General features: G+C 38.6%; 44 protein-coding genes and 3 tRNA genes (2 of these 47 cut by a window edge). 13 read left to right on the top strand and 34 right to left on the bottom strand.

Going from position 1 to position 57671, the window contains the following annotated elements; translation table 11 throughout:
* Together BC659_RS06400 and BC659_RS06405 are read right to left on the bottom strand one after the other, a co-directional pair.
* On the bottom strand, positions 1 to 883 hold the start of the coding sequence (locus tag BC659_RS06400) for a serine hydrolase (protein ID WP_133473840.1). The gene continues 1199 nt to the left of window position 1, outside the view; 883 of the gene's 2082 nt are visible here — the first part of the coding sequence; its start codon is at positions 881 to 883; its stop codon lies off the left edge, out of view.
* A gap of 206 nt (positions 884 to 1089) precedes the next feature.
* The gene (locus BC659_RS06405) at positions 1090 to 2313 is read right to left on the bottom strand and encodes an AraC family transcriptional regulator (protein WP_133473841.1); all 1224 of its coding nucleotides are present in this window, start codon (positions 2311 to 2313) and stop codon (positions 1090 to 1092) included.
* Between the two features lie 250 nt (positions 2314 to 2563).
* Between BC659_RS06405 and BC659_RS06410 the strand changes: the two genes are divergently transcribed.
* Genes BC659_RS06410 through BC659_RS06420 form a run of 3 tightly spaced genes read left to right on the top strand, consistent with a single transcriptional unit; the run spans position 2564 to position 6790 of the window.
* Positions 2564 to 4957 (top strand): outer membrane beta-barrel protein, encoded by a 2394-nt coding sequence (locus tag BC659_RS06410; RefSeq protein WP_133473842.1) that lies wholly within the window; start codon positions 2564 to 2566, stop codon positions 4955 to 4957.
* On the top strand, positions 4941 to 6032 hold the full coding sequence (locus BC659_RS06415; RefSeq protein ID WP_133473843.1) for a sensor histidine kinase: 1092 nt from the start codon (positions 4941 to 4943) through the stop codon (positions 6030 to 6032). The genes BC659_RS06410 and BC659_RS06415 overlap by 17 nt, the downstream gene beginning before the upstream one ends.
* Positions 6029 to 6790: a LytR/AlgR family response regulator transcription factor gene (locus BC659_RS06420; RefSeq protein ID WP_133473844.1), complete on the top strand. Its 762-nt coding sequence runs from the start codon at positions 6029 to 6031 to the stop codon at positions 6788 to 6790. Before BC659_RS06415 ends, BC659_RS06420 begins: the two co-directional genes overlap by 4 nt.
* A gap of 216 nt (positions 6791 to 7006) precedes the next feature.
* On the opposite strand, the gene BC659_RS06425 is transcribed toward BC659_RS06420, so the two are convergent.
* Both BC659_RS06425 and BC659_RS06430 read right to left on the bottom strand, forming a co-directional pair.
* Positions 7007 to 7621, bottom strand: a complete 615-nt coding sequence (locus tag BC659_RS06425) for a hypothetical protein (protein WP_133473845.1) — start codon at positions 7619 to 7621, stop codon at positions 7007 to 7009.
* Positions 7622 to 7711: 90 nt separating this feature from the next.
* A complete protein-coding gene (locus BC659_RS06430) occupies positions 7712 to 8086 on the bottom strand; it encodes a DUF4260 domain-containing protein (protein ID WP_133473846.1) in 375 nt (124 codons plus the stop codon).
* Positions 8087 to 8314: 228 nt separating this feature from the next.
* Here BC659_RS06430 and BC659_RS06435 point away from each other — a divergent pair, with 228 nt between their 5' ends.
* Positions 8315 to 9151, top strand: a complete 837-nt coding sequence (locus BC659_RS06435; protein WP_133473847.1) for an SDR family oxidoreductase — start codon at positions 8315 to 8317, stop codon at positions 9149 to 9151.
* Positions 9152 to 9550: 399 nt separating this feature from the next.
* On the opposite strand, the gene BC659_RS06440 is transcribed toward BC659_RS06435, so the two are convergent.
* On the bottom strand, positions 9551 to 10318 hold the full coding sequence (locus BC659_RS06440) for a CPBP family intramembrane glutamic endopeptidase (RefSeq protein ID WP_133473848.1): 768 nt from the start codon (positions 10316 to 10318) through the stop codon (positions 9551 to 9553).
* Between the two features lie 320 nt (positions 10319 to 10638).
* On the opposite strand from BC659_RS06440, the gene BC659_RS06445 reads away from it, so the two are divergent.
* The gene (locus tag BC659_RS06445; protein ID WP_133473849.1) at positions 10639 to 10950 is read left to right on the top strand and encodes a type II toxin-antitoxin system HigB family toxin; all 312 of its coding nucleotides are present in this window, start codon (positions 10639 to 10641) and stop codon (positions 10948 to 10950) included.
* A 2-nt stretch (positions 10951 to 10952) separates the two neighbouring features.
* Positions 10953 to 11309: a helix-turn-helix domain-containing protein gene (locus BC659_RS06450; protein WP_133473850.1), complete on the top strand. Its 357-nt coding sequence runs from the start codon at positions 10953 to 10955 to the stop codon at positions 11307 to 11309.
* Positions 11310 to 11483: 174 nt separating this feature from the next.
* Here BC659_RS06450 and BC659_RS16940 read toward each other — a convergent pair whose 3' ends face one another.
* From BC659_RS16940 to BC659_RS06505, 11 genes are all read right to left on the bottom strand, one after another.
* A complete protein-coding gene (locus tag BC659_RS16940; protein ID WP_211340710.1) occupies positions 11484 to 11846 on the bottom strand; it encodes a nucleotidyltransferase family protein in 363 nt (120 codons plus the stop codon).
* Between the two features lie 61 nt (positions 11847 to 11907).
* Positions 11908 to 11989 (bottom strand) — tRNA-OTHER (locus BC659_RS06460).
* 387 nt (positions 11990 to 12376) lie between these two features.
* Positions 12377 to 13507, bottom strand: coding sequence for a DNA cytosine methyltransferase (locus tag BC659_RS06465; protein WP_133473851.1), 1131 nt, complete (start codon positions 13505 to 13507; stop codon positions 12377 to 12379).
* The gene (locus tag BC659_RS06470; RefSeq protein ID WP_133473852.1) at positions 13500 to 14591 is read right to left on the bottom strand and encodes a PD-(D/E)XK nuclease family protein; all 1092 of its coding nucleotides are present in this window, start codon (positions 14589 to 14591) and stop codon (positions 13500 to 13502) included. Before BC659_RS06470 ends, BC659_RS06465 begins: the two co-directional genes overlap by 8 nt.
* Positions 14588 to 20713: a DEAD/DEAH box helicase gene (locus BC659_RS06475; protein ID WP_133473853.1), complete on the bottom strand. Its 6126-nt coding sequence runs from the start codon at positions 20711 to 20713 to the stop codon at positions 14588 to 14590. Before BC659_RS06475 ends, BC659_RS06470 begins: the two co-directional genes overlap by 4 nt.
* A gap of 3 nt (positions 20714 to 20716) precedes the next feature.
* Positions 20717 to 23620 carry a hypothetical protein gene (locus tag BC659_RS06480; protein WP_133473854.1) on the bottom strand — a complete coding sequence of 968 codons (2904 nt, stop codon included), beginning with the start codon at positions 23618 to 23620 and terminating at the stop codon, positions 20717 to 20719.
* Positions 23621 to 24204: 584 nt separating this feature from the next.
* Positions 24205 to 24828, bottom strand: a complete 624-nt coding sequence (locus tag BC659_RS06485; protein ID WP_133473855.1) for a hypothetical protein — start codon at positions 24826 to 24828, stop codon at positions 24205 to 24207.
* A gap of 155 nt (positions 24829 to 24983) precedes the next feature.
* Positions 24984 to 25439 carry a JAB domain-containing protein gene (locus tag BC659_RS06490; protein WP_162847364.1) on the bottom strand — a complete coding sequence of 152 codons (456 nt, stop codon included), beginning with the start codon at positions 25437 to 25439 and terminating at the stop codon, positions 24984 to 24986.
* Between the two features lie 551 nt (positions 25440 to 25990).
* Positions 25991 to 26072 (bottom strand) — tRNA-OTHER (locus BC659_RS06495).
* Between the two features lie 45 nt (positions 26073 to 26117).
* Positions 26118 to 26191 (bottom strand) — tRNA-Asn (locus BC659_RS06500).
* A 73-nt stretch (positions 26192 to 26264) separates the two neighbouring features.
* Positions 26265 to 26594: a Rieske (2Fe-2S) protein gene (locus BC659_RS06505; RefSeq protein WP_133473857.1), complete on the bottom strand. Its 330-nt coding sequence runs from the start codon at positions 26592 to 26594 to the stop codon at positions 26265 to 26267.
* Positions 26595 to 26653: 59 nt separating this feature from the next.
* Here BC659_RS06505 and BC659_RS06510 point away from each other — a divergent pair, with 59 nt between their 5' ends.
* Positions 26654 to 27292 (top strand): hypothetical protein, encoded by a 639-nt coding sequence (locus BC659_RS06510; RefSeq protein ID WP_133473858.1) that lies wholly within the window; start codon positions 26654 to 26656, stop codon positions 27290 to 27292.
* Positions 27293 to 27413: 121 nt separating this feature from the next.
* Here the strand turns inward: BC659_RS06510 and hflX are convergent, their stop codons facing one another.
* The 10 genes from hflX to BC659_RS06560 all read right to left on the bottom strand — a co-directional run bounded on the left by hflX (position 27414) and on the right by BC659_RS06560 (position 39319).
* The gene (gene hflX / locus BC659_RS06515; RefSeq protein WP_133473859.1) at positions 27414 to 28601 is read right to left on the bottom strand and encodes a GTPase HflX; all 1188 of its coding nucleotides are present in this window, start codon (positions 28599 to 28601) and stop codon (positions 27414 to 27416) included.
* Positions 28602 to 28894: 293 nt separating this feature from the next.
* Positions 28895 to 29635, bottom strand: coding sequence for an outer membrane beta-barrel protein (locus tag BC659_RS06520; protein ID WP_133473860.1), 741 nt, complete (start codon positions 29633 to 29635; stop codon positions 28895 to 28897).
* A 138-nt stretch (positions 29636 to 29773) separates the two neighbouring features.
* Entirely contained in the window at positions 29774 to 30433 is a 660-nt protein-coding gene (locus tag BC659_RS06525) for a response regulator transcription factor (RefSeq protein ID WP_133473861.1), read from the bottom strand.
* Between the two features lie 23 nt (positions 30434 to 30456).
* The gene (gene recQ, locus BC659_RS06530) at positions 30457 to 32631 is read right to left on the bottom strand and encodes a DNA helicase RecQ (RefSeq protein WP_133473862.1); all 2175 of its coding nucleotides are present in this window, start codon (positions 32629 to 32631) and stop codon (positions 30457 to 30459) included.
* Positions 32632 to 32859: 228 nt separating this feature from the next.
* The gene (locus tag BC659_RS06535; RefSeq protein ID WP_133473863.1) at positions 32860 to 33639 is read right to left on the bottom strand and encodes a 3-keto-disaccharide hydrolase; all 780 of its coding nucleotides are present in this window, start codon (positions 33637 to 33639) and stop codon (positions 32860 to 32862) included.
* Positions 33640 to 33760: 121 nt separating this feature from the next.
* Positions 33761 to 35092, bottom strand: a complete 1332-nt coding sequence (locus tag BC659_RS06540) for a Gfo/Idh/MocA family protein (protein ID WP_133473864.1) — start codon at positions 35090 to 35092, stop codon at positions 33761 to 33763.
* Between the two features lie 62 nt (positions 35093 to 35154).
* Complete coding sequence (locus tag BC659_RS06545; protein ID WP_162847365.1) at positions 35155 to 36081, bottom strand: ABC transporter six-transmembrane domain-containing protein; 927 nt, start codon at positions 36079 to 36081, stop codon at positions 35155 to 35157.
* A gap of 106 nt (positions 36082 to 36187) precedes the next feature.
* Positions 36188 to 37657 carry an SET domain-containing protein-lysine N-methyltransferase gene (locus BC659_RS06550; protein WP_133473866.1) on the bottom strand — a complete coding sequence of 490 codons (1470 nt, stop codon included), beginning with the start codon at positions 37655 to 37657 and terminating at the stop codon, positions 36188 to 36190.
* 6 nt (positions 37658 to 37663) lie between these two features.
* Entirely contained in the window at positions 37664 to 38782 is a 1119-nt protein-coding gene (locus tag BC659_RS06555; RefSeq protein ID WP_162847366.1) for a D-alanine--D-alanine ligase family protein, read from the bottom strand.
* Positions 38783 to 38824: 42 nt separating this feature from the next.
* On the bottom strand, positions 38825 to 39319 hold the full coding sequence (locus BC659_RS06560) for an SET domain-containing protein-lysine N-methyltransferase (protein ID WP_133473868.1): 495 nt from the start codon (positions 39317 to 39319) through the stop codon (positions 38825 to 38827).
* Between the two features lie 247 nt (positions 39320 to 39566).
* On the opposite strand from BC659_RS06560, the gene BC659_RS06565 reads away from it, so the two are divergent.
* From BC659_RS06565 to BC659_RS06575, 3 genes are all read left to right on the top strand, one after another.
* Positions 39567 to 40040: a RidA family protein gene (locus BC659_RS06565; RefSeq protein WP_211340711.1), complete on the top strand. Its 474-nt coding sequence runs from the start codon at positions 39567 to 39569 to the stop codon at positions 40038 to 40040.
* A gap of 8 nt (positions 40041 to 40048) precedes the next feature.
* Positions 40049 to 41161, top strand: a complete 1113-nt coding sequence (locus BC659_RS06570; protein WP_133473870.1) for a D-TA family PLP-dependent enzyme — start codon at positions 40049 to 40051, stop codon at positions 41159 to 41161.
* Positions 41162 to 41312: 151 nt separating this feature from the next.
* Complete coding sequence (locus BC659_RS06575) at positions 41313 to 41783, top strand: hypothetical protein (protein ID WP_133473871.1); 471 nt, start codon at positions 41313 to 41315, stop codon at positions 41781 to 41783.
* A gap of 112 nt (positions 41784 to 41895) precedes the next feature.
* On the opposite strand, the gene BC659_RS06580 is transcribed toward BC659_RS06575, so the two are convergent.
* Positions 41896 to 44700, bottom strand: coding sequence for a S8 family peptidase (locus tag BC659_RS06580; RefSeq protein WP_162847367.1), 2805 nt, complete (start codon positions 44698 to 44700; stop codon positions 41896 to 41898).
* 224 nt (positions 44701 to 44924) lie between these two features.
* Between BC659_RS06580 and BC659_RS06585 the strand changes: the two genes are divergently transcribed.
* On the top strand, positions 44925 to 45737 hold the full coding sequence (locus BC659_RS06585; RefSeq protein ID WP_133473873.1) for a M57 family metalloprotease: 813 nt from the start codon (positions 44925 to 44927) through the stop codon (positions 45735 to 45737).
* 81 nt (positions 45738 to 45818) lie between these two features.
* On the opposite strand, the gene BC659_RS06590 is transcribed toward BC659_RS06585, so the two are convergent.
* The 6 genes from BC659_RS06590 to BC659_RS06615 form a co-directional block, all read right to left on the bottom strand.
* Positions 45819 to 46292, bottom strand: coding sequence for a hypothetical protein (locus BC659_RS06590; protein WP_133473874.1), 474 nt, complete (start codon positions 46290 to 46292; stop codon positions 45819 to 45821).
* A 64-nt stretch (positions 46293 to 46356) separates the two neighbouring features.
* The gene (locus BC659_RS06595) at positions 46357 to 46803 is read right to left on the bottom strand and encodes a DMT family transporter (protein ID WP_133473875.1); all 447 of its coding nucleotides are present in this window, start codon (positions 46801 to 46803) and stop codon (positions 46357 to 46359) included.
* A gap of 13 nt (positions 46804 to 46816) precedes the next feature.
* Positions 46817 to 48055 carry a DEAD/DEAH box helicase gene (locus tag BC659_RS06600; protein WP_133473876.1) on the bottom strand — a complete coding sequence of 413 codons (1239 nt, stop codon included), beginning with the start codon at positions 48053 to 48055 and terminating at the stop codon, positions 46817 to 46819.
* A 171-nt stretch (positions 48056 to 48226) separates the two neighbouring features.
* Positions 48227 to 50383 (bottom strand): TonB-dependent receptor, encoded by a 2157-nt coding sequence (locus BC659_RS06605; RefSeq protein WP_211340712.1) that lies wholly within the window; start codon positions 50381 to 50383, stop codon positions 48227 to 48229.
* Positions 50384 to 50421: 38 nt separating this feature from the next.
* Positions 50422 to 50727, bottom strand: a complete 306-nt coding sequence (locus BC659_RS06610; RefSeq protein ID WP_133473877.1) for a hypothetical protein — start codon at positions 50725 to 50727, stop codon at positions 50422 to 50424.
* 81 nt (positions 50728 to 50808) lie between these two features.
* A complete protein-coding gene (locus BC659_RS06615) occupies positions 50809 to 51882 on the bottom strand; it encodes an iron-containing alcohol dehydrogenase family protein (RefSeq protein WP_133473878.1) in 1074 nt (357 codons plus the stop codon).
* Between the two features lie 184 nt (positions 51883 to 52066).
* Between BC659_RS06615 and BC659_RS06620 the strand changes: the two genes are divergently transcribed.
* Both BC659_RS06620 and BC659_RS16830 read left to right on the top strand, forming a co-directional pair.
* A complete protein-coding gene (locus BC659_RS06620; protein ID WP_133473879.1) occupies positions 52067 to 53200 on the top strand; it encodes a HEAT repeat domain-containing protein in 1134 nt (377 codons plus the stop codon).
* Positions 53197 to 56781, top strand: coding sequence for a sulfatase-like hydrolase/transferase (locus BC659_RS16830; protein WP_162847368.1), 3585 nt, complete (start codon positions 53197 to 53199; stop codon positions 56779 to 56781). The genes BC659_RS06620 and BC659_RS16830 overlap by 4 nt, the downstream gene beginning before the upstream one ends.
* A gap of 3 nt (positions 56782 to 56784) precedes the next feature.
* Here the strand turns inward: BC659_RS16830 and BC659_RS06630 are convergent, their stop codons facing one another.
* Positions 56785 to 57671 carry the 3' portion of a hypothetical protein gene (locus tag BC659_RS06630; protein ID WP_133473880.1) on the bottom strand. 310 nt of this gene lie beyond the right edge of the window, so the window shows 887 of its 1197 coding nt (coding positions 311-1197); its start codon lies off the right edge, out of view; its stop codon occupies positions 56785 to 56787.

Below are 57671 nucleotides of genomic sequence, written 5' to 3' on the forward strand. Positions count from 1 at the left end.
CAGAGGCAATCATCTGAGAACTGATGGCCTGCTGATAAAAATAGGGTGAGATGATTTCTTTGTCTTCCCATCTTCCCTGGTTCGTCCACAGTAATAACCAACGGGCCATGTCATTTGCAGTAGAACTGATACCACCCGCCGGTGCCATGCCCTTCACTGCCTCTGTTAAAAATTCTACTTTTTGTATAGTGCCGTTTTTATAGACATAGCCATAAGAGAAATCGCCCGATGTACCCATACTGCCGGTAGATGAATTTTTCATGGCCAATGGTGTAAAGAATTTTTCTTCTATGAGTTGTTCCCAGGTTTTACCATAGAGTTTTTCCAATACACTGGCTACGGCCATGTACATATAATTGTTGTATTGGAAGTTTTGCCTGAGTGGCGCTGATGCCTCCAGAAAACGGATATTATGTACCAGACTGTCTCTTGCAATAGCGGCACCACTATACCAGGAATAATCGTGCCGGGGTAATCCGGTTCTGTGACAAAGCATATCTCTAAGGGTTACATTGGCGGTGAGCGTAGGATCTAAAAACTGTAGTGCCGGAAAATAACTATGCACAGGAAGGTCTAAGTCGATTCCTTTTTCTTTCAAGGCAAAGCCCACCAGTGATGCCGTGAATGCTTTTGTACAACTGCCTATGGCAAATTGTGTGTTCTCTGTAACAGGTGCCTTACGTTCATAATCTTTGTACCCGAAGCCCTTTGCGAGCAGAACTTTGTTTTTCTCTACCACGGTAACAGATACTCCGGGTACCTTCCATTCGGTAAGCATGCGCTGAATCATGCTGTCTAAACCTGCCAATCTTTTATCGGCTTTTTGGGCATTGGTAGTTAGTAAAAGGCTACAAAAAAGAGCAACCAGAATCGAATACTTCATGTTGGGTTTATTTGGTTATTGTGTACATGCGCCCCGTATGAACTTGTAAACAGCTTTACCCGGGGTAATTTTTCTTTGGCAAAAATGACTACAGTACAACCAAATAAGGGCTTATCTTATAAGCTGAGACATGAATAAAAAAATTGATAATCAATATTTTATAAAAATCCCCTGTAGAAAGAACCCTGTTTGATACAGACTGGCGCTTACAGTGCAGCATCAGGGTCTTTTTCGAGACCGATGGATTGGAGATAATCTGAGGGGGAGAGTCCGGTAACTTTCCGGAAGTTTTTATTGAAAGAAGATTTTGAATTAAATCCACAATCATAAGCCAGGCTAATGATGGTAAACTTTTTGCTTTCCGGTAAGGCCACCAACCGCTTGAACTCTTCTATTCTTAATGCATTGATGTATTCAAAAAAAGTCTTACCCTCTTTTTCATTAATAACCTGTGACAGATAATTGGGATGCACTTTAATTTTTTGAGAAAGCATGTATAGTGATAAATCGGGTTCGGTAAATAGTTTTTCCGTACCCATACAATAAACCAGGCGCTTATGGATCTCCATGGCCATTTCAGCCGTTACACCTGAATTGGCATATTTTTTCCTTGGAAGGCGTTCAGTCGCATCATCTTCTTGCTGTATTTGCGGAGCATTTGTGTTTGCAGATGTATCAACATCTTCTCCGATACCTTTTTCAACAGCTATGGCAGGCTGCCAATGATTTTCGATGACCATATTATGATGGGCCTGCCGGGCCGTTGTAAATATGCCAACCTGCCGGATGCCAAAATAGCCGAGAAATACAATGAAAAGCACAACCGTTTGGAAAATATAATAATCGTTGCGTGTACATACAATGATGATCCACACAGCAGCTAACCCATATATAAAATACCGTAGCCAGTTGAGGTTAATTTTTTCTTCATAAGAAAACTCCTGGCGAATATTGGTGGTATGTCTGCGTAATAAAAACAAACACCAGAGTACATATACAAAACCTGATACCTGCAGTAAAACAATTCGGATAAAATTTGCTGTTTTGTATTCATTAGCCGGCTGCGCAATAAAAGCCATTTTTTCATTCGCTGATAGCAAAAAAACAGGTGTAAACAATAGTATCCCGATGAGGGCAGGAAGAAAATGAAATAGCAAAAGGTAGCGCCTGCGGGGTAACATATGCGTGGTAGCTGCCGTATATAAGTACAGCATAGGGCCATGCAGCAAAGGGAATGGAATACTGGTTCCTAAAAGCCAGTGAATATTATGGATGGTGATGGTTTGAAGACTTAGGGCATACAATAGTAGTTGGCAACCGATTATAATGAGCCATATTAAAAGAATACGATCAGCCAGGCTCTTTCCTTTTTTAGAAATCAATAACAGGATCAGTAACAGATCAACGCCTAAGCCAACATATGAAAACATAGAATAAAGATAAAACTAAAAAAAGCAAACTGCTGCATCAGCCTTTCAGGGTATAGCTAACCCTTTTTATTTTGTAATACATAACAGACCCGTTGGGTTTGTGTAGCATGTTAACAAACAGTATCAATATTATACAAGCCACCTGCTATCCAATCCTTTTTATCAAGCATTCAATTCTTTTTAACAGGCATTCAATTCTTACTCGCCCAGATGCTTTTCCCTACTGCTGATCTTGCATGAAAATCAAGCTATGCTTTACAGATTAGTAATCTTATGCTGGTTCACGTTTTGCTGTTGTACCATTCAACTATATGCCCAAAGCGGGCAGCTAACAGTAATGCAGTTTAAACTAGAAAACGGACAACCGGCAGAAAATGCAAGCGTAATATTAAGTATGATTGAAAAAAAGGAGAACCGTAAGGCACTGCTTACCGATCAACTTGGTATTATTCGTATACCTGCTGATGGAATACGCTATCGCCTGTATGCTACATTTATGGGGATGGAAAGTGTTGTTGACACACTGATAGCTGATGTTAAAAAAGATACATTGCAGTATACTTTCCGGCAAAGCATTACCGAACTGGCTGAAGTACTGGTAAGCAGTAGAAAGAAACTACTGGAAGTAAAAGATGACCGGTTTATTTACAATGTAGGTGCCGATAGTATGGCTCGTTCAAAATCTTTATCACAGGTACTCAGCAATCTTCCCTTTGTAACCGTTGATGGTGCTGGTGAGGTACAGGTGGCAGGCCAAACAAGTTATAGAGTATTGATGAATGGTAAAGAAACCGCCTTGTTTGTAAGCAGTATTGCGCAGGCACTGCGTAGCTTTCCGGCTGAGATCGTTTCCCGCATCGAACTCATTACATCTCCTGCTGCCAGATACGATGCAGAAGGTATTACTGCCATTATAAATATTGTAACCAAAAAGTTCGGAGGTTATAAAGGTTTTCAAACACTTTATACCAGCAACTTAACCCACTTCAGTACCGGGCTCACACTAACGGGACGTACGGGCAAGCTGGGTATAACATTAAATGCAACATCAGATGGTACATGGAAACCGTTGACAGAATATAGAACCATCGTAACGACACCATTATCTGCATCGGTATACAAAGAGCGAACCCTCAATGTGGCAGATGCAGCTAAGAGACTAACGAATGCCGCCACTATGGAAGTAAATTTTGAAATGGACAGCCTGCATTCGGTAATTGGATATATAAGTACCGACAGAACATCTACTGACAACGGGCTGCAGCAAGATGTTATCACACAATTAGACGGAGGAACGTATGATAAAGGGTACATTACTGCAAATGGAAAAGACAGATCGCCGGGGCTTACTGCAGGGCTTGACTATAAACAGATAGCCAAAAAGAATCCGAAAAAGGAATTCTTATTTCGTTTTAACTGGCGCGGTAACAGCAACCAGATCAATACCACAAACGTTCAAAAATATCAGACATTCCATAAGTGGATGATTAATCAATCTGCAGCAAGGAATGATGAATATACTTTTCAATTGGATGCAATACCCCTGGCTTCTGATAAATATACGGTTGAAGCAGGTGTTAAAACCATTCTTCGCCGGGCTTCGGCTGACTATACAAGCCGCTTTACGTTTGATAAAGACAGTAATTACATCAAAGACTCAGCCAACAGCAATCGTTTTAACTATGAACAGCAGGTATATGCTGCATATGGTACTATTAGTGCCAAATTTGGAAAGAATAGTTTTCGTATAGGGTTGCGATTAGAACGTACAAATATTAAAGGCATGTTCAGCAACTTATCTGCTGCCGTGCAGGAAGATTATCTTTCGCTGATTCCTAATTTTTACTGGAGCAGGAAAACGGGTCAGAATAGTTCTGTTTCTTTGGCATACAACCTACAACTATTAAGGCCGTATATTACCAGTCTGAACCCTTTTGTGAATAATATAGACTCCTTTCATATCAGTTATGGCAATCCCGGATTGGGTCCTCAGCAAATTCATAAACTGGTAGCACAACTGCGGTATAATAAAGGCAACTTATTTTTTACAACAACTTTAATGGGTAGTTTTAGCAACAATCAAATACTCTCTTATCGTTTATTCAATGCTGCAACAGGTATTACGGCAGTTACTTTTGGAAACGCAGGAAAAGAGCAGTTGATTTCGCTGGGAGGTAGTATCAATTACCAGTTCTCTAAAAAATTCAAGGCAGGGCTATGGGGCGATATACGTTATGTTGATATACAGAACCGTTTACAAAAAGAGCAGCACAGTTATGGTTATTCAGGTATTGTAGGCAACTTTTTTTCCTGGGATGCAGGAAACCGTTTCAGCCTTAGCGGCAGCGGTGGTGTAGATGTGCGAAATGTATCCCTGTTAGGACGCAGGAGCCCTTATATTTTTTATCAGATAAATTCAGGTTATCATATCATTAAGAACAAATTATTTGCAACCATTAACTGGAACAATGTGCACAGCGATTATTTCACTTTACGCACCCATTTTCAAGACAATGCTGTACGAAGTGAGACTACAGCGAAGCGGTTGTACAGGGTTATATTTGTAGGATTTCAATATACCTTTGGAAAACTCCGTGAAGATGTAGGTAGAAAAAAAGGTATAGTAAATGATGACATTTTATGATCAGGAAATGCTAACAGCCAATAAAAAGAACATGAAACGCATCCGCTACTTTAGTGCCTGGAGTTTTGCGCTGATATTTACAATACTATATTCATCTCTTATCTTCTCTCTTTTTGCCACCATTCATCCAGAGGGAACACCTTCTACCTGGGCCAGTTTCTTCTTTTATGTGGCGGCCGGATTGGCAACATTTTCTTCCATCTATTTTTGCTACCGCCTCATTCGCAAAAGAGAAAGTGCCATGTCAATTGGCTGGTTTTATGGATTGTTGTTTGTGATGAGTTTGCTTCTGTTTCCATTTGTTTACGGATTGTATTATGGTGTTATTGTAAACCGTATGATTTATAGCGGTGGTGCCACTATCAGCTTCATACTAAATGAATCAAGAATAATGGTGGGGGTTTTTCATGTACCTATATGTTTTTCGATTATTGTTGGGTTATACAATGAAAAGGTTTTTCGGCTTAATCAGGATATCATCGAAAAAGAAAACATGCTTTCAGAAACCAGATTGGTACAATTGCAGCAGCAGGTAGATCCACATTTTTTATTCAATAATCTTAATATCCTGTCTGCATTAATCCAAAGTTCACCAGCTCAGGCTGAAATATTTTCGCAACGTCTATCCGAGCTTTATCGTTATCACCTTCGTTCTGGAAAGCAACCACTGGTAACACTGCTTGATGAATTACAATATATGCAGGATTATTTTTTTCTGCTCAGTTCACGTTTCGGCGATGCCTTTCGATTAGATCTACAAGAGGTGGAACCCTGTACAAAAGAGAAACTATATATCGTAACCGGCACTTTGCAGCTATTGCTTGAAAATGTAGTAAAACACAATGCGGTTTCTTTGTATCAGCCACTCATTATAAGAGTTAAGATCAGTAATGAAATGTTGGTGATGGAAAATGAAATTCGTTTCAGGGAGGCCATTTCTGAAGGCGTAGGGTTGAAGAATTTAGAACACCGGTATAAAATATTGTCTGGAAAAACAATAATCTATGAAAGCATAGAGGGTAGTTTCCGGGTTCAGGTACCATTAATCAAACAATTAAAACTCGATGAGGCATGAATGTAGTAATTGTTGAAGATGAATTACCAGCCGCCGAGCAAATGCGAAGGTTTGTAAAGGAATACGACGAATCAGTAACGATTAGCGGCATATACAGTACTTGTGCAGAGATCATTACAAATCTGGACGGAAACGATGGTATTGATGTTGTATTCTGCGATATTGAACTTCGTGATGGCAATGCACTCACTGCTCTGCAACAGACAGACCTTAAGACGGTGATTGTATTTACAACGGCCTATGATGAGTTTTGGAAGGAATCATTACAACATAATGGGATTGATTATTTACTAAAGCCCATCACAGCCCAAAAAGTACATCATGCGTTGGATAAAGTTATGACCCTGAAACGCATTTTTACCAAAGATAATGTACTACTCAAGCAACTGGCAGGATGGCTCCAGCAAAAACCAGATACTAATTACAGGAAACGTTTTGCTGTGAAAGTAGCCGGAGAGCTTTTTGTTATTGATGTAGCAGATGTTATTTTTTTTCGCATAACCAACGGCGTCATTTTTGCAGTGGCGGGCGACAGGAAAAAATATCCATTGATGGAAGAAACCCTTTCGGCATTGGAAGAACAATTAGATCCACAGCTATTTTTGAGGGTAAACCGATCAGATATTGTGAACATTCATTTCATCCGCTCAATCCGTATCAATGAAAGAAATGATTATACCATACTATTGAAAAATATGGAGGATAAACTAATCGTAAGCCAGTCTAGGATTGCCCAACTCAAAGAGTGGTTTAGTTAATATTAAAATGGTTTCGTTATACTTATCCTAACATTTACAACATAATTGCACTGTCATTAGTTCCTCGTAACAGAGTTCTATATATTTGATACCATGCTTAAGTAAATGTTCAACTTTGTTCTACTCAGAATCAATGGCTTACATACGCTGACTGGTAAGCGAAATTGTCCGGTCGTTTTAGTTTTAATAAATTCTTCGTCAGCATTTCAGCCTTACTTAATGTATAAACTTTATTCCTCCACAAGGAACCATCACTGTATCTGCACCGGCTGTAATTTTGTAGAATAGTTTTTTATCTTTCAATATGAGCCCTGCCCTAACGGGCCATTTAGTTTTATGAATAAAGACGGGCGTATAAAACCAATACGCTGTTTTCGATACAATCTTATTGCCAAGACTTTTTAATCGATTTGATTCACTCTTTAAAAGAGAGGGTACATCGGTGAGTCCGTAGTCGAATAGCTCCAATTTTTCTAATGTCATATTCGCTTTCGTAAATGCCACCATAAAGTGAGATTCTTTAGATGGAAAGAAGTTTATTTCAGGAAACTTAATATCCAGTTCTACAGTTGAGGGAGTTTCATTGCTTATGCTGGTCCAAAAAATAAAATACTGGTATTCTTTCCCTTTATGTTGCACAATACCTCCTCCTCTGGGCAAACTATTGGTAATGATGATTGCGTTTTTAGCAGAGGAGCTATACGTAACTTTAGTATCCACCCAATTCCGTTGCTGAACCGACTGTGCATCCGAATGCAAAGACATCAGTGTTAACAGACATACGGCAAAAAGGCTATACTTCGGGTAAAAAATCTGATCTGGCTTTTTCACAAACGAAAAGGGTTATACGCAACAAGTATAACCCTTTTCGTTTGATATCGTCTGTAAAGCAACACGCTCTTAAAAAAAGAAAGGGAATATTTATTCCTTATTCAGGTGTTTGCTTTTACCAATCCATCCCAGGTGGGTATGATCAAAACTATCAAAGTATTTAAGTCCATAGCCGGCCATTCTATCAAATGCGGAATGCGCAAGGAATACCAACCCTACTTTCATCAGTTCCGCTGACTGTATATAATAACCCATGATGAGCAAAGCAGCACAAACGCCCTGGTGGTGAAAAATATTATAGGCAATAGCACCCAGTTTTTTGGTAACGAGGTACAACACAAAAGAAAGATCAGGCACAAAAAACAAAGCCAGGTAAAAGCCCCAGCTACCCGGGTACAAATGAAAATACAGACCGGTAAATAATAAGAACAATCCGGCTGATTCGAGTTTGATTACCTGTTTCATACATGTATTTTGATCATTGAAATGATACCCAAACCTAAAACATTGGTGGTTAATTTCCGAGTGCCCCGGGATCAATTATTGCAACCTTTGCTGTTTGCCTGACCACACCAGGCTTTCCCCAACCATAGAAAATTTTGGTGCCCTGCAAAGGAAAGATAGCTCCAAATACGTTGAAAAATTATGTAGCTATGCATCATTCTGCTAAATTGTATGCATTAAACACTGAACATGAAAAAAGAAGTGCTTGTACTCACTGGCGCAGGACAAATAGGCATGGCCATTGCCAGACGAGTGGGACATGGGAAAAAGATTTTTGTAGCTGATTGGAAAATAGAGAATGCCCATAGAACCGCCAGCATGATGGCTGAAGCTGGATTTGACACTGTACCATTTGAGGTTGATATTTCCTCCAAACAATCCATACTTACTTTAATTGAATCTTCACTGAAAGAAGGCGAAATCGCTTTTTTCATTAATGCGGCCGGGGTTTCTCCCAGCCAGGCTTCTATTGAACAGATTATAGCAATCGATTTATACGGAACAGCCTTATTACTGGAAGCATTTGGTAAAGTAATCAAACAGGGCGGCGCCGGTGTAACCATTTCCAGTCAATCCGGACATAGAATGCCTGCTTTAACAGCTGAAGAAGATAGGTTATTGGCTACCCTGGCACCCGATGCTTTATTGAATTTGGATATGGTGAAACCAGAAAATATAAGAGATACACTACATGCTTATCAGATTGCCAAACGATGCAATGTAAAAAGAGTAATGGCAGAAGCTATTAAATGGGGCGAAAGGGGCGCAAGAATCAATTCCATATCGCCCGGCATTATTATGACGCCGCTTGCACTGGATGAAATGAACGGACCCCGTGGCGATTTTTATAAAAATATGTTTGCCAAATCGCCTGCCCGCAGACCCGGTACGGCAGATGAAGTGGCCACTGTTGCAGCATTATTACTTTCCGATAAAGGTTCTTTTATAACAGGAACAGATATTTTGATAGATGGTGGGGCAACTGCATCCTACTTTTATGGACCTCTTCAGCCTGCGCTTCACTAAAGAAAAAGCCCAACAGAAATATTGAACCTGCAGCCAACAACTGAACTTGCATCCAGACGATGCTGCCTGCATCCCGGCCTTTCGTCGGGGCCAGCGAACCCTCCGCATTTTCCGCACTCTTGAAAAACAAAACCTTTTTTATCGAAAGGTTCAACTTTAGTAACCGGATTCATTTCTTGAGTGTGTAGGTTTATTCCGATTTCTATAATTCCTAAAAAAGAAACAGATTATTCATAACTCAACTTTGAGTTAGCCTTATATAATCATTCTTTCCCAGAAATGAAAAGGGATCATACTATACGAGTATAACCCTTTGAACTTTATATCTGCTATGCTAATAGTCGAAAGATGCATCTAAAATTCGATGATTGAATATTTGCCTGTAAGGGATATGAAGTCTTAACTTTCCCTTGACTCATATTTTTGTTCCTGTGTCTGATTTATTTTAGTCATTTTAATGGTAACAAAAACTGAAATAACAATTGTCAGCATTCTTGGAAGGTTTAATAAAAGTCCACCCATTGCTGTTTTATCAGTACTAAATAAGTCCCAGTACAAGTTCATCAATGTATGCAATCCAATAGGTAACCATATATTGAATCTCCATTTACTAAAAAGCCAGGCAAACCAAACTGCACCTCCAAAAGTTACTGCAAAAACAACAAAGCTTTCAATAAAATTATGCGCTTGATATAGATGAGAGATTCCAAAAATTAGTCCATTGATTGCTACGGCTTTTATGAAACTTACTTTAACATGTCTAAAAAGTTGTCCAAATAAGAATGCTCTGTAAAAGATTTCTTCTCGAAAGCCGTCTTTGAAAGCGAAGGAAATATTCTTTATTAGTGGAAATTCATTGTTGTAATGTCCAAATAAAGAGTATCCAATTAGCATTGGCAGTGTAAAAATAAATGCCATTGAGACCCCCTTCAAAAAGCCATTATTCAATCCTAATTCGGAAAGCAGGGTTTGTGGTGTATGAAAAATAAAAAGTATAATTAATACTGGAACTAAATAATAAAGAATTTGTCCTGTTATACTCAAATAAAAATGTGGTGCTGCCTTGTCATTCCATAAAATTTGATTCACACTTTCGCTAAATAATTTAACGACCAAAACTGTTGCTATGACGATTATTCCCAAAACTTGTCTGTATTTCTCAATCATTTTATGGACCGGTTGATGTAATTAAGGAATATAAATTTAATACGTTAACCGTTGATGAAACGAAATTGAAAAATGAATAGCGTAATTTAATAAGATGCTGTTTCCCTAATTGACTGCTATATAAAGAAAAAGCTATCCTTTCTGGTGGCTTGTACAGTGTGGCTCCCAAAGCTGAATTTGCATGCAGACGATGCTGTCTGCATCCCGACCGTAGCGTCGGGGCCAGGTCATTGAGACGCTAAAGCTTATGGATAAACATGGCGCCTTGTTAAGGTGCTTAAAATGTTTTCTAATAGAAAACTTTTTACTATCTTTGTATCGTGTTTAATATCATCACCAGAAAAACCTTATTGGATTATTGCAGGAAATATCCGGCTGCCGCAACAGCTTTGCAGGAGTGGTATCATGAACTGGTGAATGCCGACTTTAAAAATTTTAACGAGTTAAAAAAAGTGTACGGAAATGCAAGCCTTGTTGCAGACGACAGGGTTGTCTTTAATATCATGGGGAATAAATACAGGTTGGTTGTAAGAATGGTATTTGATTTTAAGGCAATCCAGGTAAAATGGTTTGGAACGCATGCGGAATATGATAAGATAGATGTAAAAAAAATTCAGTTTAAAAAGAAATAAACATGGAACTTAAAATCATAAAAACAAAAAAGCAATACCAGGAATACCTTGATTGGGTAGACGAGCAATTTGATCATCGTATTAAACCTGGCAGTCCGGAAGGGGAGAAAGTTCAGGTAGCGCTTTTGCTGATCAAACAGTATGAGGATGTTCATTATCCTGTTCCCGTGCCCGATCCTATAGAAGTCATTAAGTTGAAAATGCAGGATCTGGGTTTGAAGAACAAAGATTTAGTCGGGAAAGTCGGCAGCAAAGGATATGTATCGGCATTGCTGAACAAACGTAAACCGCTCACACTGGAGCTGGCAAAGTTGTTTCACAGGGAGTTTAGTATTCCTGCGGAAGTATTGTTGGCATAACATGATTAGGGGTTCAGGAATCGGTAAGGGATAAAAATGGGTTTGAATCATTACATGACGAACCAATTCAAGATTAGAGGCTGACATTTTCTACCTCTTTTAAAATGTAAGGACCAATAAATTTACTGAGTGACTGAGGAGTTACAAGTTCTACTTTCCTACCAAATAGTTCTTCTAAGAAGAAAGACAAGTCCATAAAATTGTCGAATGTTTTTTTTCGGGTACAAAATCTACCAGCAAATCAACATCACTTGATTCTGTTGAAGTTCCTTTTGAGAATGAACCAAAAATACCCAAGCGATTTACTCCATAGGATTTTATCACTTCCCTATTTGTAGAGATAGCAGATAAAAGTTCTTGCTTACTATGAAGTTTCACCCGGCTCATTCTGATGATGAATTTACGTTTTTTACTGTATGCGTCAATTAACAACCAACAAAAAACCCTCCGCATTACTGCGGAGGGTTTTGCTCCCAAAGCTGGACTTGAACCAGCGACCCTCTGATTAATCAGCCTCAGGCGGAATGCTCTAACCAACTGTCTTATTTTGAGAACACCATAAAACAAAAAACCCTCCGCATTACTGCGGAGGGCTCTGCTCCCAAAGCTGGACTTGAACCAGCGACCCTCTGATTAATCCGCCTTAGGCGGAATGCTCTAACCAACTGAGCTATTTGGGATTATACCTGATATTCTCTTTTCAGCCTCTGATTAATCCGCCTCAGGCCGAATGCTCTAACCAACTATCTTATTTTGAGAACACCACAAAACAAAAAACCCTCCGCATTACTGCGGAGGGTTCTGCTCCCAAAGCTGGACTTGAACCAGCGACCCTCTGATTAACAGTCAGATTTTTTTGTAAGCAAAACCCTTAATTATCAATGTTTTATACTTAAAATACTACTTAAAAGAACTTTGATGACCCAAAATATGACCTTATAAATATTTTACAGGAAAATAATTTAAGATATACAAATAAAAAACATTTCTATTATCAAATACTATATAGGCCTCAGTATTTTTACTTCAAGCACTTAGTAAGTTAAAGTGATGTTTTGTGTGGCTTATCAATTGATGACTTTATTGTCCATGATGAATGACTTTAAAGCTACTGCAACAGCCTTCGCCAGTGGAACAGGAACTCCATTTCCTATCATCTTAAACTTTTTCGATAAAGGTAGAGCGGGTGGTAAAACATAAGAGTCCGGTACTCCTTGTATTCTTAAAGCCTCACGTACCGACAACCGCCTGTGTCTGTATGGGTGCAAGTGAACCTCATTATTCCCATAGCAAGCTGTAGGGCTATATTTAAAACGATGAAGGCGTTTGAATGACGGTCTATTTGTTTCACCTTCATTGATTTGGTCAAGTACTTTGTACTCCACATACAAATTAAAGAACTCATTTGCGTTCGCAATTGAATTTATTTCTTTTTGTGTGACTAAACAACTTTCAACACACAATTCGATTGGTAAATCTTTGGGCTTGGTTAAACTTTTTCCAAAAGGAGCTTGTGATGCCCACTTGTATTTTGTTGCAGCATCTTTATACTTATCGTCAACTGGGAAGGGGAACCATTTACCTATTGGATTATGAGTTAAGTTTTTTGAGTCAATTTCTGTTTTCTTAATACCAATAAAAAAAATTCTCTCTCTGTATTGAGGAACGCCAAATTCTAAAGCATTTAATTTTTCATAATCAATGAAATATTCCTTCTCAACTCTTTTTAAATGTGCCTTTAAAAATTCTTTAGTTTCATGTCGTTTTGTTAAACCAGTTACATTCTCCATTACAAAGAATGATGGCTTCAATTCTAAAATTTTATCAAAGAATAATATTGTGAGTTTGCCTCGATCCCCTTCAAAACCTTTACGACTTCCATTCATACTAAAGTCCTGACAAGGTGGTCCGCCTATTATACCAAAGTGTTTAGGCCTTCCATCAGGAAACGCTTCCCTTAAAATTTCACTTGAAGAAATTTCCTCTATGGATTTTGTATTAAAAATTTCCGCTTTAATTTTATTACCCCTTGATTTTCTCCATGAACTAATTCCAGCAGCATGAAGTTTTGCAAAAACCACATCAACCTCATTAGTCCAAACAATTTCAAAACCTGCTTGTTCAAAACCCATATCTAAAAAACCACCACCGGAATAGAAGGATAGTATTGGCAACTTCTGTACGTGATATTTATTCATAAACTACTGTAAAGCTACTAGCAGTAGCATTTAATGATTGCTTTGTTTTTTTTAAATTATATAGTATTATAATTTTACCAATTAAAGATTCAAAATTCTCTTTTTTCTCTAACGGTAACCCATTTATTAAAATCAACTTATCTTGAGTCTTCAATTCTAACCCAATTGTTTCGTTGCTAAACTGATTGATTTTTTCGACTCTTCCAAATAGGTCATTTACAGCCTCAAAGTTTACAGTCAACCATTTGGAATAAGAGCTACATGCGGGTCTATAAGAGCAATACTTGCAATTCTCAATAGTAGGATTTACAATAGCAGCCATATCATTATTTGAGATATGAAAGTTTATAGTAGAAAGTAATTCTAGTGCTTCCAAGTAAATTTTTTCACATTCTGAATTTTCAAATTCCACTTTAATGAAATCATTTCGAAGAGTTACTATGAAAAGAGATTTAGGATATTTTTTTGTCATTAAAAAATATAAATGCGCATATAGTTTGAGTTGAATTTCATATTCTATTTTGATCGTTTGTTCTGTTATACCACTTTCATCAATTGCATCAGAAAATACTTTTCCAGTTTTGAAATCTAAAATTGTTGTACCTGAATCATTTTCAATTATCAAGTCTACAATACCAGTCACGGTTTTATCTGAATTTTCTAACCTCTTTTCAGGAAAAAAATTAGTTGAAGATGGTTGTATTGTATTCTTCAATCTATCTCGCTTTTTCAGTAAGATATTTTTAACTTGATTTTTCTTAAACGCAAAATCATTTACAAAATACTTCAAAGGAGTTATACCCACTAAACCATTTTCTTTCAATTCATCTTCTTTTTTTTTGATTAAGTCACTCCAGTTTTTTAAGAATGACTGTTCATCAATTATAACATCTTTTGATATCAGTTCTATCATTTTATGAAGTACAGAGCCAAAATGTGCATTTGCATTTATAGGCAATAAAGATTGATATCCGAATGAATTAGCTAAAACTAATTTATAAGGACAACTTATAGCTGAATAATATTGGCTTGGCGAAATCCGATTCACCATTTTTATTTTATGATCGCTTAACTTCTTAATCATTTATTCATAATTTTTTCAAAGCACCAACCTATTCTTCTTTGAAGATTAAAGGTATCTAAGCATTCAAAATCATCCTCTACATTTCCTCCTTTACTAAGAATGTATTCGTGTGCTTCAATAATCCTATTTGTGTACCAAGCATCTTCTTCGGGTTTTTCTAATTTCCAAAATGGATGAACAATTAATATAATTTTTCTTCTACCATTTCTTGCTGAGCCATATTTGATTGCGGGTAATCCATCAAAGTCAATCATATAATCGTCTTTTGTACTCCCTTCTTTGACAAAAAAGCTTTCAACAAACTGATCTCTCAATGTTGTAGCAAATGTTTTCCAATGTTTTAGTTCTACCTCTTCAAATTTTCCATCTGCGCCGGACTTATAATTACTATCTCTAAATATTCTTAAAATACCTAAACCTAAACGCCAGTCCAAAAGACTATGCCAATTCATATTACGATATACCTTCAGGCAGTCGTAACAAGCATCATTGCATCTACTTTGATGCTCATCCGAATGAATTCGTGTTATGTATGTATCTAGTGATATTGGATGTAAGGCTTCATCAAGGATCGATTCAAACTCTTCGTAAAGTTTTCTAACAAACCCTGATCCGTTTGGCAGCTCATCTGTTAAAATAATTTCAGCAACGTTTTTCTTTACAATATCATGAATTTCTCTTTTTGTTATGTCGGCGATTTCAATTTCTGTTGGGTCGACATCAAGTGTATCTGCCAAAACCCTTTGAAGTAAAAATGCACTTGAATAAAAACCTGCTCTTACTCCTAAACTCTGTCTCTCAAAATAATTTGGTTTGTCTTTCAGACTGAACATATCTAAATGCAACTCTGGGGGTACTGAAGTAGGATATAATTTTAAAATTTCAGTCTTCTTATTGATTGCAAGTGCTAAAGGATGTTCTTGAATTTTATTTATGAACTCAATACTGTACCCATTCTCATTTATAAAAGGATTATTTGTACCGATAGCAGTTGGAACAAAAGCATCTTGTATCCATTGGTTGCGGAAAATCGAGTTCTTACGAGTCTCAGGATTATAATTTCGTATTTCATAATAACTACCTGAATAAAATTTGTCCCCATTTGTATTTATTCTCCAAGTTACATCCTTATCAGAAATTATAAGTTTTGCATTACCAACATTTTTATCAAGTCTATTTGCATCATCTTCTGTTGAACGGTCAGCATAAATAGGTGGGCGATTTGTTACAAAGTCAGCCTCATCTTTATTGTCAGCTCCCAAAAGAAAATTTCCTCTGTATGCTTTAGGTGACTTAATTCTAAACTTTCCATATGTATAGGTATCAAAGTTTCCGCAACTTGGGCATTGCAAGTTCGTTGGTTCTTCATCTTCATTAAATGATTTATTATACCCGCATTGTTTGCACCTTTCCATCCATCTACTTAAATAGAAAGGAGAATTACCTGTCAAGCTATCTATCCTATTAGTTAAAATATCTCTACCGCCATCATTTAATTTTACAATATCTGAAGTAAAACCAATAGACTGATAAATAGCTTTGTCTTTTGTTTTCTGTGCACCTGGGGCAAATTCATAAACTGCCATAGCTTGCCCTCTGTCAATTTTTAAAGTTTCATAATTTGGCGCTGTGCCGTGATAAAAATATTTTACGTCAGTTGGCATACCAAACATTGGAAGTATCCCGCCTTCAGCAAATTTTTGTGAAATATCATCAGTCGGAATTTCCGCATTCATTATTACACTTTCAAGTTTTGAAATAAACCCATCTATTGAAAGTACATCAGTAAAATAGGCTTGGAAACGCTCTTTCAAAGAGCTTATTTGATATGGTGTAATGCAATCAATAACTAGCTTAATCGCATCATTGTTAGTATTAATCCAATTTGTAATTTGCTCTTTGTATCTGTCCCAATTTTGGGTCTTTCCAAACACTCCGTGAATACTTGATTTACTTTCATCAAAGTTCTCATTCACGTTAATTGTCAAATATGCTTGTCGCAAAATCTCTTTTGAAAGTAGCCTCAAACAAATTCGTTCTTGCTTCATCGTTAGAAACGGTGTTGGTGGAGCATCACCGGTAATCTTTTGTGGATTAGAAAAATAAAATTCATCATGACTTCTACCTCTGCAAAACGTAAGGATTACCGAATATGCTTGTCCACGCCGTCCTGCACGTCCAACTCTTTGTTGATAATTAAATCTTTGAGGAGGCATATTAGCCAACATAACTGCCTGCAATGCTCCAATATCAACTCCAACTTCTAACGTTGTAGTTACGCTTAATAAGTCAATTTGTTTTACAAGTGGGCTTCCCTCTGTTTTTAAAATAACATTTCGAAAGTGTCGCTGTCTTTGAAACTGATTATCGGTTTGGCCAGTTAGTTCTTCGCAATGAATTCTTATTGGCTCTCTATTTTGAATCATTGCAGAATGAGATAAATAATTTTCTTCCCAAATTTTTTCGCAAGTTGTTTTATTGCTTGGGTTAAGCAGTGACTTTGTCTGCGTACAAACACCACCTGAAAAATGAAGATGTGCTCTTCTGCTTCTGCTGCTTAACCAAACTTCATCAGATGCAATTGATGCTTTGATAAACAGATCTTCAAACTGCAACCCTGTATTTCCACTTAACAAATTTATTTCTGTTAACAATTCAAAAATATTTTGACCTAAAAGTGTATCCGAAATAGAGAGTCGGTCTGCGACATTATAAATATACCCTTTACATAAGCTTGGAAAATTATTGTACGATATGATATCAAAAGGAAAATTGTCTTCGTCAACTTGATTGTGAGTATATTTATCCCCTAAGATTCTGATAGTAGAATTTACAATTTCCAAAAACACATTTGGAGCTAATCCAACTGTAGCTGCATATTTTGTAAGAGCAGGTGTGTCTGGATTAATTGTAAGATAACCTAATGCCGAACTTTCAAAAGAGTAAAACAAAGAGGCAAAAAACATATTTGCCATTTTTCGAAGTGTCCCTTTTTTTATTTCTTTTATAAATTCATCATCAACACCCTCAATCCACTGTTGTGGGTTCTCAAATTGAATTACTTTATACCATGGAATTTTGGTGTCGGGAGTTGATTGTAATCTAATGTCATTGCCACCCGGATTGATTCCTAATTCGGCAATTCGCTTGACTAATGGGGCTAAATTCAAATTATTCGTATAGTCAACTAAATCCCTAACCTTAATAATTCTCGTTTCAATTTCTTGCATTTTTCTCAATGCAAATTTCTTATCACTGATTGCTTGGGGAGTTGTCCTATGGGTATTAGCATTATACCAAATATCATCAACTTCATCAACAAGTTCATGATGTGTTTTTCTAAATTCTGAAACTTTTTCAATATTATCTTGTTTAAATGCTTTTAGTATTTCAAGTTTAATTATTAGTCGGCTATTCAATTCCCGAATCAAAAGTTCTCTCAGTAAATCCAAGAAATGATTTCTTTCAATGCCATTTGCAACTTGTGCTGAATCTTCTCTGCTATCTGAAAAAACAACCAATTTTCTTTCATCCTGTTTGCTTGGCAATTGATACATTAATTCTTTTGCGAACATTTGACTTGACTTTGCGAAACCCGTTCTAAAACCTCTGATAGATGAAATTTTATTCTTGTTTGACCCTTGTGTATGCTTACTGTTGTTTACTCCACAAGCAGGGCAAACACAAGGAGTTGCTTTATGAGTATCAGCTACTGAAGTGTTAAGTGCAATATCTATACGAGGCGAATCTTTGTGTGCGATTTTAAAATAATATCCTCTTCGCCAATTATTAGGTTCTTGCTCTGCCTTTTCATATGTTTCTTTTATATCCCCAGAATAAATATTTATTGAAGCCCTCTCCCAAGTTGAGATATAATCCTTTTGGTTAATAGAATTATTAATCGTTGTCTGCCGCCAATATCCATTTGGTCTTTCGTGTGGTTCAAAATCTTGATTACCTTTCACCCAAAAAACTGCATATTCTTGATATGTCCTCTTTTCTAAAAGTTTGTGTGGCGTTTTCTCTGGAATACCTTCAATATTAGGACTAAGTGGAAGCAGTTCAAAAAAGCTACCCGTATCATCTGATGCCTTTAATCGGCTTCCTCCGAATAACGTTGTTCCACAATTATCGCAATAGAGTAATTCTAATACCCTATAACCCTTCTCTGATTTTATTTGGGCTTGTGAGTATAGTTTACCAACTGTTCTTTCTTCATCCTTAAAATTATCTTCTATATCATTTGCATTTAGCGAACCCCATAATCCTTCAATATTACGAAAGAAATAGTGAAACCTAAGTCGTGGCAATTTTGATTCATTATTTTCAGATTCAATTTTTCTGAATTCCGGCAAGTCATACATAGAACGGAGAATAAGTAACCCGCTTAATGCTTTTCGCAAATCATTATTTGAAGCACTGTCCCCAAATAGTTTTTCAGTTAAGATATCCTTGCCTTCAATATCCCCGTTGGCTCTTAGAGAACATACAGCCCTCTCATTTCCATCAATCGTACAAGCATTATAAAGACGTTCTCTTAATTCTAATTTTTTATTGAGTAAAACTTTTAAAACTAATCGTCTTGGCTCGTCTTCTATTAAAGTAATATTAGCAAACAATTTTAACTCATTAGCTGTTAGCAAACATTGGTTAATAAATTCATCTGAATCTACATTACCATTGTTTGCATAAAATGATTCACTTATTTTTTTGAAAGGATCAGTAGGAAGGTGTATTACTCCACTTGATAAAGGATGTACTGGATTGTTTTCTCCTTTGATAATCGAAAAGGAGCTTTTTGCATCAGAAACACCAAAAAAGTCTTGTATAAAATCTATACTCTTACTATCATTTGCATCAAGAGAAGCTGAAGATGCGAGTATTTTCAATTGAGAATGATTGGGATGTAACCCTAACCTATTCAAAATAAGTTTTAAAAGATACGCTACCTCTGTTCCTTGTGTACCTCTGTATAGGTGGAGCTCGTCAATGATTAAATGAAATACTCTGTTCTCTTTTTCTTTCTCTTTTTCTATTGCTGAGAGGTCTTTTGAATATTCATCATCACAGTTTAGCCATGCTTTTGTTTTATCAAAAATACCGCTATCAATATCTCTCATAAGCATGATACTCAACATCGAGTAATTGGTAATCATAATGTCAGGTGGTGCAACTTGCATGTCAAATCGTGTTCGCATTTCTGCACCATCTAACCTAGGATAAAATGCGATCAAGTTTTCCGGTGTATCACTTAATCCATCGGATATATTTTTATTTTCTTCGATATGCTGTTTAATATCATTAGCTGCCTTTTCAAGTGAAGCTAACTCTTTACGTAGTTCTTCAACTTTATACTTGTTTATTATTTTTGTTCCGCTTTCATTAAAAGAGAAAAGTTCTCCTGATGAAGGTGTACTACCGGTGTACCTTCCAAAATAAATAGAGTTATTATTCGCGTTATTTTTCAACCATGTTCTTGTCTTATCCGAATCAAGTGATTTTCTCAGTCGAGTAAGCTGGTCTTCGACTAATGCATTCATTGGATAAAGAATAAGTGCTCTTACAGCTTGCGGTCTTCCATCATCAGGCCTTTGTCTTACTTCTGAACTTAATTCAAAATTTTTAACTATATCCTTATCTGCTAAATCAGAATTGTTCCACCAGCAATTTGTATTAGTCCCTTTTGATTTCCCCCATTTTGAAAGCTCTTTTGAAATTTGTGCAAACAGTGGTAATAAAAAAGACTCTGTTTTACCCGAACCTGTTCCTGATGTTATGATACAATGCTTATTATTCATTGCTTGTTTGAGCATGTTAGCTTGATGTGCATACATAGGGAAAGCGTCGGAAAATAACCCTGTCTTAACTAATGACTTGAATGTTTCCAACTCAACATCATCCATATTAGGAACGTCTGCTTTTGTAAGTTGTGTGATTGTAATGCCACTTGATTTGTAATCTGGTAATGGCTCTATCCAGGGTTCTCTATACAAAACCCTATCGGTGTTTAACTTGACTCTTCTCTCTGCATTTACAGAAGCAAATTTTGTATTAAATGCTGTTTCAACATAGCGTATGTAATTGTCTTTTATTGTGTCAAATGCTTTAATTGGATCTTTCATAGCTTACCAGTCACTTTTGAATTGAATATTTTGGTTGAATTTCTTAAACAAATTTTCAGCAAATATTTTAGGAACATTTTGATAGAATTGATAAATTAAATTACTACCGTCAATATTTATATTTTTATAATAAGGTGCTTCTCCACTAAGCAACATAATTGATTCAGCAATAAGTCGTGGAAGTTGAATATACTTTGGTATTGCCAACTCTTCAGTGTTTATATTATAGTAGATTATATTTTTATTCTTTTCAGATAGTATTAAAAACTTTCCCCAATTCCTGTCTACTTCATATGATTTCCCATCGAGCCAAAGAATATGTGTGTATTGATATCTTACGTAATACTCTTGCAACGAAAGATTTTTATCAATTTCCGTTGTATCTTTTACAAACTTTAATTGGTTAATATCAAATACCTTTCTTGCCCATTCATAGTTCGGTTTTTCTATAAATTTATTTGCTAAAATATTTTTCTTATAGCCTTCTATTGTTTCACTAAAGTCTTGTAACCCAAATTGTATAATTTGCGGTTGTGGAATTGGCTTCTCGGTAATTCTAAACTCTATATTCAAATCACCAGCAATCCTTTGTAGTTTTTTCCAAGCATAAGTGCAGTTATTACAATTTGCTGGAGTGAGTCGAATTAAATCGGGTAGATAATAAATTTCAAGTTGCTTATTCTGAGGAATAATTTCAAGATTCACTTCATGAATATTGCAAATTTCTTGTAGATTTTCAATAAATGATTTAGAATGACCTCCAATAAGAATTGCTTTCAGAGAATACTTTGAAGGAATAATTACGAACTGCGGTTTATTAATCGTAATCTTATCTAGAAAGTAATCATAATCTAGATAACCCAAGTAATCATAAAAACTAATTGCTGTTTGTTTTATGTACTTTGGACTTTGTTGAAACTTTGATAACCCCCAAAAATTTTCAATATTCTCGATTGAATCAATTATGTCCGAGAACTCTTGAAACTTCAAATTCCTTTTCATAGTTAGAATTTGGAGAATTAGATTTCCCTTATGAAGTTCAAATTGATTATTATTTATAAAAAATTGACTTGATACGTAAGAGTTCGAAAAAAATGGCATCGAGCAGGATGCTTGTCGTTTCCATTCATTGTATGTAGTATTACTTCCAGTAACATAAAATTCATCAGAACTATCGCTAATTTCACCGAAACAGTTTCGCTTAGTCAAATTTTCATTAACAATATCAAGCGGGTTAAAGTCAATATCAATAATCTGATATGGCAATTCAGAATTAACAATGTTTTCGTTTTCAATTTTGACTAAAAAATTCTGATTACAAATAACACTATCTGGAATAATAAATTCTTCAGGAATAACTGAATTTTGGCAAAGCGATATTCTCTGATTTGTGTCAGAGTATTCTAAAAAAACATTTTCAGTTCCATCTGCACCATCAATGTAAATTTTTGGAAGTAAATTTTTCAGATAACCCCTATTTTTAATTCTGATACCCCCGCGAAATTCTAATTTCTTTTTTGTCGTTATTCTTAAAATTTCTTCGGTGGGATGTGAATGCGGCGGGTTTTTAAATTTAAAAAGATTAAAACCAGTAGGAACTTTATCAAAGTCAATATAATTAAAGTCACCTTTTTTAAAATTTGATCCCCACTCTTCAATACTTTGTTTTTTTGAATCGGAACAAAGCAGATACATCTGTGACCGTTTGCTAATTTTATCAGTTTCAATAAAATTATCTGCTGGCAAACCGAAATATAAGCCTGATGTATAAATTATAATTTCATTTTTTGTTGTACTTGCCTTCCACTTATTCTGATCATCTTTTAGATTTAAACTTTGATTAAATTTAATGGCTAGAGGTTTTGAATATCCATTTCCAGAATTAAGAACCTCATTTCCGTCTAAATGTAACTCATCGGGAAAATCGTATGGAGAAAACAAATAATAAAAATGATTAAAAGATTCATCTGCTTTATTTAAATTAAATGCTGAAAGGAGTGTTGCATAAACCCATCCTGATTTTGGAGTTGAAATTTTATCGTCTTCATCATATTCAATAACATCCCCTTTCCAATTTATATACTCACGCTTTACAATATCAATAATTACTTTTCTTAAAGGGTTTTCTTCATCTGCTACGATAGAAATTATTCTTGGACTAAAACCTGCTTGTGATACACCATAAAGTGTAATGATTCTTTGGAATTGTTTTTCGGGAATGATAGAGTTTGGAGCTATATCTGATTTCCAGAAAATATTTGGAATATCTCGAATATTTTTAGGGGTAAGTAAGCATTGTGAAAACGCCTTGTTTACATAAACCCAATTATGATTTCCTAAACGTCTCTCAGTAAAGTATCCCAAATCAGTTTTATAATGTTCTTTGCTCCATTTCTCTAGATTATTCCAAACCCAATCAATTTCTTGAATTGTTCCGATTCGCTTATTTGTAATTCCATTTTTCTGTAAGAAATTGTTGAGGGGCGGGAAAAAAGAGTTTGCTCTAAACTCATTAACATTATCAGTTAAGGGAATAATTAGGATAATTAAGTAAGCAAGATAAAAAGGATAAACAATCTTATTATCAGGGTGGTAGATTGATATTGAGTCAATTTTTAAATCTTCATTTTTATTTAATTCAAAAACAATTCTTTCAAACGATTTCCATTTATTAGCTACAACTAAAAATTTATCAATGAAATGTATCTTTGAAGATGTTTCTGGAAAATCGCCCTTAATTGCTTTGCAGAAGTCTGCCCAACTTTCTTTTTCTGTTGCAATATTGAATTTAATTATTCCTAATTCAGAAATTTCTTTTTGAGTAACATATAAAAGAACCTCCCTATTCGCCATGTTTTGATTGAAGAGGTATTCTCCGATTATATGATTCCATTGAAGATATTTCATTATAATAACTGCTTTAAAGGACTCTTTTAGTAGAGCTAATATATTGGCGCTTACTTTAGCAATAAAAGCAAATGCTACGTAGCAATCTGATTTCTTTTTTTGTGGTGATAGTGAATTTATTTTTCATTTTAATGTATTATATCAAGAAGCGTTTACTTGAAATGCTCCTAATTTGAATAATTTATATTTGCCCATTTAAGAGTCAAAATTTATTCTAAGGTGTTATTATCCTTGAAACTATAGATTTAGTGCTAATAGTATCGGTATTATGACCGCTAACGTTAAAGCCTTTGCGAAGGTTAGGGGGATTTACTCTGTCGCAAGCTTTTCGAAACTTTTCTTTATAAATCTAATATACTGAAGTTAGCTCATAAATCAAACACTAATTACTTAGCAAACAAAAAAACATTACTTAATTGAATTAAAAAATCAATTAAGTAATTCAATACTACTCCGAAAACCTGAAATCAGATTTTAAGAACAAAAAATTAAGTACGTGTATAAAGATTGGCGTAAACATAAACTCAATGGATTGTTTAATTCCTCTGTAAGATACTCTAGACTATATACTCGATATCTTCTCTTTAAGGATTTGATTCGTCCCCCATATTATCAAAAGAGGGATATGATCCGAATCGACCATTCTCTCTAAACTGATGAAATCCATACGATCCGTCTAATAGTTTTTCATTGTTTTTTTCATTATTACTTTTAATATATACCCTCTCCGAATCTTTTGTTTTTTTGATTTCGTCCCTTTTATACTTATGTTTTGGCGGCTTACATCTTTTCTTATGTCTTTTCAAGTTCTTCTTTAAGACTGGTGATTCACAATCATTACAAATCGTCATTTCTCTGTCATTCTGATTAATTTGATTACTTGATTGCGATTTTCTTTTCGTATCTAACTTGGATGAAATTATCGGTTTTTGATATGGCTCTTTTCTTATTGAAGCTTTTTTCGGAGAACTAATTACTCTCTTTATACTTGTCCAAATATTTGTGTTGTACAAATGACTTGTAGGCTCAATTTTAGGCTTTAATTGTTCCCATTCTTCGTTAGTTATCTCCTCAGCTTCTATTATTTTATTTAGAATAGTAACTAATCGTTTTTTTTCTGGTGTAGGTATTGGAACTCCTTGATTTTCTTTTAACCATACTACAAGTTGATCAACATGCTCAATGAGTTTTTTTATAGCAAGTATCATAAAGAAATAAGTTATTTTCCATAAAGAGGTTTATAAGCAGTTTCGATTGATTCTTTGAATATACGTATATGAAAATAAATTTATTTAAATTTAACCGAAGTGTCATTGATATTGCATATTTTTCTGATAAAAAAGTTTCATAGTACTTCTCAATATCAGAGTATATCATTCTCAAAACTAAAAAACTCTCTCCCGAAAGGTGAAATAATCAAATGATCTAATAGTTTCATATCCATTAGTTTAGCAGCTTCTCGTAAACGACTCGTAAGGTCTATATCAGCTTGTGAAGGCTTAAGATTTCCACTTGGATGGTTATGTGCAATGATGAAAGCACTCGAAGCAGTATTTAAAGCAATAGTGAACACGATTTTGATATCGGCAATAGTAAACTTTGTTCCTCCTTCTGACAATCCATAAACTCCAATTACTCTTCCTAAACTGTTTAGGTACATTATTACCAGTTGCTCTTTATATGCGATGGTATCAGGATTAAAATACTTTCTCATAATAGTATAAGCATCTAAAGCAGTTTTAATGATCGGTTTATCAGAAATAGCAGGTTTGTATGAGATTTGAATCTCAGCAACCACGGAATTATTTAGGTCTTTCATATTAAAAGTTGATTTGAATAATGAAATAATAATGAGGTAAAATCTTACCATTAACCAGATAGGCAAGCACATATACCGGCAGATAAGAACAAACGGCTTCTACATACACAGTAGTTCCTTTGGGGATTGTCTCTGTATCATGTATGCATAGCACTCTAAAGGGAGTGTAAAGGACTTTTAATTCTCCTTTTTCATTGACAAGATATAAGCACCCATAACTTGGGTAACGCAAGCTGAATGATTCACTCATAGCATAAAAGAAAAAGCCCCATGATCATTTGATCACAGGGCGGGTTATTAATTCAAGTACCAATTCTGGACCTTTTCTTTTAAGGCAAAGCGGATCTGTTCAAGGTGGGTAAGCATCTGCACTATTGGGGAAGTATAAAAAAGAAAGTCCCCACATTGCTGTGAGGCTTCTCGCTCCCAAAGCTGGACTTGAACCAGCGACCCTCTGATTAATCCGCCTCTGGCGGAATGCTCTAACCAACTATCTTATTTTGAGAACACCACAAAACAAAAAACCCTCCGCATTACTGCGGAGGGCTCTGCTCCCAAAGCTGGACTTGAACCAGCGACCCTCTGATTAATCCGCCTCAGGCGGAATGCTCTAACCCCTGGAGCTACTTGGGAAAAGTATAAAAAAGAAAAAGCCTCACATTTCTGTGAGGCTTCTCGCTCCCAAAGCTGGACTTGAACCAGCGACCCTCTGATTAACAGTCAGATGCTCTAACCAACTGAGCTATTTGGGAATACCGTTTCCCTTTCGGGGTGGCAAAAATAGGGAAAATTGCAATCTGGCAAAATCTATATCCAAAAAAATACTCAAAATGAGATATAAATTCCGTCGGCACGTTGTTCCAATGGGTAGGTTTTCAGGTAATAACCCTCTCCACTGGTATTCCGCCCGTTTTTTATGTTGAAACGATAACGGTGCAAAGGGCATACCACCTGACCCAATGCATCTACAAAACCATCGGCCATGATTCCACTCGCATGCGGACATTTATACGCAAAGGCATAAAGCCCCTCCTGGTGCCGGGCCAGGGTAATTTTCTTTCCCGCCACTTCTATCACACACATCTGGTTGGCCTGCCATTGAAATACCGTTTCAGCCTCGCCGATTTTATGCCATTGCTTAACCGATTCAAACATTTTATTATATTTTTTTCTTATAATATCTTAATTTTGCCTTATATAATCTCCCCGTAAAGATGCATAAACATCGACTCAATTTATTGATTGTTTTATTATTGGCCGGTATACATGGTTTTGCCCAAAACCATGGCGTAGATCAGGCTTTTGGCTTACTTGGCAGCAGGGCCGACATCAGCGGACTAGCGAGATACAGAACCGATAGTACTGCCATCGATGCCAACTATACAATGCGGGTAAAACAAATAGGCATTGTGTATTCCATCCGCAAAGACCTGATTAGCTGGAGAGGGGGTTCTGTCTGCATCGGCTCTCCCATGATGCTGGGCATTAGCTTTACCAACCGTTACCGTTCCATTGATTTCGACGGTACCAAAAACGATACCATCCAGGGTAAAAAAGGCGGCCACCTGGCTTTTGAAATACCCCTCGTTGCCGACTTTAATATTGGCCTGCATTCCGCTTCAGATGATTCGAGGCGCTCGCTGGGCTTGTATGTAGGTGGTGGTTACCAGTATAGTTATACCAAAGTATATACATCTGTAGGCAAAGTGCCGTTTGATAGTTTTGATCCCGTTTTCAGAGCGGGACTCAGAATGGGTAAATCATGGGAAACCAGGTGGAGCCTGGGTTTTAATATGCGTGGTGTTTCCGGCGGCAACCGTACTTATAGCATTCACTGGCTGAAAGAACTCTAATCCGCTCTCTGCGTAAACTCCGTTTTCTCTTGTTCTCTGCGGTTCCTTCCTGCGTCAGGATGACGTTATGAAATCTACAACCACAGATAACAAGAAGGCGCAGCGTTTACGCAGGGGATATTTAGAAATGAACGGTTTTGTAGGGATAACGTACCTGGTACATATCACGCACTTTATTGAGGATCAGTTCACGCAGTGCATCAATGTTTTTTCTTTCAAGGGCCGATACGAATACACAGTTATGGTCGGTGGCTCTCTCCCATTTTTCGCGGAGCTCTAAGAGAATTTCCTGCTTCACTTCATCTTCCAACCATTCATCAAAGGTTTTCTCTTCATAAAGATCCATTTTATTGAAGATGGTGAGGATGGGTTTTTCAAATGCTTTCAGCTCCTGCAATGTCTTGTTCACCACACCTATCTGGTCTTCATACTGTGGATGCGATACATCTACCACATGTAATAGAATATCGGCTTCACGTACTTCATCCAATGTACTTTTAAAACTCTCTACGAGGTGGTGTGGCAGTTTGCGGATAAAACCTACCGTATCGCTCAACAGAAAAGGTGTGTTTTCAAATACCAGCTTACGCGTGGTGGTATCCAACGTGGCAAATAATTTGTTCTCTGCAAACACTTCACTCTTACTCAACAAATTCATCAGCGTGCTTTTACCCACATTGGTATAACCCACCAACGATACCCTGATGAGTTCTCCTCTTTCCTTGCGCTGTGTGAACGACTGCTTATCAATTTCACCCAGCCTTTTTCGTAGCAGGGATATTTTATCTTTTACAATCCGGCGGTCTGTTTCAATCTCCGTTTCACCCGGGCCCCTTGTACCAATACCACCACCCTGGCGCTCCAGGTGTTTCCACATACCTTTTAGTCTGGGTAAAAGGTATTGATATTGTGCCAGCTCCACCTGCACTTTGGCCTGTGCTGTTCGGGCACGGCGCGCGAAAATATCGAGAATAAGATCGCTTCTGTCGATGGTTTTTACACCCAGTTCTTTTTCAATATTGGTGATCTGCGATCCGGTGAGCTCATCATCGAAAATGACAAGGTCTATTTTTTTTCCGGATACATATTCTTTGATCTCTTCCAGTTTTCCTTTCCCAACAAAAGTGCGGCTATCGGGGTGGGGAAGTTTCTGGGTAAATTTCCGCACGGTTTGGGCTCCGGCTGTTTCTGCCAGAAAAGCCAGCTCGTCGAGGTATTCATATACCTGCTCCTGCGTCTGTTCCTTTTGAATCACACCTACCAGTACAGCTGTTTCTTCTTCTTTTATTTTGTGTTGCTTCTCAATCAAAATCTATTCCTCTTTTTTACAAAGGTAATTGTTCGCAGGTTGTGTAAATACTTTTAATAAAGGGGCATTTAGGGGTTAGGTATTAGGTATGAGGAGTTAGGGTTAGAGATTTGGGCGTTGCGTTTATATAAACTACCGTCTTGTACCTAATACCTAACTCCTAACCCCTATCAAACGTGAACTTTTGATTCAAATAAAAACCCCGTCACTGCGTTATCAGTGACGGGGTGTTGTTGAACAAAGAAATGTTCAACTTCGACATTCGATATTGGACATTTCTCTGTTCTGCTGTTTTATAATCCGCTGATGGTTACACCAATCGAAAACTTACGCATAACAGGCCCGGTTCCATCTTTTAATACACTATTCAGTTGGTAGCCGGCATCAATAGAAAAAATACCATAACCCACTCTTGCAGTAGCTGCCAGCATGGTTCCGTTGATGAATCTTTTGCTGCTCGATTTCTCTACATAAGAGGTACCATATAAACTCTGTCCGTTTTTATTTACATAGTTCTTACCCTTGGTATATGATTTAAGCAGGGTTCCCAGTTTCAGGCCCACGGCTGCTTTCCAGGATTTAGCCGGATTTTCAGGGTTTGAATAATAACGCAGTTCCAAAGGAATTTCCAGATAAATACTGGTGAGTTTGAATTTATCGAAATGGTTGGTACTGTCTACATTGGTAAAAGGTAAACGTGTGGTAGGCGATTTTATGTCTACTTTGGTATTCTTAAAGAAAATATTACTGGCGCCGATACCTGCTCCCAAACCAATACTCATTTTCTTATTGCTCTTAAAGGGCCTGTCTACCATAAAGTAGATATTAAAATGCCTGCTGAAACCATTGCCTGTGCGAACACTGTCGGGGCGGTTGGTCCAGCTATCGCCACCATATTGTATCATCAGGTGATCGGCAGGGCGGTCTGAAAGATCGATCTTGCTCCAGTCTGTTTTTTTCTTGTTCTCCGTTTTTTGTGCAGTAGCCAGCAGGGTTCCTGTAAATGCCAAAAGCAGTAATAATATCTTTTTCATGTTCTCGTTTCGTTGCGCCAATATATGGCAATAGGGCGCAAAAATAACAGAATTGGCTGCACGGAAGTGGTTAAAAATTAGTCAAATCGATGTTTTCACTGTTTTTGGGCCATTAATTGCTTAAAAAACTGCCTTCTTTTAAACCGATGGCCTGATGATACCCGCCTTTAGCGCATAGGTAATAACAGTTGCCACACTTCTGGCCCCGATCTTATCCATGATACGAACCCGGTAACTTTCTACCGTTCTTTTACCCACGGAAAGCCTGTCGGCTATTTCCTTACTGGTGAGTTCCTTGCAAATAAGTTTTACGATCTGTTTCTCCATTTCATTCAGTGATATAAGTCCCAGGCTTTTAGGATCACTATGCTTTCCGGCAATGATTTTGGATATTTTCTCAGTCACTTCCAGCGAGAAATAAGGTTTGTGTGTGTACACTACCCTGATGGCCTTCGACAACTCTTCGGGCCCCACACCTTTTACCAGAAAACCCAATGCACCTGCTTCCAGCATTTCAATGATCAGGTAATCTTCGCTGAACGAACTGAGCGCCAGAATCCTGGTGCCGGGGTAGGCGCGGCACAATCTTTTGGTGGCTTCAATACCATCCAGATAAGGCATCCTGATATCTGTTATGATAACATCGGGAGCCAATTGCTTTACTTTCAGCACCAGTTCCTTTCCATCACTCACTTCTCCTTTTACCCAGAACTGCGGATCGCGGGCCAGCATGAGCTTCAAACCCTCCCGATAGATCAGGTGATCGTCTGCTATGAGTATGGAGATTTTTTTCTGCATAATGCTTTTTACATTTTACATGATCAGGCTTCGCCAGCCGCTGCTGCAAGTGTGAGTTTAATATCACCATAACTGATTTCTTCGGGTAGGTTTTCCTTAAGCTGCCGCAGACTTTCTTTACCGTATTTTAGTATTGCAGCCTCTATCAGTTCTCTTTTATCTGCCGGTATCAGCCCATCAATGTCCAGCTCGCCTTTTGCCACATAATACGACAGGTGCGACTCAATGGTATTCGGAGATAATACACGTTGTGCAGCAATCGCTTCAATGCTCATTCCGCCTTTATATAGGTCAAGACTTGTTTTTTTGGTATCTGTTTCCCGTTCTCTTGGTGCAGCAGCTATTCTTCTTTCTCTCTTAGGCTTCTTCAATTCAATACGTGTATCGATACTGTTTTCATTGCAGTAGTCTTGCACCATTTCTAAAAAAGGCTGTCCATATCGTTCAATTTTATACACACCAAAACCTGATATTTTAGCCAGGTCATCTGTTACCAGGGGTAAATAAGTAGCCAGATCCATCAAACTACTATCACTCAATATGAGATAGGCTGGCACATTTTCTTCATGCGCCATTTTATTACGCAGCTTCTTCAGGTTTTCGAAAAGCGCTTTCTCATAAGCATGCTGCTGGTAAATAACCGGCTCTTTTACAGTTGATACGACCTGGATTGGTGCGTGCAAATACACTTTCTCTCCTTTAAACAATACCGCTTTGCTTTTCTCTGTAAGTTTCAGAACAGGGTATTGTGCATCACTCATCTGCAGGTAACCACTGCTTAAGAGTTCTCTGGTGTAATGTGTCCACTCATCTTTGGGTTTGTCTTTCCCGATTCCATATACAGATAGCTGTTTATGCTCGGCCCTGATTTTCTCGCTGGCACTTCCACGCAGCAGGTCTACAATATAGCCAATACCAAATTTTTCATTCACCCTTGCTACCGCACTCATAATTTTTTGCGCTACGATGGTTTGATCAGATAGTTCGGGTTTGTGTATACAGGTATCGCAAGCACCGCAATAATCGGGCGACTGCTCTCCGAAATAATTGAGCAGGTATTTTCTGCGGCATTGTTTTGTTTCGCAGAAAGCCACCATTTTATCGAGCTTGTCGAGCAGTATTTTTGTCTGCGCAGGATTGTTCTCTACCTGTGCAAAATTTTTCAGCTTCATCACATCTCCGGCTCCATAAAACAATACCGCTTCACTGGGCAATCCGTCTCTACCCGCACGGCCTGTTTCCTGGTAATAGCCTTCGATGTTTTTAGGGAGATCGGCATGTATTACAAAACGTACATTACTTTTATTGATCCCCATACCAAAGGCAATGGTAGCCACGATGATGCGTATATCATCTTTCAAAAAAAGATCCTGTCTTTGATCGCGCGTGGCTTTATCCAGGCCCGCATGATAAGCGGCTGCATTAAAGCCATCCTGCTTCAGGTCTTCTGCCAAACGCTCTGTAGCATTGCGACTCAAACAATAAATAATACCACTATCGCCTTCATGTTCTGTGAGGTAATCTACCAGCTCATGGTAATAGCTTTTTTTTGGTTTTACATAGTAGGTAATATTGGGACGGTTGAAACTGTTTTCAAATACCTTGTATTGCTTCAGGTGCAGCTGTTCAATAATATCTTTCTTGGTAAGTGCATCTGCTGTTGCGGTAAGTGCAATCACCGGAATTTCCGGAAACTGCGTTTTGAGTTCACTCAACACACGATACTCGGGTCTGAAATCGTGCCCCCACTGACTGATACAATGCGCCTCATCAATGGCAAAGAGTGCGGGCTTTGCTTCTGTTTTCAGGAACTGGAGAAAATTGATGTCGGACCCTACCAATCTTTCCGGTGCTACATAGAGCAGCTTCAGTTCATTCCTACGCAGTTGTTGTAGTATCTGTTCTCTTTCGGATGGATGTTGTGTACTGTTGAGGAAGGCGGCTTTCACACCGTTAAGTGTGAGTGCATCTACCTGGTCTTTCATGAGTGCAATCAGCGGACTCACCACCACCGTTACACCTTCCACACACAAAGCAGGTACCTGATAGCATAAACTTTTGCCACCACCGGTGGGCATCAACACCACAGCATCTTCTGCACGAAGAAGGTGTTCAATGATTTCCTGCTGATTATGCCTGAATTCGTTATAACCGAATACGGTTTGTAAAATTTCTGCCGGCGCTGCTATTCGTTTCATGAATACTTACAATGATACGCCTGCAAGATAAGTGCTGTTCGCCGGGATTGGCAATAGGTATTTTTACCTGATTTGGGTTGGCTGTTTGCTCTTAGCCATTCGCTATTAGCAATTAGCTTCTAGGCTTGCTCTGAACGCAATCGAAGGGGTTAGGAATAAGGAATGAGCAAGTAGAAAATTTTCTCTCCTTTCTCATTCCTTATTTCTCTGTTTGTTATTTCTCTGTTTCTACAGCTCTCTGATCCAGATATTCCGATAGCTCATCGGATTGCCACCATCGTTACCATGATCCTGTAATACCAGGGGTTCTTTGTCCTTGTGTTTTTTGTAAACGGGTGGGCCGATCCATTTGGTGCCTCCTTTTATTTCTACATTGTTTTGTACCAGTACGCCATTATGCAGTACTGTTATACGCGCAGGTGTTTGTACGGTACCATCAGCATAAAACTGCGGTGCGGTAAAGATCACATCATAGGTCTGCCATTCGCCCGGTTTGCGGCTGGCATTTACGAGTGGTATATGCTGTTTGTAAATACTACCTGCCTGTCCGTTTACATAGGTTGGGTTTTCGTATGAATCGAGTACCTGTAATTCATATTCACCCATAAAAAAGATACCGCTATTACCTCTCGACTGACTACTGCCTGCAATTACAGCGGGCGATCTCCATTCTATGTGCAGCTGGCAACTGCCAAAACCCTGTTTGGTTTGCAGGTCACCCGAGGTTTTTACTACGGTTAAAGCTCCGTCTTTATCAATTTTCCATCCGGGCGCACCACCGCCTTTTTTCTGGAAAGCATTGATGTCTTTTCCATTGAAGAGTACAATGGCATCAGAAGGTGCATCGGCTGCTGTTTTACCCGGTGTTACTTTAGCAGGTACAGGCTCCCATACTTCTGTTTTTTTGGATAGTTGTACAAGACTATCCATATTGATGTTACGGTTCTGTGCACCTGCCATTCCGCATAGAGCGATGGCGATGGGGACTAAAATGGTTTGTTTTTTCATGTGGTCTTTGCTTCGTTGATGAGTTGATATAAATCTCTGCGTAAATCCTGTATCCTCTTGTTCTATGAGCTTGGTAATTTCACCGCAGAGAACATGAAAACGCTGAGTTTACGCAGGGTAATTATATGATGGGCAGTTTATATCCATTATGGTATTGGGCTGCCAGGTATTTTTGATTGATATTGTTATCCGTGAATTTACCCTGTTGGGTGTTCCAGAATAATTTCTGGTTGGTTCGGTAGGCAATATTACCCATCTGAGACAATCTCGCAATTTTAGCGGCTTCCTGAATAGAACAATTCAACTGTTCAGCTTTTCTGGAACGCACTACCGAAATAAAATTCTCCCAGTGTTTATTCAATCCATTATCGGTTGATTTCTGAAAAGGTATGGCTACTCTGGGTTCATTCTTTTTCTCTTCTATTACTTCCCATCCGTTTCTATTCAGTACCAATGTACCTGCATTACCGATAAAAGCAATGCCATGGTCGCGGTTGTAGCTTCCGTTACCGATACCCAGTGCATGGTCCCAGACAATATTAAACTTATCAAACTCGTATAATGCCATCAATGTATCGGGTGTTTCATCAGCCGAATCGGGTTTGGCAAATTTGCCACCCAGTGTGGCAATAGATTTGGGTGTATCTGCCTTCATACCCATCAATGCATAATCGAGCAGGTGTACACCCCAGTCTGTCATTAAGCCACCCGCATAATCCCAGAACCAGCGGAAAGTGAAATGAAAGCGATTGATGTTAAAGGGTCTGTTCTGCGCCGGTCCCAGCCATTGTTTATAATCTACGCCTGCGGGCACCGCTGAATCGGGCTTATGATCCAGTGGTTGTTTCCAGTCGAGATAGCACCATACTTTTACCGTTCTTACATTACCGAGCTGACCACTGTGTACGAAATTAACGGCATCGGTAAAATGCTGCTGGCTTCGCTGCCATTGTCCGGCCTGTACTATTTTACCATACTTCTGCTGCGCCGCCACCATGGCATTACATTCGACGATGGAATTACCAACGGGCTTTTCTACGTATACATCTTTACCGGCTTCACAGGCATGTATCATTTGCAGTGCATGCCAATGATCGGGTGTGCCGATAATAACGGCATCAATATCTTTCTGATCAAGCAGTTTCCGGTAATCATTGTATACACGCACAGTATTGGGGTCAATACCCATCTTTTGCAGATCGGTCTGGCGCTTACTGATGACAGACTGATCAATATCGCAGATAGCTGCGAGCACCACACCCGGTACTTTTAATGCTGCTGTAACATTTGACCAGCCCATACCATTGATACCGATAGCCCCAATACGCACCTGATCGCTGGGCATGATGTTATTACGGAAATAGGCGAAACCATTTTGTGCAAATGCAGAGGCAAGTAAGGCTCCTCCGGTGAGCAGGGTTCCCTGTTGCAAAAATTTTCTTCTCGATGACATAGTGCTTGCTTCCTTTTATGGGGTCATAAATTAGGAAGATTTCGCCAAACTATGAAATGATATCAGGCAGCCGTTTCTTTTGGCGCCAATGAAGGCAGGCTTTCTGTACTGACTGTTTCTGTTACGGGTGATTCTGTCATTTGCAACTGTATTCTTTTCGTGATATCATGCAAAGACGTTACCCGCTGTACGGTATATGGAATGGTATCAAGCCCGGATACAAACTTGAGGATATAATTATAAATACCAATGATATTACCCGCCAGTATGGTGGTGCCCGCCACATGATAAGTTATGAGTAAGGATAAGGTAATAACCACCATTACCATCATTTCCATGATACCAAAGTTCCATGCTTCCTGATCGCTGATGCGTATCTGCCATTTACGAAGGTTATTAAAATGACGATGAATGGCTTTTTTATCGCCTGATGAAATAATATTCACCTGCTGCTCCAGTTCATCGTTTTTGAGCTGGGTTAATTTCTTCATCCTTTTTCCATAGAAATAACTGATGGTCATTACAGGTATGAGCATGGCCAGACAAAGCAGCACTACGGTTGATTCATAGAAAAACAGCAATATCATGGAGCCCAGTATATTGTAGAGGGCTTCAATAATATATACCAGATCAAATTCCAGAAAATCAATCAGCTCTCTTGCCAGTGTTGAGTGTGCGCTTAGTTTGGATACTTCTGTTGATTTAATTTTTCTGGACAGAAACTTTGTTACCAGTGATGTATAAATAGCGGAATAGGTTCTTGTATCGTACCTGTGCCGCAATATGCCGATTACCAACCAGGAAAAATGTACAGCGGATAAGATGATAAGCCCACGGTAAGAACCCTGCATCAGATCATTAATGGCAACACCGAGAAAGAAGGGACGCAATAAGGCACCCGTCATCTCCAGCGAAAATAAAAACCAGGTGATACCCAGTCTTATTTTATGCACTTTCATTAGTTCTTTCAATACATTCATTTCTAACATAAAAAACCTTTCAATCAAATAATTGTCTGCACCGATAGCATGCACCGGCATTAACTATTGTTCATGGATGTGGGTTAGTACTTGGACAATGATTTGCTGCCCTGGTTTAAGAGCGTTGTTGTTCTTCTCTTCTGGTAACGGTATTACCGGGTTTGCCGGTGATCCATTTTCTACAGCTTTGGGTTCCGCATTGGCATTGAAAGGGCTCCATGTGTTCATCCAGAAAGTCGGCGTAATCGAGGGTTAGTTCTTCGCCTTTTTGAATGGATCGGATGGCTTTTACATTCAAACCATCATAAGCAGTGTTGGGTTCGCAACTATGGTTTTGGGGAGCCCATGCCAGTGGATCATTATCCCAGAGCAAAAATACTTCATTACTCAGGGGATACGCATATCGACGGAAAGTTTCTTTTTCAACATCGTTCCAGTGCTGTTCTACATAACGCCTGGTAACTATGCGTTGTGAGCGTCCCTCACCTTTGAATACCAATTCATTACACATGATGTTTCGGGTTGCACAAATGCCATAGCCTGCCAGTGCATTGCCCCTGACTTCATAATTTTTCTGCATGCGTAAATGCCTGGCAATTCCTTCCCGGATCATGTGCCGCAGAAAACCGGCCTGTCCGATACCATCATATTGTAAAATATAATCTGCCGAGCCTTCGTATCCATTGGTGTAAAAAACGGAGCAGGTAAAATTGATTTCCAGAAAATAGAGTACACCTTTTTCATCCATCCTGAAATCGAGACGCGCATAACCAATACCGTTAAATGCTTTGAAAATTTTCTGTGCCGCCTCTCTTAATCCTTGATTGATGGATGAATCGCTACAGGGAATATTGGCTGCAGGATGGAGTGCAGATGTTTTGAGTTCATAGGTTTTGAAAGCATACCCCTCCGGAAACATAAATTCAACAGGCTGAAAAGTAGTAGCGGTATGGCCATCTTCATTAGCGGCAATCAATACTGTAAACTCCCTTCCTGCAATATATTGCTCTACCAACAGCTGTGGATATTCAGGAAGCAATGTGTTGATTTTTTTGCCGAGTTCTTCTTTATTATGTACCAACGATGCTTTATCGATACCCAGGCTATCACCTGCTTTAGACGGCTTTACAAACAAAGGAAAACCCAATGCTGCCATCGAATCTATATCGGTTGATACATCTGCCAGTATATAGGCGGGTGTTTGAACCCCTTCACAATACGCGATGTATTTCATGATTTCCTTTGAAGGATCATACAGCTGTGTATTGGGACCAGTATAAGGAAGCGCCAACAGTTCCAATGTATAAATCACATCAATAGACGGCACTTCCCATTCAAGATACCCCTCGCAGAGATTTACAAAAACATCGTAGTCTTTATGCTGTAAATCTTTGAGTTGTTTATAGGTAGTGAGTTTGTTCAGAAAAAAATGATCAACTGTTGCACCCGGTAATAATCCACTCAGGTTTCGCGGTGGGTCGTAGGTTTTATAGTCAACATCAGTTGTTGAATAATCAGGTTGCAGCACTGCAACCTTCATTCCTGCTGCCCAGTTTGTATCGAAAGATGAATTTTGTTTTTCCATAACGCATTACCTGACTGATGAACTTGCTGATGCTTTTTGTGTTAGCTGTTTGGTATGCCGATGAATGGCTTCACTGATAATTTCCATAATAAGGTTGGCAAAGCTCTGTTTGTTTACACGTAAAATGGCACCGATAGAAGTGAAATTTTCATCCTCGCTCAACCCGCACTGTGCATTTACTTCCAGTACATATAATTTTCCTGTGTAGCGGTCCTGTCTTATATCAACCCTTGTATAACCTGTTCCACGAACAGCCAGAAAGGCCGATAGGCTCAGTTCTTTCAACTGTTCCTGTAGCTGCGCATCTGCTTCACGGTACTCATAGAAATTTTCATCGGCGGGCATCGGTGTTTCTTCTTCATAAATTTCCCAAAGCCTGTCGAAGGAAAGAAATTTTTCTCTCTCAGGCAAAGAAGCATGAAATACCCTTTCTACACCCTTATAAACTTTACAGTTTTGAGGTTCTGTCCAGGATCCCACAATCATGGTGGTGTATTCCGGTCCTTCAATAAAAGTTTCTGCGATGAGTCCGTCTGCTGCAAGATCCCAGCCACGGTAACCTGCAAACATAGCTGCCACCTGTGTCTGTAGATCGGTCAGCTTATCTACCACATTCCTGATACCTACACCCATGCTGCCTCCGGAAATAGAGGGTTTCACAATAAGTGGTGAACCCAGTTTATCAAATACTTCCTGTTTTGCATCTGATGCAGCATGAATAGCGACCCATTCGGCTGTTGATACACTTGCCGTATCAAAAGCTTTTTTCATCGGTATTTTTGATGTGGTAATGGTATAGAAATATTCATCAGCGCCCGTATAGATTAATCCGGATGCATCGAGCATTTTAACCACAGATATACCGGGTGTTCCATTGATTTCATCACCATCACATAAATTGAGTACAACAGGTATATGGTTGCTGGTTTCCTTTTCCGCAATAATCTGTGCAATTACAGTTGCATAATCTGCCAAGGTCACCGGTTGCCATCGCCATTGGATGTTTAATGCAGAAAATATTTTACTGTATTCAGCTATACTTTGTGAGAAGTCGTAGTAGTAATCAATATTGGGATCTTCGGTTTGCAGTGAAGGTGCCAGCACCCATACATATAAATGACTCATATTTTCTTTACTGATATCGCAGGTATCCATTCTTTACAATCACTATCGGTTTTGAATCTGTAACAGGATAAAACGGGTAAGGCGGTAATTTACTAACTGCGTTTCAGTCAATGATGCAGCTCCTGCTATCGTACCCAGGCATTTTACACTACCGCAATTACAGGTAAATGGTGAAGCCATCTGCCATTCTGTTGATGGATAAAAGAATACCATTTCATCATCAGGTTGAATGGAGCGTAGCGCTACCAGTTCCATTTTTTCGGTATCGAAAAAAACATTGGGTTCGCAACTATGGTTGGTATACTGTAAACATTCCGGTTCGAGTGTGATATGTTTATTCAATCCTGTTTGCAGTGTAAGATAACTGGGTGTGGTATAGGTTTCTTTGGCACTGAAAGAACAAATGATTTCTCCTTCATCAAAAAAAACTGTTGCGTGTAAAGAGTGTTGCCCTGTTGCAGGATTTCTGAACACTTTTGCAAAGTCTGTTTTTGCAAGTTTAGGTGTTTCCGGTATCACCAGTGGTAGGGGTATCATGCGGCTTCAGGATTAACTCTTTAAATTACAGAATACTGCAGCACGTAGGCTGAAAGCCGCATGGATATTAGTCCACATTTAGCTGTGAATTATGCACAATAACATCAATATTTATTTTCAAGCCACAGATGCACAGATTTTAGATAATCAATCTGTGCATCTGTGGCTTGAATAATCGTTCTATGGATATGTCTACGGAATCTTTTAATTTGGGTACGGTAAAAATCAACTGTTTAAAATCATCAATATGCTCAATCCTTCTCCCGATGCCGCTTTTGAAGCCTTACAGCTAACCCTTCCGCCTGCTCCTGCGCCACTGGGTGTGTACAAACCCTGTTTAATAGATGGTAATTATCTCTATCTCTCCGGTCATGGTACACTGCAAAATGATGGCACATGGATTGTAGGTATTGTAGGACTGGATATGGATAAAGAATCTGCTAAATCAGCTGCACGTCAGGTAGGATTAGCGATGCTTGCCACCATTAAAAATAAACTGGGTAGTTTCCATAAAATTAAACGGGTGATTAAAGTATTGGGTATGGTAAATGCGGTGCAGGGTTTTGCGGATCATCCTTATGTGATCAATGGCTGCAGTGAATTATTTGCTGCTATATGGGGCCCGGATCATGGTGTTGGTGTGAGAAGTGCAGTAGGCATGAGTTCTCTACCCGGGAATATTCCCGTTGAAATAGAAGCGATATTTGAATTACATACTTAACATGATTTATGGCAGTAAAAAACTGGTTTGAACTGGCACTTGCAGACGATATCGATTCACCTGCCTTACTCGTCTATCCTGAACGGGTACAACAAAATATACAGGCTGCGATTACAATGATGGGTGAACCAGACAGATTAAGGCCACATATTAAAACACATAAAACGGCTGAGGTAACCAGGTTGTTGATGAATGCAGGTGTGCAACAATTTAAATGTGCCACTATTGCTGAAGCCGAATTGCTGGGTATGTGTAAAGCCCCGGATGTATTGCTGGCTTATCAACCACTGGGACCCAAACTTGATCGCTTCTTTTCATTAATCGGACAATACCCTGATACAAGTTATGCTTGTGTAACAGATCATATAGCGGCTGTTACGGCTATGGCGTTGAAAGCACGTGCACAAAATCTGATATTGAATGTTTATATCGATTTAAATGTGGGCATGAACAGAACCGGTATTGCACCTGAAGATGCGATGGAGCTGGTTGATTTTTGCCTGAATGAACCTGCTATTCACTTAGCCGGCTTGCATGCATATGATGGTCATCTGCGCAATCCTGATCCTGAGCAAAGAAAAGAAGATTGTGATGAAGCTTTTGCACGGGTTACAGATTTGCAAAACCGGATCTCCATAAAACATCCTGTTCATCTACCCATTATTGCCGGCGGTAGCCCCAGTTTTCCGATACATGCTAAACGCAAAGAAGTTATTTGCAGCCCGGGCACTTTTGTTTACTGGGACCATGGATATGCCCATGCTTTTCCGGAGCAGCCTTTTGTACATGCCGCCCTGGTAATGACGCGTATCATCTCTTTACCTGCGCAGGGACTTATCTGCACAGACCTTGGTCATAAATCCATTGCATCTGAGAACCCGATTGATAAACGTGTTTTCTTTTTAAATGCAGATGACCTTACCCCCGTTTCCCAGAGTGAAGAACACCTTATACTAAAAGCACCGGATCAACATACTTACAAAGTGGGTGATCTGTTGTATGGATTGCCTTATCATATTTGTCCTACCTGTGCCTTATATGAACGCGCATTTACCATAAAAAACCATCAGAAAACAGGCGAGTGGTTACATATTGCCCGCGACCGTAAAATCACTAACTAACCGGGCATTGCAACTGAATAAGGTACTCGCTCCCTTTCTCCCTGTAAAAACACTTTTCCGGCAGCTGCTATTTTTTGGCAAATATTTGATAATAAACAACTTATAAAAGCTGGCACTGTATTTGCCTTTTAAAGGGTATAAACCAGATACTATGAAAAAGTTATTCGTTATCGCAGGATTTTTGCTCAGTATATCATCTATACAGAAGGCTGATGCACAGATACGCATCAATGCCAATATTAATATTGGTTCACAACCTTTATGGGGACCTGTAGGCTACGATCATGTTGATTATTATTACCTGCCGGATATTGATGTGTACTATTATGTTCCTGAACGTCGCTTTATTTACCTGGATGGCAGTAGATGGATTTTTGCAGCCTCCTTACCTACACGTTTTGGCAGCATTAATTTATACTCAGTTCCCAAAATTGTAATCAATGAACCTAAACCTTATTTAAGGGCTGATGTATACCGTGTAAAATACAAAGGATGGAAGGGGCCTAAACAAATCGTGATCAGAGATAGTGATGATGAGCGTTACAGAAACCATCCCGGAAGAGCGTTGGGTCATGATAAAGGGCGTGGCAAAGGACATGGTAAAGGCAAGGGCCGGGATTAATTCGTTTTCGATCCCTATGAATCCATATATCGCTGCGGAACAACCTTGTATCATTCTTGTCTTGGTTATAGGATATTGAGAAAAGATGATACAAGGTTGTTTCGCAGCATTTTTATTGTACAATAAGTTTACCTGTTATTTCTCTTTGATTGGTTTGTGTAATGGTATAAAAATAAATACCTTTTTGCAGCAATGGCATCTGCAGTTGGTTGCTGGCTCCTGTTAGGGCGGCTTTCATCTGCAAACGTCCAAACAAATCATAAAGCCTGAAAGTTTTGTTATCCGGATCTTCTGTAAGTACCTGTATAGACCTGCCGGGTTGCACCGGATTTGGGAAAACATAATAAGGTTGGTTCCCGAAATGAATCACCTGTGCTGGTTGGGTGTAATAGGAAATGCCATTGCTTAGTACAATTTTCGAACGGTATATATTCAATCCATTATTTGCAGATGCAGTAATGGTAAATTGTGTATTTACAACAGGGGTAATTTCCTGGATGGCAGTATACCCGTTTTGTGTAAGTTTTTCAACTATAATTTTTGCTACCTGATAGGTGGTACCCAGTTGCAGCGTAAGCCTCGCCATATTGGTACCGAACGGATCGGCAATAAAGCTACTGATGTAACAACCTGTTTGCTGTGTGGTATAGTTAAAGGTGTAAGATTTTTGTGCTTCTGCTCCATTGGTTAAAACCGGGGCTACTGTAAAATAGCGGTTGGTATTGTTTTGTTTGTATTGTATAAGTGCCGTATCACTAATAGTAATCAAGGGTTGCAGGTATTGATCGCCCAATGTATACACACGATACTGGCTCACATTTGCCTTTTGCCAGTAAATTAAAAATGAATCTAGACAGTTAAACCCAGTATTGATAGGCAGCGGCATTGATATGGTAACTGTATCACTTAGCCAGTCACGCAGTGGCATTTGTAATCGAAATTGAATAACTGCCATGGTATCGGGTGGCTGCCAGGCATAACTATTTTTACTAAGGTCAACAGCATTGGCCAGTGTTTGCCATATGCCATTATTTAACCGGTATAATAAGGTGGCTGTATCTGTTATGGTTGTATGCCATCTTATTAGATTCTTCCGCTTTGGCTCAAGGTGATCTCCTTTTACCGGGTAGCTGAATTGAAAATGCTGTAAGGTATCGTATTGCCAGGCGATTGCGTATGGCTGTTTTCCTGTAGCTACCTGATGGGCTTTTATTCTTAGTTGGTATTCTCCTGCAACCGGCAGATCAATCGTAACCTGTTCATTGTTGTTCAGCGAATCTTTTTTTCTGATAGCCAACTGCTGCAGGGAGTCTTTTTGTGTGTATGCATTTAACACCCAGGGCAACCAACTTGTTGAAGTAGTTGTGTGAACAACTGTAAGATCAAGATCATTGATGAGCGCTTTATAGGTATTTGCCTGTGCAGCGGGATCAATCCAGCTCAGGGTAACTTTCAACTGTTTTGTATTTGCCGGTATGTTGATGCGATGTATTTTTTCTTCCTGGTTGTTTACAGAATCAACCACAATTCTCCCATCGATAATATTCTGTATGGCCGATTTTGCATTTACACTACCGTAGCCTGAAACAAAATCAATATTTTTTGGTCCTGTATCATCTGCAGTATTAAGTAATACAGCGCGTACAATATCAGATGTTGGTATAGTTCCGTTCTGTTTTTGCCAGGCTTGCTGAAGTAGTATAGCAGTACCCGATACAATGGCTGCAGCACCCGATGTACCATCTTCTCCCAGTGCTACCAGTTCAGGTTTTACCCTGCCATCATAAGCAGGGCCGCGGGAACTCAATAGTGGCGTATTACCCAATGAATCCATAGCACCAACAGCTATACTATTCTTCGACATTTTAAAACTACCGGAAAGATTCGCAAAGCCCGGTATACCTGCATAGTTACCGGAAGAAGATGTTTGCGTACCCAGATTACCCGCTGAAAAAATATGTAATAGTGTTTTCTGCTGGTTTTGCTGTGCATCATAAGCTGCTGCATCGGCACCGTAATAATTTTCTATCCCTGTTCCATAAGAATGATTCTGTACCGTAACCTGTAAATTGTTTAATACGGTATTTGCATCCGGTAAAAGATTACTAAAACTGGTAGAGGTAATGCCTGCAGCCCATGCCATTCCTTTTCCTGTATAAAAGCTATTTCCTGCACCGGCTGCAATGGTTGCCATGGTAGTAGCATGTGTTTCCATAAGACCTGATGCAATGGGCGATGAAATATATCTTCCTTTGAAATCGATATCAGTTGTATCCATTTTATTTTCCTTTACAGCCAGTCTGAATCCTTTCCCATTTATATCCGGCCATAAACGATGTGCGAGATTACCTTTATTGGCAGACAGGTCAAAGCCTGTGAGCTCACGTTCTGTATAGGGTACTCTTACCCTGTCAATAAATAAAACGTCCTTTCTGTTTAGAACAGCTTGTTCTATATACCGCCAGGATGTTTTTACCTGTAGGGTTTTCTGATTGTCTGCAATACTTTCTATCTGAATTAGTGGATCATTATTCAGTGAACTGATGAATGCGTATGTATTTTCCAGCTCAATTATCCAACTCTGTATTTTTTCCTTTTGATTTTTTTCTGCGGGAATAAAAAAATTTAGAGGGAACTTCCATGCGTTGTTAACACTGAAGAGGTTGCCATATTGTTTGAAATGACTAAAAGTAGCCTGATCTGATACTCTTATTATAGCGATGGTATCCGCAAGTTTCCGCAACACTTCACTATGTGCAGGCAATTTCCCGACAAATAAAAAATCTGGATTTTGTTTATCGAAACCATTTGCATTTCTACTTAAAAAATGAACAAACTGAAGAGGGTATGCTGATGTTTTGTTCTGTGCATCTGCACAAAACGATAAGCATATACAGCAGAACAGCAGTAATCTCATGTACATAGGAAACCGGAATAAATAAAGATAAGGAAATCATTTTTCCGATGGCCTGCGTATGTACTATGGAATTGTTCTGACTGTTTTTGAGAGATGTTGAGTTTTATTGCGGTTTTGCAACAGCGTTGCTCAAATTGAGTTTTGTCTGATTCCTACATTTCTTATATTCATTTAGAGAAATCCAAATTCACTGTAAACCATTTTTAAAATCCAAACTAAAACACATGAGAAAAAACATGCGCCTTTCTTTGGCTGCCATCGCATTTTTGATGGCTGCCGTTTCCTGTACTAAAACAGCTGCACCTGAGCAGGAAATCAAACAAGAGATTTCACAGGATGTAATCAACAGTGTGAAAGCACTGGGCTTTTCTACCAGCAATATTATTGCCGATGAAGGTGGTTATATTGTTGAGGGTGATATTTTTATTCCCGCAAACGAGTTAAACCGTTCTCTGAATGGTGCTTTTTTGCGCGTAGGTGATGTTGAACAGTATCGCACCACCAATCTGGTAACCGGATTACCCAGAACCATTACAGTTGCTTTATCAAGCAGAATCAGTGCTTCTGTTTACGGGCCTGTACTTGACGAAGTGGTGCGTAGGTATAACGCAGAAAATCTTCAGATCAGACTTCAGCGTGTAAGCTCCGGTGCGAATATTACTTTTGACCGTGCGAGTGGAAGTTATCTGGCTTCTGCAGGCTTTCCAACATCAAGTGGCAACCCTTATAACCTCGTGAAGGTAAACACCAATGCAATTGGTTCTGGTACTTCCACTACTTTCATTAATTACGCTGCCACCATATTTGCACATGAACTCGGACATTGTATTGGTTTCCGTCATACCGACTATATGAACCGTGCTTATAGTTGTGGTGGTACCGCTACCAATGAAGGTGCTTCAACAGTAGGCGCTATTCTTATACCGGGTACACCCAGCGGACCCGATCCTAATTCATGGATGCTGGCCTGTATTGGCACCAATGTGAATCGTCCTTTTAATGCCAATGACAGAGTAGCCCTGAATTATTTATATTAATTAATACCTGAATCAAAAAATGGTTTACAGCAAAAGGGCTCCCGATACCGGGAGCCCTTATCATTTATCGTGGCTATTGAGTTAGTCGATGGGTTCTTTATCTTTTTTTCGGCTATTTCTTCCTACAGCGTAATGCGGTTTTAACTCCTTATAAATCTGGTTAAACTGTTCACTACCCGATAAAGCTGCATTTTTTGAATTATGAAAATAAGCACGTGTTTGCTTAAGTATTTCGTTACCCAATAACAGTTTTGCATCTTCCATTTTTGTCTTCACTTCTTCCAGTTCACTGATCAATTCATTGTATTGTTTATAGAGCTGTATATAATTATTGCAGGTATTCACATCTACATATGAAGGAACCGTAGCAGGATTCTTTCGCATGTACAGTACCGCTTTTTCAACAAAATCTTTTTTCTTATCGTTCAGCTTGAACATACTCCTTCGCTCCGTAGGTTTTAACTTGATATTCTGGGGTAGCATATTTCTCAGTGCAGCAATATGCTGTCTGAACGACATGAGTTCCGATCCTACAAAGCTTCTGAAAGAGGCCATAACAGGTTATTTAGCATTATAACGCTGTTGTGAAATAGAAAATTGCTTATTCAAAATAATTTAATCAGGCTTTTCGGTTAATCAGATAGGCGCCACCGATAAGCATGGCAACCCCCAGTATTTTTTGCCAGTTAATTGGGCTTTGCCTGAAACCAAATAGCCCGAAATGATCAAAAAGCAGGGCAAAAAGTAGTTGCCCGGCAATTACGAGGGCAAATACATTTGCAGAGCCAATCTGCTGAACAGAATAGATAATCACCGTTACAAAAAAAGCACCCAGCAAACCACCACTAAATTTATACCATTCTATCTGTTGCAATTGTTGTGCATTTGGTAAAGGCTGCCGGGTTAACCCAATTACCAGCGCCAGTGCAATGGTTCCTACGAGGAAAGAAATGAAAGCAGCTACCCACTGGTTATTCACAGCTACTTTTAGCTGACTATTTACACCAGCTTGTGTGGTGATGGTTAAACCCGCCATCAGGGGCAGGATATACACAAGGTATTTCATCGGTAATCAGTTATCAGGATGGTTTTCGGTTGGGTCTTGGCGAACCATTTCTTCTGTTGCCCCCAGACCTGCGATTTTGAGAACCTGAACGTGGGGCTCTTGGTGAATAAGCCGGTGTAGGACCAAATTCTTCCGGTACATTTCCTTTGGGAACGGGCTCGCCGAGCAGTGCCTCAATAGCCCCCATTTTATTCTGTTCCTTTTCACCTACCAATGTAAAAGCTGTTCCGGTACTGGCTGCCCGCGCAGTTCTACCAATACGGTGAACATAGTCTTCACCATCATTGGGCACATCATAATTAATAACAAGGTCAATATCTTCTATATCAATACCTCTGCTAAGGATATCTGTGGCTACCAGAATATTCAGTTTTTTATTCCTGAAATCCTGTAATACCTGTTCTCGTTTTTGTTGTTCAAGATCTGAATGAATTTCTTCTGCAGATAGTTTTGCACGCTTTAATTCGGCGGTAAGCTGTTTTACATTTTGTTTCTTGGAGCAGAAAACAATTACATTATTGTATTGCTTACTGCTCAGCATATCTTTTATAATCGGCACTTTCTGTGCTTCGTATACGATAAAGGCTTTCTGAACAATTTTCTCTGGTGGTTTAGAAATAGCGATATTGATTTCAACCGGTTCATGCAGAATTTTCCTTGCCAGTTCTCTCATTTTCTGTGGCATGGTTGCGGAGAAAAGCAGGTTCTGTCTTTCTTTGGGAAGAAAGGAAATGATACGCATGATGTCATCATTGAAACCCATATCGAGCATACGGTCTGCCTCATCCAATACCAGGTATTTCAACCCTTTCAGTTTCACATAACCCATATTCAAATGCGCAATCATTCTACCGGGTGTACAAACCACGATGTCTACACCCTGCGTTAGTGCCTTTTTCTCATTATTGAATGAATTGCCATCACCACCACCATATACGGCTATAGAACTTACATCTGTAAAATAGGATAAACCCTCAAGCCCCTCTGCAATCTGTATAGCCAGTTCACGGGTAGGCACAATAATCATGGCATTGATATCATGAACAGCATGTGATTCTGTAAGTAAGCGATGAATGAGTGGTAACAGAAAGGCAGCTGTTTTGCCGGTACCTGTCTGAGCAGAAGCGATGATGTCTTTTCCTTCTAAAATGGGAACCATTACCTGCTGCTGCACCGGTGTGGCAGTTTCGTATCCCATTGCATCTATGCCGTCGAGTATTCTTTGATCGAGTCCTAAATCTGTAAACTTCAAAATGGTTAATTATTATTTGATCGTTCAGTAAAGATACTACGAAAAAAATTGATCCCGACATACATCTATCTGAAGAGAATACGGCAGCGCCCTATTCTCTTTTCTTTACCGGGTGTTCTAGAAAGGAAAACAGGGAGCTGCAGATGGGTATCAAATAACAACAGAACTATCTTATAAACGAACTTTGATGCCACCATTGGCCACAAAACCATCCACGGGTGCATAGATATCTTTAAATACAGGGTTATTCACCGAACCGGTATACAAGGGCCCGAATTTTGTTTGGCGGGTATCACTAAAATTTTCAAGATTGATAAACAGAGAAAAATGCTCCCAGGATCTTTCTGCCATCAACCCGAATATCCAGTAAGATTTTCCTTTTGTTCCATCATTTAACTGTTGCGGACTGAAGAAATAAGCTTCCAGTCCGATCTTTAGCTTTTCTTCTTTTTCATACATCAGTACATTGTTCAATCTGTGGCGTGCCGTCAGGGGAAACCATGTTTTGCTATTGCTATAGTGTGTATTTACATCTGCATAGGTGTACCCGATAAATAATTTAAGATCGTTATAGCTGAATCGAAGATTGGTTTCCATTCCTTTTGTGTCGATATAACCCGCTGCATTCTGAAATTGCTGGTCGCCTGTTCCGGTTGTAGTAAGTACCAATGGCCGGTTGAGTTTGGTATAGAAAAACAGTTGGTTAACTGTAAGTCCGAGTTCGCCGATCTGTGTGCGGTAATTAATATCAAAATTTACTCCTTTCGATCTTTCATTCTGTGTATTCGATTCATTGATCGGCAACATACGCTGAAACTGATTTTTTTCCGATTCTTCATTAAATACAGTAGGTGTTTTATACCCTGCACCGGCCCCTAATCTCAATGTTAAACGCTCTGTCGGTTTCAACATCATCGATATTCTTGGGAGCCATTCAAAACCATATTGTTTAACATAGTCGCCCCTCAAACCGGTTTCTATAGCTAGTTGAGAAAATGGTTTCCAGCTGTTTTGTACAAAAACACCCAGGGTATTGTATGCATAATTGCGTAGTATATTGCTGCTCTGTTTATCTTCTGTAAATTTATCTGTTAGCAGATTGGCTCCTACTATCCAGTCTGCTTTTTCTGATCCGGCATTATAGGTTGCTTCCGAAAAAGTTGATTGCTGCAATCCCTTAAATGCATATCCGGGTATCTGAATAGAGCGGTTAAAGCGGGTATAACTATTTTTAAAAGTGTACCGCTTCGTTTCACTAAGTTTATGAGTTATGAGTGCCTGCGTTGTAAATCGATCTGTATGATTCTGTTCAAAATAACCAGCTGATCCGTTTTTTATATAATCAATACTTCCGCCGGTTCTGGCTTCAGTGATATAGCTGAACCCAATATTAGCGGTTGTTTTTTCTCCATAAAGAAATAACCTTGGGTTGATAGTGTACCGTTCAAATTTGGGAATAGCTGTAAAGCCCAAGTTTGAAGGATCATAAGCCAAAGCTGTATTACGGGAACCATATACCGTTGTGCCCCATTTCTCAAATCGCTGGCTATAAAAGCCACTAAGGTCAAGACCACCAGCACTTGTTCCGTTGGCCATAAAATTCAGTTCTCTTTGCTCTCCCGGTGTTTTAGATACCAGATTTACAAGACCTGCAATAGCACCTGCACCATACAAAGTAGATGCAGAACCTTTGATTACTTCAATTTGTTTTAAATCGAGGGGTGCTATCTGCATTAAACTTAGTCCGCCCGAGAAGCCGCCATATAAAGGAAAACCATCTCTGAGTACCTGTGTATACCTGCCATCAAGCCCCTGTATACGAATGCTTGAATTATAGGAAGTGGCAGATGTTTGTTGTGTTTGTATTCCGGTACTTTCATTCAGTAACATCCGTATATCACCTGGTTTCATGTTCCCTTTTTCAGTAAGTTCTTCTCCGGATATGGTTTCAACCCGGGTAGGAATATCACTGATAGTTCTACTCATTCTTGTGGCTGTTACAATCACTTCTTCTTCATGTTCCTCTGCTTCTTCCATCAAAACAATGATTTCATTGTCTTTATCCTGTGGTATAGCTAATTTAATTTCCTGTTCTTTCATGCCCACATACGAAAGCTTTAACAGGTAATTACCTTGTGGTATATTGACAAATAGCAGGCTACCCGAACTATCTGCCATTATGGTTTTTTTCAAGGCTGTAATAGTAGCAGTTGCGCCTTTAAGTGGTGCATTATCGTGTTTATCTTTTACTGATAATTTAATGGTATGCTGTGCAGATATAGCTGTACCTAATAGTAACAGCATACACAATGAAAGTATATGTTTCATGATTCTTGTATAGTTAAATGAAAAAAACGTCTTATTAACTATACAGTTTTCGGAGGCTCTAATAAACGTGCTGTATAAGAGCATGAATACCGATTGGTATTTCTTTCATGGTATATTGTTACCAACGCTGGTATAAATGTAATTTCAGAGAGGGTATTGAATTGGGTGAATCCGTTACAATAGCCACAGGTTACAAATGGTGAGCAATTGTCATCTGTACTTTCGTCATCCGCATGTGCTGTCATTTCTACAGTTACCTCATTACACTGATCGCTGGCACAGCAGGGAGTAAATGCCGCTGCTAATGTGATGAGTAGTAATATAAATGCAAAAAATTTCTTCATGTATCTGTCACGGATTATCAGATAGTATTACCTGTTCCGTATTTCATATAGCAAATGACCGGATTTTTCCTTTAGCCCTGTTTACAATTTTTCGTAGAGTTTTCTCAATTTTTCCCTCGTCATAATTTTTTCCCAGTCTTTACCGAGAGCATTTTCCCAGAGTGGTTTCATGCCAAGCGATACATTGATCATGGTATCAAACTGTTCATCGGTTAATCCTTTACAGATACCTTCCGGAATTTCGATCTTGTTTTTCTCTACCATGTATTTAAACTCCTTTACACCAGCCGGATAATATTCTTCGAGGTAATTCATCACAATACAGTTACCAATACCATGTTTGGTACCGAGCAGGTAACTGAGGCCATAGCTTACCGCATGCGCTACGCCTACCTGCGAATAGGCAATACTCATACCACCTGCATAAGATGCCATCATTAATTGGTCATCGCTTTCATCATCCCAATAATCCTTGTCCACAAATACTTTCTGGCAGAGCTGGAGGGCTTTTTCGCCATAGCTTTTACTGAATTCATTCAAATAGGTTCCTTCGAGGCTTTCAATACAGTGTATATAACAGTCCATACCAGTATAAAAGCGTTGGTTCACCGGCGCATCTTTGGTAAGTTCCGGATCTAATACAATCTGATCGAATGGTGTAAAATCACTGTTCATACCCAGTTTTCTGGTAGGGCCCGTAAGTACCGTCGTTCGGCTTACCTCAGCACCTGTTCCACTAAGGGTGGGTATACCGGCTTTGTAAACACCGGGTTGTTTTACAAGATCCCAGCCCTGATAGTCGGCAGAAGAGCCGGGATTATTCATCATGAGCGATACCGCTTTGGCCAGATCCATGGTTGATCCACCACCGATACCAATTACACCACTAACAGTTCCAAACTTTTCTTTAAGGCTGTTGGCCAATGCATCTACCTGCGTGGTTTTGGGCTCGTAGGTAACATCGGCAAAAATGATTTCATCTTTACCTCGCAACGGAACTCTTTCTGCCAGTGGTTTTCCCTGAAAAAAATGGTCTACCAGAAAGATCATCGGGGCATCTGCTTTTCTTCTGGGTGCCAGTATCTCATCCAACTGATTAAAGGCACCCCGGCCAAATACCACATAATCGACCATCTTAAAATTCCGGAAACTCATGATTGGTGTTTTTAATAAAGAATACTGCAAACATACTTAGAAGGATTAACTTCTGAAAAATCATTAGCCATTAAGAATAATTGAAGCATTATCAACTTTTTACTGTTTTGCGAAATATGGATTTTTTTCTCTCTTTTAGGGGGATTGATGTATTTTACTGTTTTAAAGCGCTTCTGTTTTAGTCATGATAACCTGCCTTCAACAATTTATTGCCGGACAGTTCCTGAAAGGGTCTATTGGTAAAGATTTTCTAACTTTTATGAGTCCGGAGAATCTTCTGATAGGCGTTCAGATCATGGCAGTAGGTATTACGCTGGCTGTCATCCTTATTTATGCCCAGTTGCTGGCTAAAAAGAGGATGCATTTTTATACCCAGCGCATACAGAATAATATTGAAGTTTGGATCAGTCATATCATCCTGGAAGAGTCTGTTGAAGGTATTGATATCCCTAAAAAATTCTACCGCCTGCTTGAAGATCCGAAGGCAAGACAAATTGCCATTGATGAACTTACCAATTGTAAAAAGAATTTTTCAGGTATTGTAGCAGAAAATATAGTAGCCCTATATAATAAACTGGGGCTTCGGGATGATTCGTTATCAAAGATCAAGAATACACGAAAATGGGAAGTTCAGGCAAGAGGTATCCAGGAACTCTATCTGATGGACCAAAAAAACCTGCTCACCAAAATTTATCGGGAAACCAACAGTAAAAATGAATTTGTTCGTTCAGAGGCACAGATTGCGATTATTTATATGACAGGTTTTAATGGTTTACGTTTTTTGGATGTAATCTCTTACCCGCTAACACTCTGGCAGCAAATTAAATTACTGGAACAGTTGCGGTTGTTTGGTAAAAAAGAAGATTTATCTGACCGAATACCTAATTGGCTAGAATCAAAAAATGAAACCGTAGTTATATTCGCTTTACGACTTGCAGCAGAATATCAGCAGTTTGCAGTTATAGATGCCATCAGGGGTTGTTTGGTACATCCTTCATCAGCTGTAAGAACAAGAGCCATTAAAACACTGATTGTTTTGGCTGACGAAAAAACAGCTTTTACTTTAACAGGTTATTTCGCAAAAGAAAATTTTGAAAATCAGGTCCATATTCTCGACAGCCTTTTGTCTTTTGCCACGGATGAGCAACACGCATTTCTGGAAAAATTATTGGATGCTCCCGACAATATTATTAAACTAAAAGCCGCTATGGTACTCGCAAATAATTGTACTGATGGTTTAAGTACCATAGAAAAAAGAGCATTGGTTGAGCCCGAACCTTTTGAAAGAATACTCAGGCATGTTAAATCTGTAAAATGAACTGGAATATTTTAGTAGATATACTTTTTGATATACTTACTTATGGAATTTTTATTTATTCCACTTTACTCCTTTTATCATACATAGCCATTGCTGTTTTTTCGATCGGTGAAACACGTAAATATCTTAAGAAAAATAGTTTTACCGACTACCGCATGCTGGCATCATCTGTTCATGCACCATCTGTAACCATTCTCGCACCGGCATATAACGAGGGTATGACCATCGTTGAGAATATCCGGTCTCTACTTTCTATTTATTATGTAAACCTTGAGCTGATTGTTATTAATGATGGTAGTAAGGATGACTGTCTGCAAAAAATGATTACAGCATATGATCTCGAAAAAATTGACTACTTCGTTGATTACAAAATTAAAACCAAAGAAGTAAGGGGTGTATATAAGAGCCGTAATCCTATTTACCATAAACTACTGGTAGTAGATAAAGTAAATGGAGGTAAAGCCGATGCTTTGAATGTAGGCATCAATATTGCTTCCAATAAATACCTTGTTTGTATTGACGTAGATTGTATTCTTGAACAGGATGCACTCCTGAAAATGATCAAACCTTTTCTTGAACAGACAGATGAAAAAGTTATTGCCTCCGGTGGCGTGGTTCGTATTGCCAATTCATGCGTAATTGAAGATGGTAAACTGGTAAAAGTGAAACTGGCTTCTGAGTATTTACCAAGGATGCAGATATTGGAGTATATCCGTGCATTCATACTGGGAAGAATGGCCTGGAGCAGACTGAACGGTCTTATGCTGATATCCGGTGCTTTTGGTGCTTTCGATAAAGAAATCGCCATTAAATGCGGCGGGTATGATCATAATACCGTTGGAGAAGATATGGAGCTGGTGGTGAGAATGCGGCGTTATATGGAGGAAAGAAATGAAAAGTACCGGGTAACTTATATACCTGATCCGCTTTGCTGGACAGAAGCACCCAATTCATTTAATATTCTTGGCCGTCAGAGAAACCGCTGGACCCGTGGAACCATTGAAACGCTGAAGTTTCATAAGAAAATGTTTTTCAATCCTAAGTATGGCCTACTCGGTATGCTGAGTTACCCTTATTGGTTTTTCTTTGAAATGTGCGCACCGGTCATTGAATTCTTTGGATTTGTATGCTTTTTCATTTTTGCTGCATTTGGTTTGCTTGATTGGGGATTCTTTTTCGCCTATCTGCTTTTTATTATTTCTTTCGGCTATCTCTATTCCGCTTTCGCCATTTTAATGGAAGTGATTACCTACAACCAATACAAGCGGCGAACGGATATCCTGATTCTATTGTTAACCGCTTTAACAGAACCCTTTTACTTCCATCCATTTGTGGTTTGGAGTGCCATCAAAGGTTATATTGATTATTTCAGAAAGAAAAAAGCCTGGGGTGAAATGACCCGACAGGGTTTTACACAGAAAGCAACTACCAATACACCCGTACCTATTGTTGAGGCACCGGCCTTGGTTGTACCAGAACCAGTAATAGCAGTAACTGAGGCCACAACAGAAGAACCTGTTATAGCAGTAAAAGAATCTTTTTATAAAAGAAAAGTGGCTCCATTTTTATCAAAAATACCCGATGTGTTATTTGAATCGTTCAGGTATTATATAGGTCATATGCTCGTGCTTTTATTATTACTATTTGTTGCACGTGGTATTGAACTGGGTATTGACTATTCTGAACATGGGAAACCAGCGCAACTTGATAAAATCATATTATACGGTCTTGCAAAAGATATAGCTTTTGCTACACTTATTACCCTGTGGGGCTATATACCTTTTACCCTTCTTTTTATCATCGGAAGAAAAACAGCTCATATCAGCTTTATCATTTTTGGTACACTACTCACGTTGGTACAGATTGCCTTATCAAAGTATTTTGTTACATCACTGGTTCCATTAGGTGCAGATTTATGGTCCTATTCCTGGGCAGATATACAACAAACTGTTGGTGCTTCCGGAGGATTGAATATTGTCACCATTGCATTACTCGTGGTAACAACCTGTATTTTTGCAATTTCGCTTCGTAAACTGCCACATTTATTACTCCCCAATGATGGACTAGTTGTATTTTTTATATTGATGGTTGTAACAGGCGGTATCCGTAACCTTTCCAGAGTTACAGATAACATGCTACCCGGTAATGAATACAGTAATAATCTATCGCTAAATAAATCGTATTTCTTTTACAAAGCCTCTTATGATCAATTCTTCCCGACAACTATAGAAGATGATATCTATAAAGACGAGTATGTACCAGATAATATGCTGGTAGAAGATGTAGAAGTTGATCCGAAAAATTTTCCATTCTTACACAGAATAGATAGTACTAAGAATGTCTTATCTCCCTTTTTTGTAAAGGCAGATTCTACACCGCCTAATTTTGTAATCATTCTGGTAGAAGGTTTGGGACGAGCATTCAGCAACCAAAATGCCTATCTCGGTAGTTTTACCCCTTTTCTTGACTCTTTATCAACACAAAGTCTTTATTGGGAAAACTTCTTAAGTACCAGTGGTAGAACCTTTAGTGTATTACCCTCCGTACTCGGGTCATTGCCGTTCGGGAATACGGGCTTTACTGAATTGGGAGATCAGATGCCAGAGCATATTTCACTTGTTAGTCTGCTAAAACGCAACAATTACAAAACCTCTTTTTACTATGGAGGTGATGCTTCTTTTGATAATATGGCTGTTTTTCTTAGGAAAACAGGTATCGATAAAGTGTACGATGAAGAAAATTTCCCATCATCCGGTGGTTATTTTAAACTTCCTGCCTCCGCTTCTGGTTTTAGTTGGGGTTATGATGATGCTTCCGTATTCAAATATGCACTTACAGATACAGATACACTATCCCCTTCATTAAAAGTGCTGCTTACTGTTGCAACACATAGTCCATTCCTTATTAATAATGCGAGTACATATCTGAATTTTTTTGAAAAAAGAATGGAGGACTTAAAATTTTCAGAAGCGCAGAAAAAAACCTATCGAAACTATAGTAAACAATATGCCAGCATCCTGTATACCGATCAGGCAATAAAGGAATTTATTAATAATTATCGCAGGAGAAGTGATTTTAAGAATACCGTCTTCATCATTACAGGTGATCATAGAATGCCCGAAATACCTATGAGTACTAAAATCGACAGGTATCATGTTCCATTACTTATTTATTCTCCATTGCTTGCCAAAAAACAAAAGTTTTCTTCTGTATCCAGTCATTTTGATATTACCCCTACACTTACTGCTTGGCTTAAGTATAGTCATAAATTAAATATACCCGATATCAATGCGTGGTTAGGAACTGGTATAGATACGGCTGTAAGGTTTAGGAATATCCATACGATTGCACTGAAACAAACCAAACCTGAATTGATCGATTTTGTACGCGGAGATTATATGCTGAATGGCGATGCGGTATTTAAAATTATGCCCAATATGGATCTGGAGCCTGACAATACGCCTGAAAAAAAATTCTCCCTGAAGTCTGCTTTTAATAAATTCAAAAAGAATAACCAGGATTTTGTAACCAATGGCAAATTGGTACCAGACAGCCTGTCAAAAAAATATGGTGGTCGCTAACCACTATTGTAAAGATGTATAATAGTCGTTTAAAATGGTAGTTACCAATGGTCTGTATAGTTTCCAGAAAAAACTTTTTCTTTCAAGTGGTTCACCAGAAGTGTACATCATCCATTTAAAAAAGCCTACCCATTTAAAATAAGAGGAGGTTAGTGTTACAGGGTTATCACAAAAATCGGCTGAAAAATAAAAAAAGCGATAGTCGTTTTCAGCCACATGTGCCGTTACTGCCGGAAACCGCATGGGTAAATTATATTTTGCCAGCTCATTGGCTCCGTTGCCGTTTGCATCAATTACAAATTCTGAAAGCACTTCATTTTTTATTGTATCGGCACTGATTACATCAAACCAGAAAGAGTATTTCATTTTATCTGGCATTCCATAATGTTCCCTGCCTTTTTTATTGGCATATATATGAGGAAGTTCGTTTGCAAGATGGGTTTCATTTTCCAGTATCACCACTTCTTCATTTGCTGCCTGAATAAATGCGATACCGCTTTTTGTAAAGGGCCATTTTCCGTTATGTGTACGTTTATAATTCCGGATCAGCCATGGTGGCAACTCTTTATTCACGGTGGTATCAAAAGATTCGAAATACCTGCCAATCCACCCAGACCAGGTAATATTGAACATTTCTTCGAACTCACGTCTGATGGCGGTATCGGTGGGTGAACCTATTGAATTAAATTCGGTGATAATAAGCTTCTTCTTTTCTTTCATTTTCCTGAGCAAGAAAATATCCTGTTTGCTCATGCCTCCGTATACAATTCCTGACCTGTCCTGACTATTTCCTACTTTATACCATTCGTTTTTAAAAACGCCATAGGCATCGGTTACATAAGTGGCTTTAATACGGTTACTGAGGTCGTTTAGTTGTGAAGTATCAAAAC

This window comes from Sediminibacterium goheungense (genome assembly GCF_004361915.1).
Taxonomy (GTDB): domain Bacteria; phylum Bacteroidota; class Bacteroidia; order Chitinophagales; family Chitinophagaceae; genus Sediminibacterium; species Sediminibacterium goheungense.

Bases quoted from the DNA above. Each gene is read 5' to 3' on its own strand.
- BC659_RS06405 (WP_133473841.1), bottom strand. From the start codon at position 2,313: ATGTTTTCATATGTTGGCTTAGGCGTTGATCTGTTACTGATCCTGTTA.
- BC659_RS06410 (WP_133473842.1), top strand. From the start codon at position 2,564: ATGCTTTACAGATTAGTAATCTTATGCTGGTTCACGTTTTGCTGTTGT.
- BC659_RS06415 (WP_133473843.1), top strand. From the start codon at position 4,941: ATGATGACATTTTATGATCAGGAAATGCTAACAGCCAATAAAAAGAAC.
- BC659_RS06420 (WP_133473844.1), top strand. From the start codon at position 6,029: ATGAATGTAGTAATTGTTGAAGATGAATTACCAGCCGCCGAGCAAATG.
- BC659_RS06430 (WP_133473846.1), bottom strand. From the start codon at position 8,086: ATGAAACAGGTAATCAAACTCGAATCAGCCGGATTGTTCTTATTATTT.
- BC659_RS06435 (WP_133473847.1), top strand. From the start codon at position 8,315: ATGAAAAAAGAAGTGCTTGTACTCACTGGCGCAGGACAAATAGGCATG.
- BC659_RS06440 (WP_133473848.1), bottom strand. From the start codon at position 10,318: ATGATTGAGAAATACAGACAAGTTTTGGGAATAATCGTCATAGCAACA.
- BC659_RS06450 (WP_133473850.1), top strand. From the start codon at position 10,953: ATGGAACTTAAAATCATAAAAACAAAAAAGCAATACCAGGAATACCTT.
- BC659_RS06465 (WP_133473851.1), bottom strand. From the start codon at position 13,507: ATGAATAAATATCACGTACAGAAGTTGCCAATACTATCCTTCTATTCC.
- BC659_RS06470 (WP_133473852.1), bottom strand. From the start codon at position 14,591: ATGATTAAGAAGTTAAGCGATCATAAAATAAAAATGGTGAATCGGATT.
- BC659_RS06475 (WP_133473853.1), bottom strand. From the start codon at position 20,713: ATGAAAGATCCAATTAAAGCATTTGACACAATAAAAGACAATTACATA.
- BC659_RS06480 (WP_133473854.1), bottom strand. From the start codon at position 23,620: ATGAAATATCTTCAATGGAATCATATAATCGGAGAATACCTCTTCAAT.
- BC659_RS06485 (WP_133473855.1), bottom strand. From the start codon at position 24,828: ATGATACTTGCTATAAAAAAACTCATTGAGCATGTTGATCAACTTGTA.
- BC659_RS06490 (WP_162847364.1), bottom strand. From the start codon at position 25,439: ATGAAAGACCTAAATAATTCCGTGGTTGCTGAGATTCAAATCTCATAC.
- BC659_RS06505 (WP_133473857.1), bottom strand. From the start codon at position 26,594: ATGTTTGAATCGGTTAAGCAATGGCATAAAATCGGCGAGGCTGAAACG.
- BC659_RS06510 (WP_133473858.1), top strand. From the start codon at position 26,654: ATGCATAAACATCGACTCAATTTATTGATTGTTTTATTATTGGCCGGT.
- BC659_RS06520 (WP_133473860.1), bottom strand. From the start codon at position 29,635: ATGAAAAAGATATTATTACTGCTTTTGGCATTTACAGGAACCCTGCTG.
- BC659_RS06525 (WP_133473861.1), bottom strand. From the start codon at position 30,433: ATGCAGAAAAAAATCTCCATACTCATAGCAGACGATCACCTGATCTAT.
- recQ (WP_133473862.1), bottom strand. From the start codon at position 32,631: ATGAAACGAATAGCAGCGCCGGCAGAAATTTTACAAACCGTATTCGGT.
- BC659_RS06535 (WP_133473863.1), bottom strand. From the start codon at position 33,639: ATGAAAAAACAAACCATTTTAGTCCCCATCGCCATCGCTCTATGCGGA.
- BC659_RS06540 (WP_133473864.1), bottom strand. From the start codon at position 35,092: ATGTCATCGAGAAGAAAATTTTTGCAACAGGGAACCCTGCTCACCGGA.
- BC659_RS06545 (WP_162847365.1), bottom strand. From the start codon at position 36,081: ATGTTAGAAATGAATGTATTGAAAGAACTAATGAAAGTGCATAAAATA.
- BC659_RS06550 (WP_133473866.1), bottom strand. From the start codon at position 37,657: ATGGAAAAACAAAATTCATCTTTCGATACAAACTGGGCAGCAGGAATG.
- BC659_RS06555 (WP_162847366.1), bottom strand. From the start codon at position 38,782: ATGAGTCATTTATATGTATGGGTGCTGGCACCTTCACTGCAAACCGAA.
- BC659_RS06560 (WP_133473868.1), bottom strand. From the start codon at position 39,319: ATGATACCCCTACCACTGGTGATACCGGAAACACCTAAACTTGCAAAA.
- BC659_RS06565 (WP_211340711.1), top strand. From the start codon at position 39,567: ATGCTCAATCCTTCTCCCGATGCCGCTTTTGAAGCCTTACAGCTAACC.
- BC659_RS06570 (WP_133473870.1), top strand. From the start codon at position 40,049: ATGGCAGTAAAAAACTGGTTTGAACTGGCACTTGCAGACGATATCGAT.
- BC659_RS06575 (WP_133473871.1), top strand. From the start codon at position 41,313: ATGAAAAAGTTATTCGTTATCGCAGGATTTTTGCTCAGTATATCATCT.
- BC659_RS06580 (WP_162847367.1), bottom strand. From the start codon at position 44,700: ATGAGATTACTGCTGTTCTGCTGTATATGCTTATCGTTTTGTGCAGAT.
- BC659_RS06585 (WP_133473873.1), top strand. From the start codon at position 44,925: ATGAGAAAAAACATGCGCCTTTCTTTGGCTGCCATCGCATTTTTGATG.
- BC659_RS06590 (WP_133473874.1), bottom strand. From the start codon at position 46,292: ATGGCCTCTTTCAGAAGCTTTGTAGGATCGGAACTCATGTCGTTCAGA.
- BC659_RS06595 (WP_133473875.1), bottom strand. From the start codon at position 46,803: ATGAAATACCTTGTGTATATCCTGCCCCTGATGGCGGGTTTAACCATC.
- BC659_RS06605 (WP_211340712.1), bottom strand. From the start codon at position 50,383: ATGAAACATATACTTTCATTGTGTATGCTGTTACTATTAGGTACAGCT.
- BC659_RS06610 (WP_133473877.1), bottom strand. From the start codon at position 50,727: ATGAAGAAATTTTTTGCATTTATATTACTACTCATCACATTAGCAGCG.
- BC659_RS06615 (WP_133473878.1), bottom strand. From the start codon at position 51,882: ATGAGTTTCCGGAATTTTAAGATGGTCGATTATGTGGTATTTGGCCGG.
- BC659_RS06620 (WP_133473879.1), top strand. From the start codon at position 52,067: ATGATAACCTGCCTTCAACAATTTATTGCCGGACAGTTCCTGAAAGGG.
- BC659_RS16830 (WP_162847368.1), top strand. From the start codon at position 53,197: ATGAACTGGAATATTTTAGTAGATATACTTTTTGATATACTTACTTAT.